The 57,671-nt window shown below is 33.4% G+C and carries 64 protein-coding genes and 1 tRNA gene (1 of these 65 running past the window's edge); 37 read left to right on the forward strand and 28 right to left on the reverse strand.

Annotated elements, in window-relative coordinates; genetic code table 11:
* Positions 1-154 precede the first annotated feature (154 nt).
* The 14 genes from C6990_RS05190 to C6990_RS05255 all read left to right on the forward strand — a co-directional run bounded on the left by C6990_RS05190 (position 155) and on the right by C6990_RS05255 (position 14,690).
* Complete coding sequence (locus C6990_RS05190) at positions 155-1,303, forward strand: hypothetical protein (protein WP_182129136.1); 1,149 nt, start codon at positions 155-157, stop codon at positions 1,301-1,303.
* Complete coding sequence (locus tag C6990_RS05195; RefSeq protein ID WP_182129138.1) at positions 1,303-1,782, forward strand: flagellin; 480 nt, start codon at positions 1,303-1,305, stop codon at positions 1,780-1,782. Before C6990_RS05190 ends, C6990_RS05195 begins: the two co-directional genes overlap by 1 nt.
* Positions 1,783-1,793: 11 nt before the next feature.
* Positions 1,794-2,297 carry a hypothetical protein gene (locus C6990_RS05200; RefSeq protein ID WP_182129140.1) on the forward strand — a complete coding sequence of 168 codons (504 nt, stop codon included), beginning with the start codon at positions 1,794-1,796 and terminating at the stop codon, positions 2,295-2,297.
* A 78-nt stretch (positions 2,298-2,375) separates the two neighbouring features.
* On the forward strand, positions 2,376-3,077 hold the full coding sequence (locus tag C6990_RS05205; RefSeq protein WP_182129142.1) for a DUF7125 family protein: 702 nt from the start codon (positions 2,376-2,378) through the stop codon (positions 3,075-3,077).
* A gap of 8 nt (positions 3,078-3,085) precedes the next feature.
* Positions 3,086-4,756 carry a type II/IV secretion system ATPase subunit gene (locus C6990_RS05210; protein ID WP_182129144.1) on the forward strand — a complete coding sequence of 557 codons (1,671 nt, stop codon included), beginning with the start codon at positions 3,086-3,088 and terminating at the stop codon, positions 4,754-4,756.
* Complete coding sequence (locus C6990_RS05215) at positions 4,753-6,237, forward strand: flagellar assembly protein FlaJ (RefSeq protein WP_255465240.1); 1,485 nt, start codon at positions 4,753-4,755, stop codon at positions 6,235-6,237. The genes C6990_RS05210 and C6990_RS05215 overlap by 4 nt, the downstream gene beginning before the upstream one ends.
* A gap of 84 nt (positions 6,238-6,321) precedes the next feature.
* Positions 6,322-7,689, forward strand: coding sequence for a methyl-accepting chemotaxis protein (locus tag C6990_RS05220; RefSeq protein WP_182129146.1), 1,368 nt, complete (start codon positions 6,322-6,324; stop codon positions 7,687-7,689).
* Positions 7,689-8,255: a chemotaxis protein CheW gene (locus C6990_RS05225; protein WP_182129148.1), complete on the forward strand. Its 567-nt coding sequence runs from the start codon at positions 7,689-7,691 to the stop codon at positions 8,253-8,255. Before C6990_RS05220 ends, C6990_RS05225 begins: the two co-directional genes overlap by 1 nt.
* 231 nt (positions 8,256-8,486) lie before the next feature.
* On the forward strand, positions 8,487-9,542 hold the full coding sequence (gene cheB, locus C6990_RS05230) for a chemotaxis-specific protein-glutamate methyltransferase CheB (RefSeq protein WP_182129150.1): 1,056 nt from the start codon (positions 8,487-8,489) through the stop codon (positions 9,540-9,542).
* On the forward strand, positions 9,493-11,085 hold the full coding sequence (locus C6990_RS05235) for a chemotaxis protein CheA (protein WP_182129152.1): 1,593 nt from the start codon (positions 9,493-9,495) through the stop codon (positions 11,083-11,085). Before cheB ends, C6990_RS05235 begins: the two co-directional genes overlap by 50 nt.
* 10 nt (positions 11,086-11,095) lie before the next feature.
* Complete coding sequence (locus C6990_RS05240) at positions 11,096-11,809, forward strand: chemotaxis protein CheC (RefSeq protein WP_182129154.1); 714 nt, start codon at positions 11,096-11,098, stop codon at positions 11,807-11,809.
* Positions 11,809-12,615: a CheR family methyltransferase gene (locus C6990_RS05245; RefSeq protein WP_182129156.1), complete on the forward strand. Its 807-nt coding sequence runs from the start codon at positions 11,809-11,811 to the stop codon at positions 12,613-12,615. The genes C6990_RS05240 and C6990_RS05245 overlap by 1 nt, the downstream gene beginning before the upstream one ends.
* Before the next feature lie 164 nt (positions 12,616-12,779).
* Entirely contained in the window at positions 12,780-13,157 is a 378-nt protein-coding gene (locus C6990_RS05250) for a response regulator (RefSeq protein WP_182129158.1), read from the forward strand.
* 150 nt (positions 13,158-13,307) lie between these two features.
* Entirely contained in the window at positions 13,308-14,690 is a 1,383-nt protein-coding gene (locus tag C6990_RS05255; protein WP_182129160.1) for a YncE family protein, read from the forward strand.
* Here the strand turns inward: C6990_RS05255 and C6990_RS05260 are convergent.
* Positions 14,687-15,334 carry a hypothetical protein gene (locus C6990_RS05260; RefSeq protein ID WP_182129162.1) on the reverse strand — a complete coding sequence of 216 codons (648 nt, stop codon included), beginning with the start codon at positions 15,332-15,334 and terminating at the stop codon, positions 14,687-14,689. The genes C6990_RS05255 and C6990_RS05260 overlap by 4 nt on opposite strands.
* Before the next feature lie 135 nt (positions 15,335-15,469).
* Here C6990_RS05260 and C6990_RS05265 point away from each other — a divergent pair, with 135 nt between their 5' ends.
* Complete coding sequence (locus C6990_RS05265) at positions 15,470-15,838, forward strand: response regulator (protein WP_182129164.1); 369 nt, start codon at positions 15,470-15,472, stop codon at positions 15,836-15,838.
* A 23-nt stretch (positions 15,839-15,861) separates the two neighbouring features.
* On the opposite strand, the gene C6990_RS05270 is transcribed toward C6990_RS05265, so the two are convergent.
* Positions 15,862-17,319 carry a sensor histidine kinase gene (locus tag C6990_RS05270; RefSeq protein ID WP_255465245.1) on the reverse strand — a complete coding sequence of 486 codons (1,458 nt, stop codon included), beginning with the start codon at positions 17,317-17,319 and terminating at the stop codon, positions 15,862-15,864.
* A 113-nt stretch (positions 17,320-17,432) separates the two neighbouring features.
* Between C6990_RS05270 and C6990_RS05275 the strand changes: the two genes are divergently transcribed.
* From C6990_RS05275 to C6990_RS05290, 4 genes are all read left to right on the forward strand, one after another.
* Entirely contained in the window at positions 17,433-17,816 is a 384-nt protein-coding gene (locus C6990_RS05275; protein ID WP_182129166.1) for a response regulator, read from the forward strand.
* 30 nt (positions 17,817-17,846) lie between these two features.
* Complete coding sequence (locus tag C6990_RS05280) at positions 17,847-18,344, forward strand: response regulator (protein ID WP_182129168.1); 498 nt, start codon at positions 17,847-17,849, stop codon at positions 18,342-18,344.
* A 60-nt stretch (positions 18,345-18,404) separates the two neighbouring features.
* Positions 18,405-18,887 (forward strand): universal stress protein, encoded by a 483-nt coding sequence (locus C6990_RS05285; RefSeq protein ID WP_255465246.1) that lies wholly within the window; start codon positions 18,405-18,407, stop codon positions 18,885-18,887.
* Positions 18,888-18,964: 77 nt separating this feature from the next.
* Positions 18,965-19,405, forward strand: a complete 441-nt coding sequence (locus C6990_RS05290; RefSeq protein ID WP_182129170.1) for a hypothetical protein — start codon at positions 18,965-18,967, stop codon at positions 19,403-19,405.
* A 2-nt stretch (positions 19,406-19,407) separates the two neighbouring features.
* On the opposite strand, the gene C6990_RS05295 is transcribed toward C6990_RS05290, so the two are convergent.
* Positions 19,408-20,841: an NAD(P)/FAD-dependent oxidoreductase gene (locus C6990_RS05295; RefSeq protein ID WP_182129172.1), complete on the reverse strand. Its 1,434-nt coding sequence runs from the start codon at positions 20,839-20,841 to the stop codon at positions 19,408-19,410.
* Between the two features lie 144 nt (positions 20,842-20,985).
* On the opposite strand from C6990_RS05295, the gene C6990_RS05300 reads away from it, so the two are divergent.
* Positions 20,986-21,363 carry a hypothetical protein gene (locus C6990_RS05300; protein WP_182129174.1) on the forward strand — a complete coding sequence of 126 codons (378 nt, stop codon included), beginning with the start codon at positions 20,986-20,988 and terminating at the stop codon, positions 21,361-21,363.
* Positions 21,364-21,398: 35 nt separating this feature from the next.
* Here the strand turns inward: C6990_RS05300 and C6990_RS05305 are convergent, their stop codons facing one another.
* Entirely contained in the window at positions 21,399-22,055 is a 657-nt protein-coding gene (locus tag C6990_RS05305; RefSeq protein WP_182129177.1) for a hypothetical protein, read from the reverse strand.
* A 208-nt stretch (positions 22,056-22,263) separates the two neighbouring features.
* A complete protein-coding gene (locus C6990_RS05310; protein ID WP_182129179.1) occupies positions 22,264-22,839 on the reverse strand; it encodes a hypothetical protein in 576 nt (191 codons plus the stop codon).
* A 409-nt stretch (positions 22,840-23,248) separates the two neighbouring features.
* On the opposite strand from C6990_RS05310, the gene C6990_RS05315 reads away from it, so the two are divergent.
* Positions 23,249-23,875: a cupredoxin domain-containing protein gene (locus C6990_RS05315; protein WP_182129181.1), complete on the forward strand. Its 627-nt coding sequence runs from the start codon at positions 23,249-23,251 to the stop codon at positions 23,873-23,875.
* An 18-nt stretch (positions 23,876-23,893) separates the two neighbouring features.
* Here C6990_RS05315 and uvrC read toward each other — a convergent pair whose 3' ends face one another.
* The 5 genes from uvrC to C6990_RS05340 form a co-directional block, all read right to left on the reverse strand.
* Complete coding sequence (uvrC, locus tag C6990_RS05320) at positions 23,894-25,480, reverse strand: excinuclease ABC subunit UvrC (protein ID WP_182129183.1); 1,587 nt, start codon at positions 25,478-25,480, stop codon at positions 23,894-23,896.
* On the reverse strand, positions 25,477-28,296 hold the full coding sequence (gene uvrA / locus C6990_RS05325) for an excinuclease ABC subunit UvrA (protein WP_182129185.1): 2,820 nt from the start codon (positions 28,294-28,296) through the stop codon (positions 25,477-25,479). The genes uvrC and uvrA overlap by 4 nt, the downstream gene beginning before the upstream one ends.
* The gene (uvrB, locus tag C6990_RS05330; protein WP_342752461.1) at positions 28,283-30,235 is read right to left on the reverse strand and encodes an excinuclease ABC subunit UvrB; all 1,953 of its coding nucleotides are present in this window, start codon (positions 30,233-30,235) and stop codon (positions 28,283-28,285) included. Before uvrB ends, uvrA begins: the two co-directional genes overlap by 14 nt.
* Positions 30,236-30,357: 122 nt before the next feature.
* A complete protein-coding gene (locus C6990_RS05335; protein WP_182129189.1) occupies positions 30,358-30,531 on the reverse strand; it encodes a DUF1059 domain-containing protein in 174 nt (57 codons plus the stop codon).
* A gap of 82 nt (positions 30,532-30,613) precedes the next feature.
* Positions 30,614-31,246 carry a pyridoxamine 5'-phosphate oxidase family protein gene (locus C6990_RS05340; protein ID WP_182129191.1) on the reverse strand — a complete coding sequence of 211 codons (633 nt, stop codon included), beginning with the start codon at positions 31,244-31,246 and terminating at the stop codon, positions 30,614-30,616.
* Between the two features lie 77 nt (positions 31,247-31,323).
* On the opposite strand from C6990_RS05340, the gene C6990_RS05345 reads away from it, so the two are divergent.
* Both C6990_RS05345 and C6990_RS05350 read left to right on the forward strand, forming a co-directional pair.
* On the forward strand, positions 31,324-31,548 hold the full coding sequence (locus C6990_RS05345; RefSeq protein ID WP_182129193.1) for a hypothetical protein: 225 nt from the start codon (positions 31,324-31,326) through the stop codon (positions 31,546-31,548).
* A gap of 63 nt (positions 31,549-31,611) precedes the next feature.
* Positions 31,612-32,031 (forward strand): hypothetical protein, encoded by a 420-nt coding sequence (locus tag C6990_RS05350; RefSeq protein ID WP_182129195.1) that lies wholly within the window; start codon positions 31,612-31,614, stop codon positions 32,029-32,031.
* On the opposite strand, the gene C6990_RS05355 is transcribed toward C6990_RS05350, so the two are convergent.
* The 3 genes from C6990_RS05355 to C6990_RS05365 form a co-directional block, all read right to left on the reverse strand.
* Positions 32,026-32,256: a hypothetical protein gene (locus C6990_RS05355; protein ID WP_182129197.1), complete on the reverse strand. Its 231-nt coding sequence runs from the start codon at positions 32,254-32,256 to the stop codon at positions 32,026-32,028. The genes C6990_RS05350 and C6990_RS05355 overlap by 6 nt on opposite strands.
* Before the next feature lie 61 nt (positions 32,257-32,317).
* Positions 32,318-33,424, reverse strand: coding sequence for an LLM class flavin-dependent oxidoreductase (locus C6990_RS05360; RefSeq protein WP_182129199.1), 1,107 nt, complete (start codon positions 33,422-33,424; stop codon positions 32,318-32,320).
* Positions 33,425-33,519: 95 nt separating this feature from the next.
* Positions 33,520-34,464: an iron-containing alcohol dehydrogenase gene (locus tag C6990_RS05365; protein ID WP_182129201.1), complete on the reverse strand. Its 945-nt coding sequence runs from the start codon at positions 34,462-34,464 to the stop codon at positions 33,520-33,522.
* A 52-nt stretch (positions 34,465-34,516) separates the two neighbouring features.
* Here C6990_RS05365 and C6990_RS05370 point away from each other — a divergent pair, with 52 nt between their 5' ends.
* Positions 34,517-35,794, forward strand: a complete 1,278-nt coding sequence (locus C6990_RS05370) for a glycerate kinase type-2 family protein (RefSeq protein ID WP_182129204.1) — start codon at positions 34,517-34,519, stop codon at positions 35,792-35,794.
* A 188-nt stretch (positions 35,795-35,982) separates the two neighbouring features.
* Here C6990_RS05370 and C6990_RS05375 read toward each other — a convergent pair whose 3' ends face one another.
* From C6990_RS05375 to C6990_RS05380, 3 genes are all read right to left on the reverse strand, one after another.
* Entirely contained in the window at positions 35,983-36,282 is a 300-nt protein-coding gene (locus tag C6990_RS05375; protein ID WP_182129206.1) for a hypothetical protein, read from the reverse strand.
* 39 nt (positions 36,283-36,321) lie between these two features.
* Positions 36,322-36,453 carry a hypothetical protein gene (locus C6990_RS11005; protein WP_255465249.1) on the reverse strand — a complete coding sequence of 44 codons (132 nt, stop codon included), beginning with the start codon at positions 36,451-36,453 and terminating at the stop codon, positions 36,322-36,324.
* Positions 36,454-36,552: 99 nt separating this feature from the next.
* Positions 36,553-37,593 carry a sensor histidine kinase gene (locus C6990_RS05380; RefSeq protein ID WP_255465250.1) on the reverse strand — a complete coding sequence of 347 codons (1,041 nt, stop codon included), beginning with the start codon at positions 37,591-37,593 and terminating at the stop codon, positions 36,553-36,555.
* A 141-nt stretch (positions 37,594-37,734) separates the two neighbouring features.
* On the opposite strand from C6990_RS05380, the gene C6990_RS05385 reads away from it, so the two are divergent.
* Positions 37,735-37,980 carry a hypothetical protein gene (locus C6990_RS05385; RefSeq protein ID WP_182129210.1) on the forward strand — a complete coding sequence of 82 codons (246 nt, stop codon included), beginning with the start codon at positions 37,735-37,737 and terminating at the stop codon, positions 37,978-37,980.
* Here C6990_RS05385 and C6990_RS05390 read toward each other — a convergent pair.
* Positions 37,963-38,925: an MBL fold metallo-hydrolase gene (locus tag C6990_RS05390; RefSeq protein WP_182129212.1), complete on the reverse strand. Its 963-nt coding sequence runs from the start codon at positions 38,923-38,925 to the stop codon at positions 37,963-37,965. The genes C6990_RS05385 and C6990_RS05390 overlap by 18 nt on opposite strands.
* Before the next feature lie 76 nt (positions 38,926-39,001).
* Here C6990_RS05390 and purN point away from each other — a divergent pair, with 76 nt between their 5' ends.
* Positions 39,002-39,619: a phosphoribosylglycinamide formyltransferase gene (gene purN, locus C6990_RS05395; protein ID WP_182129214.1), complete on the forward strand. Its 618-nt coding sequence runs from the start codon at positions 39,002-39,004 to the stop codon at positions 39,617-39,619.
* Here purN and C6990_RS05400 read toward each other — a convergent pair.
* Together C6990_RS05400 and C6990_RS05405 are read right to left on the reverse strand one after the other, a co-directional pair.
* On the reverse strand, positions 39,616-39,936 hold the full coding sequence (locus tag C6990_RS05400; RefSeq protein WP_182129216.1) for a cupin domain-containing protein: 321 nt from the start codon (positions 39,934-39,936) through the stop codon (positions 39,616-39,618). The genes purN and C6990_RS05400 overlap by 4 nt on opposite strands.
* 1 nt (position 39,937) lies before the next feature.
* Entirely contained in the window at positions 39,938-40,222 is a 285-nt protein-coding gene (locus C6990_RS05405) for an antibiotic biosynthesis monooxygenase family protein (RefSeq protein WP_182129218.1), read from the reverse strand.
* 92 nt (positions 40,223-40,314) lie between these two features.
* Here C6990_RS05405 and C6990_RS05410 point away from each other — a divergent pair, with 92 nt between their 5' ends.
* Entirely contained in the window at positions 40,315-41,178 is an 864-nt protein-coding gene (locus tag C6990_RS05410; RefSeq protein WP_182129220.1) for a bifunctional 5,10-methylenetetrahydrofolate dehydrogenase/5,10-methenyltetrahydrofolate cyclohydrolase, read from the forward strand.
* Entirely contained in the window at positions 41,168-41,731 is a 564-nt protein-coding gene (locus C6990_RS05415) for a 5-formyltetrahydrofolate cyclo-ligase (RefSeq protein WP_182129222.1), read from the forward strand. Before C6990_RS05410 ends, C6990_RS05415 begins: the two co-directional genes overlap by 11 nt.
* Here the strand turns inward: C6990_RS05415 and purD are convergent.
* Complete coding sequence (gene purD / locus C6990_RS05420; RefSeq protein ID WP_182129224.1) at positions 41,722-42,984, reverse strand: phosphoribosylamine--glycine ligase; 1,263 nt, start codon at positions 42,982-42,984, stop codon at positions 41,722-41,724. The genes C6990_RS05415 and purD overlap by 10 nt on opposite strands.
* An 86-nt stretch (positions 42,985-43,070) precedes the next feature.
* On the opposite strand from purD, the gene ileS reads away from it, so the two are divergent.
* From ileS to C6990_RS05450, 6 genes are all read left to right on the forward strand, one after another.
* Positions 43,071-46,268: an isoleucine--tRNA ligase gene (ileS, locus tag C6990_RS05425; protein WP_182129226.1), complete on the forward strand. Its 3,198-nt coding sequence runs from the start codon at positions 43,071-43,073 to the stop codon at positions 46,266-46,268.
* A gap of 52 nt (positions 46,269-46,320) precedes the next feature.
* Positions 46,321-46,908 carry a DNA protection during starvation protein gene (dps, locus tag C6990_RS05430; protein WP_048115823.1) on the forward strand — a complete coding sequence of 196 codons (588 nt, stop codon included), beginning with the start codon at positions 46,321-46,323 and terminating at the stop codon, positions 46,906-46,908.
* Between the two features lie 112 nt (positions 46,909-47,020).
* Entirely contained in the window at positions 47,021-47,350 is a 330-nt protein-coding gene (locus C6990_RS05435; protein WP_182129228.1) for a hypothetical protein, read from the forward strand.
* Between the two features lie 40 nt (positions 47,351-47,390).
* Positions 47,391-48,497, forward strand: coding sequence for a succinate--CoA ligase subunit beta (locus C6990_RS05440; RefSeq protein ID WP_182129230.1), 1,107 nt, complete (start codon positions 47,391-47,393; stop codon positions 48,495-48,497).
* Positions 48,494-49,411 carry a succinate--CoA ligase subunit alpha gene (locus tag C6990_RS05445; RefSeq protein ID WP_182129233.1) on the forward strand — a complete coding sequence of 306 codons (918 nt, stop codon included), beginning with the start codon at positions 48,494-48,496 and terminating at the stop codon, positions 49,409-49,411. Before C6990_RS05440 ends, C6990_RS05445 begins: the two co-directional genes overlap by 4 nt.
* 31 nt (positions 49,412-49,442) lie before the next feature.
* Entirely contained in the window at positions 49,443-49,610 is a 168-nt protein-coding gene (locus tag C6990_RS05450; RefSeq protein WP_008299211.1) for a 50S ribosomal protein L40e, read from the forward strand.
* A gap of 2 nt (positions 49,611-49,612) precedes the next feature.
* Here the strand turns inward: C6990_RS05450 and C6990_RS05455 are convergent, their stop codons facing one another.
* Positions 49,613-49,861 carry a hypothetical protein gene (locus tag C6990_RS05455; RefSeq protein ID WP_182129235.1) on the reverse strand — a complete coding sequence of 83 codons (249 nt, stop codon included), beginning with the start codon at positions 49,859-49,861 and terminating at the stop codon, positions 49,613-49,615.
* 95 nt (positions 49,862-49,956) lie between these two features.
* Between C6990_RS05455 and C6990_RS05460 the strand changes: the two genes are divergently transcribed.
* Positions 49,957-50,054 (forward strand) — tRNA-Val (locus tag C6990_RS05460).
* Positions 50,055-50,169: 115 nt separating this feature from the next.
* Here the strand turns inward: C6990_RS05460 and C6990_RS05465 are convergent.
* The 6 genes from C6990_RS05465 to C6990_RS05490 form a co-directional block, all read right to left on the reverse strand.
* Positions 50,170-51,450: a site-specific integrase gene (locus C6990_RS05465; RefSeq protein WP_182129237.1), complete on the reverse strand. Its 1,281-nt coding sequence runs from the start codon at positions 51,448-51,450 to the stop codon at positions 50,170-50,172.
* A 2-nt stretch (positions 51,451-51,452) separates the two neighbouring features.
* A complete protein-coding gene (locus tag C6990_RS05470; RefSeq protein WP_182129239.1) occupies positions 51,453-52,001 on the reverse strand; it encodes a hypothetical protein in 549 nt (182 codons plus the stop codon).
* Positions 52,002-54,191 carry an ATP-binding protein gene (locus tag C6990_RS05475; RefSeq protein ID WP_182129241.1) on the reverse strand — a complete coding sequence of 730 codons (2,190 nt, stop codon included), beginning with the start codon at positions 54,189-54,191 and terminating at the stop codon, positions 52,002-52,004.
* On the reverse strand, positions 54,178-54,714 hold the full coding sequence (locus C6990_RS05480) for a hypothetical protein (RefSeq protein ID WP_182129243.1): 537 nt from the start codon (positions 54,712-54,714) through the stop codon (positions 54,178-54,180). Before C6990_RS05480 ends, C6990_RS05475 begins: the two co-directional genes overlap by 14 nt.
* A gap of 66 nt (positions 54,715-54,780) precedes the next feature.
* Entirely contained in the window at positions 54,781-55,053 is a 273-nt protein-coding gene (locus tag C6990_RS05485) for a hypothetical protein (RefSeq protein WP_182129245.1), read from the reverse strand.
* Positions 55,053-55,652, reverse strand: a complete 600-nt coding sequence (locus C6990_RS05490; RefSeq protein ID WP_182129247.1) for a hypothetical protein — start codon at positions 55,650-55,652, stop codon at positions 55,053-55,055. Before C6990_RS05490 ends, C6990_RS05485 begins: the two co-directional genes overlap by 1 nt.
* Positions 55,653-55,862: 210 nt before the next feature.
* On the opposite strand from C6990_RS05490, the gene C6990_RS05495 reads away from it, so the two are divergent.
* The gene (locus tag C6990_RS05495) at positions 55,863-56,324 is read left to right on the forward strand and encodes a hypothetical protein (RefSeq protein ID WP_182129249.1); all 462 of its coding nucleotides are present in this window, start codon (positions 55,863-55,865) and stop codon (positions 56,322-56,324) included.
* Positions 56,317-57,573 (forward strand): hypothetical protein, encoded by a 1,257-nt coding sequence (locus C6990_RS05500; protein WP_182129251.1) that lies wholly within the window; start codon positions 56,317-56,319, stop codon positions 57,571-57,573. Before C6990_RS05495 ends, C6990_RS05500 begins: the two co-directional genes overlap by 8 nt.
* A 4-nt stretch (positions 57,574-57,577) precedes the next feature.
* Here C6990_RS05500 and C6990_RS05505 read toward each other — a convergent pair whose 3' ends face one another.
* On the reverse strand, positions 57,578-57,671 hold the 3' end of the coding sequence (locus C6990_RS05505; RefSeq protein WP_182129253.1) for a helix-turn-helix domain-containing protein. Its footprint extends 251 nt past the window's final position; 94 of the gene's 345 nt are visible here — the last part of the coding sequence; its start codon lies beyond the right edge, outside the window; its stop codon occupies positions 57,578-57,580.

Raw genomic sequence — 57,671 nt, forward strand, 5'->3', positions numbered from 1 at the left:
CAGCGTTAACTGTAGAAAGACAAGTTCCAACAATCACAACTAATGTAGTAGATTTGGGATAGGAGAGTTTTTTATGCTCCACCCATCAACTATTTTTTCTAAAATAAAAATTAGTGAAAGCAATTTAAAATTAATAATTTTTTTAGGATTCGCAATGTATTTTCTTGTACTTTATGAAATGTTTCCCCAATATCTATTTGATGAGCAATATGTTCTTTTTACTTTAGTTTTACCACTAGTTGCTGTAGTAGTTGGAATAAATTTTAAAAAAATTAATTTAAAAAATTTATCAATCAAAAATTTATCAGTAAAAAACATCTCCATTAAAGGAAAGGGGAGTGATAAAAATAATTCCAAAGTTGAAACTGGAAATCAAATTGAAGAAACAAATTCCGAAATTGCTGGAAATTCTGAGATTGATGCTTTGCTATCAGGTGCAGACTCAAACAAAGATTCAGGAATGTCAGAAATGGAAGCATTGCTAGCAAAAACAGAGGAGGGAGGAAAAGAAAAGAAAAGTTCTGAGATCGATGCAATGATAGCAAAAACAGAGGAGGGAGGAAAATCCGAAGAAAGTACAGGAGGAAATTCAGAAATCGAGGCATTATTGGCAGGAGCAGAAGCAAATACAGATGATAGTTATTCAGATTCTTCACTAGATAACTCAGACACAGAATTAATTATAATGGAGAAAATGGAGCCAATTGAAAATGATATACAGACCCTAAAAACAGATTTTGACCAGTTTAAGCAAGATCTTACTACAGTTAAAGAAGAAGTAGAGATTCTTTCAAATTCTTTTGAGAGCACATTAACTGATATCAAATTGTTGACTACAGATATGAACAATCCGCTAAACTTTATGAAGGAAGATGCACCGTTTAAAGAAAATATTCAGACAATTGATGTTGATGCATTAGTCCAAAAACCATCAAGCACTACAGATTCCAATAAATCAGATTCACAAAAACAAGAACCAGTTGTGCAAGAACCAGTTGTGCAAGAACCAGTTGTGCAAGAACCAGTTGTGCAAGAACCAGTTGTGCAAAAAGTTGAAGAAGATTCAAATTTACCTGAAGATGTCATTACTCTAGTAGATGAATTATCAAGAGATTTCGTTCCAGAAGAAGTGTTTGAGTTAGCAAAAGTACACTGTAAAACTTTGAATATTACAATTGATGAGAAGCAATTAAAACAATTTATCGATAAAAAAAATAATTCAACCGACAATCCCAAAGATAATGAAGAAAAATCAGATATGGAGAAGATGTTGGCAAAAACAATTGAAAATGAGGTGAACTAATGTCATCAGGAATGATTAGTGAGGGAATTTTAATTATAGCATCAATCGTAGTTGCAGGACTTATCACAGGTATTGTAGTTAGTAAGGTAGGCACGTTTGAAGGGTATTACACGGCAAATACAGAAGCACAAAAAGACAAAATGTTAAGCAAATTTGAAATTATTCACGTAAGTAAGATAAATAGTACTTCAGTGAATGCCTGGATAAAAAATACAGGATTAACCCCTATTCGAGAATTAAATTCAGTCGATGTGTATTTTGGGCCGATTACTGCAGTAAATTATGTCGGCTATTCAACAGGTTCAACTCCACAATGGAGTTTTGAAGGTAGTACCAATACTAGCTCAGTATGGAATCAGGGGGAAACCATACAAATCCAATTACAAGATGATTCGGCATTACAAACTTCCACATCATATTTGATTCAACTCACAATATCAAATGGAGAATCAAATGATCACATATTCTCCGTATCTTAGGAGGATTTCAAATGGGTCTAAGTAATGCAATTAGTGGCGGAATTATCATGTTTGGTATTACATATGTGATATTCACATTTGGAGGATTTACAGATCAAGCTGCATTGTTTTCTGATGCAACTACTGAAACATCGGATTTGGAAAATAAAATACTGAAAACTTTATTCACAATTGATTCCATAATTACAGCTGCTCCTGCTTCCACATTTACAATAGGCATAACAAACACAGGAATTGAGAAATTATGGGCATATGACAAATTCGACATGATCATTACATATGATAGTGGTGGGACAACATACACCGAAAGTTTAGAATATGCAGATGTATGTGGAGTAGGAAAATGGTGTATTACCCTATTCACTAATGATGTGATAGATCCTGAAATTATTAATCAAGGGGAATCCATAATAATTGAAGGTACGATAAGCAGAGTATTGCAGAGTGGTACTACAATGATAGTAGTTATTTCAACAGATAATGGGGTTGTAGTAAAAGAAACAAAATTAGTCTAAGTTCTGTTCAAAAAAGTCAAACATTTTCTTTAATAGAAAATTCTCGTAGGTTGCTTGTGTTCAATTTGAGGTGTACTTATGCTTAATATTATTTCTACAGGAAATGAAGAAATAGATAGACAGTTTGGAGGAGGGATTCCATCACCATCACTTGTATTTATTGAAGGAGCTCACGGTACGGGAAAAAGTGCAATCTCAGCCCAAATAATGAATGGATTGCTAACAACAAAAAAAAGCCTCCTTTGTGTAATTGAAAACACAGTAAAACAACATATTCAAAAAATGAAATCAATTACATTTAATTTTTCAAAACCTTTTGTTCGCAGTCAACTGATATTTGTTCCAATGTACATCAAAGATGCAAAATGGTCTGAGAAAAATACGGAGAGAATACTACCTGCGATTAAAGAATTTATTTTAGAAAAAATAGACAAAGTAGACGGTGTCATCATAGACTCAATTTCACCAATGGTCAATAATTCTAAAAATGAATCAATTTTAGACTTTCTTTCATTTTGTAAAGAAATTGTTGCAAAAGGCAAAACAGTGATAATCACAAGTCATTCATCTGATTTTTCAGAAGCAACGAATACTGCAGTAGTGGGAACTGCAGATGTATATCTAAAATTAGGAACTGTGGTAGTGGGAGACAGAGAAGTCAAAACTCTAAAAATTATAAAATTACTAGGTGCTGCAGATACTCCTGAAGCAGGTTTTGCATTTGAAGTAGATTTGATTTTTGGCATAAAGATTGTCCCAGTATCAATGGCTAACGCATAGGTGAGAGAATGGTTTTTGACTTATCAAAGATTAATGATGCAGAATTTGTTGCAAAAATTAAGGAAAAACCATATCTCAAAAACTATCTAGAAACATATCAAGGCAAAGGGAATCCTCTCCCTCTTTTCTCTGAAGAGTTAAAGGCAGAGCACAAAAAGCTGAAAGAGCCAAATTTAATTTATTCTGTAGCAGAAGACACATTCATTCACATAAATCCACATACTACTTCTGATGACGGATATAACGAATATGTCATAATTGAGCCTGATGAGCCTGATAGAGAATTAATGGAATTTGCAGACAAAGTATTTGCTGCAAAAGCTGGTGGTCTAGATCCACCAGTAGAAATCACAGAAAGATTCAACATGGTTGATAATTATCTCAACAAAACATTAGTCTCATCGTCAACTGCTGTAGACTATACAAAATTGGGAGATCCTTTTACAGTCAAAACATTTCCGGTCGAAGCAAAAAAATTGAGTGATTTAAAATATCATTTTCTTCAAAAACGTGCAGGCACAGGTCTTTTAGATCCATTTCTAAATGATCCAAATCTGGAAGACATTTCAATTATTGGTGCCGGTAACATGTATATTATTCACAAGGCATTTGGGACTTTGAAAGTTCCTGTTTTTCTTAGTGTGGATGCAATTGATGAGTTAATTATTAGTTTATCAGAGCAATTTGGAAAAACAATATCTCATGCAAAGCCAGTAGTAGATGCAACACTGCCTGACGGTTCCAGAATCAATATTGTGTTTGGAAAAGATATCAGTAGAAAAGGAACGAATGCAACAATACGTAAATTTGCTAGTACACCATTATCAATTATTCAAGTTCTAACATCAGGTGTCATGAATTTCACTGAAGTTGCTTATTTGTGGATGATGTTAGAAGCAGGGATGAGTCTTTTTGTAAATGGTGAGACTGCATCAGGAAAAACAACTACCTTGATGGGATTAACTGCATTCATTCCAGCAAATTGGAAAGTAGTAACAATTGAAGATACACCAGAGTTAACTTTACCTCATAACAACTGGATTACAGAAGCCACCAGGAATACAGGAAATGCAGCTTCTAGTGTAACAATGGATGATCTTCTAAAAGCAGCATTAAGACAAAGACCCAACTATATTCTTGTAGGAGAAATCAGAGGAGCTGAAGGAAACGTGGCATTTTCTGCCATGCAGACAGGTCACCCAGTAATTGCAACATTTCACGCAGCAGGAATGGTTCCTCTTATTCAAAGACTCTCAAATGATCCAATCAACATTCCAAAGACATACATGGAAAATCTAAATCTGGCACTATTCCAGGGTGCAGTTCTTAATCCCGAAGGCAAAAGGGTGCGTCGTGTTTTATCAATTAATGAAATTTTAGGAATTTCAAATGATGGTAATGTCATGTTCATTCCAGTATTTGATTGGGATGCAGGAACAGATACTGTAAGATTCAAAGGAAAGGGAAGTAGTGCACTATTCATTTCAAAAGTTTTAGAAAAAAGAGGTATGAAAAAGAAAGATGAAGGAAAATTATATGACGAACTAGAGCTAAGGGCAAAAATTTTAGAAAAAATGATGGAGAAGAAAATTTTCAATTATTATGATGTATTCAATGCAATTTCACATTGTAATGAAATTGGATTAGAAGAATATCTCAAGGAGCTTGATGAGCAATGATGGTAAACAAAGTCAAAGATGTAAAAAACATGTTTGCATCAGGAAGTAAGGTAGATGAAAATTTTGTATATTTTATTGGTTTACTATATTGTATTTCAACAGGAGAAATTGGAGCAGTAGAACTTTTTAAAACCGGAAAAGATTCAAAATATGGAAAATATTCTGAAGCATTTAGAGACACCTATAGATTAGGTGTGGGGTGGTCATATGGTTTAGCTTCTGCATGTGAAATGATGGGAAGAAAAGTTTCAAATCAAAAAGATGATCCCACAAAGCTACTCCTAGTAAAATTATCTCAAGTTGTAAGATTAGGTGATGATTTGAAGACATTTTTTAGGGATGAATTAAAAAATTCCTTAGCATCATATTCCATCAGATATGAGGCAAATCTTGAAACACAAAAACTATTTTCAGAAATGTTTTACACTTTAATGTCTACTGCATCATTTATGATTTCTGCAAATTCAATTATGAGTATGCTAATGGGTTTTGGTGATTCAGAAACAATTTTGATAATTTCAATGATGGGTACAGGGGCAGGAATGGCAGTTTTTGTTGCAATGATGTTTTTCATGTTCCCAAGAGATGTGTTGGCCCATACTGATGATGCTATTGAGAAAAAATTTAGAATGAAGATGTATATCGGAATATTTGGGACGGTTGGAGTTTCAGCAGTCCTTTTATTAACAAACATGATACCACCCATTCTTGCAATTGGATTAGGTGGAATACCTTTGCTATATCCAGGAATAATTGCAAAAAAGCAAGAATCAAAGATTGCCACATATACAGAATGGTATCCAACATTCATACTTCATTTTGGTCAATTGCTATCTACTGTAGGCTCTATGGGCCAAGCACTTCAGGCAGTGATGAGAAGTAATTTTGGCACAATCCAAGTATTCATTGACGGATTAAAAAACAGAATTAAAAACAGAATCGATCAGACCATATGTTTTCAATTATTCTCAATTGAAGCTGGACATCATATTATCGCAAATGGAAACGATATAGTTTCAACGTCAATATACAAAGGCGCGGATATGAATCTGGTAGGAAACGTAGTTGCAGACATTACAAAGAAGATTAGTGAGTTAAGAGGAAAAAGAGCTCAAAATGCATCTACGTTTCAGCTAGTCGTCGTAATTCTACATGTTCTATCTCTATCAATATTTGGCTTGATGAACAAGTTAACCGAATTATTCAATGATTTATCAGAAGGGGACCTTTCAAATGCAGCATTTGAATTAAGCCCAATTGATCCAGTTCTTATGAGTATGCTCATGCCTGTTCTGCTTATAATGACATCAATAATTAGTGGATTTGCAATCAAGATTATTCAGGGAGGATTATACAAGACAGTCTTCTTCCATATTGGCATATTACTTGTAGTTGGAGGAATCTCAATGTTTGCAATAAATGAATTTATGGCAGACTTTTTGGACAGCATAATATTCACAGCGCCATTACCAGGTGTATAGAGTTTTTCGACATAAACTAAACCCATATCATTTGTATGCAATGATCAAACAAATCATTATCTAGAAAATTCTAGATATGAAGGTATGACATCACAATCAATTGAAATTATCGATGATAAACAATCAGAAATTAAATCAAATGAGACAAAGTCCTCAAATGATGAAAAAATTACATCAAAAGTTTTACGAACATTCGATGAAGCAGTAATTGCTTCCCAGCAGTTAAGCGATACAGTATTAGAATTAGAGTCTGCCACAAAAAGTCAAACCAGTGGAATTGAAGAAGTGTCTCAATCATTGCAATCAATTGCATCCGCTATTCAAGGAGTTGCATTAAATGCAAATAAAGCAATGAATATGATGAAGGAATCAGAAAAAATTTCACAAGTAATCAGTTCAGATGCAGAAAAAGGAATGAATAAGATGGATAGTATGAAATCAATTGTTTCAGAGTCATCAAAGGATGTTCAGAAATTAACTTTGGAGCTTGCTAAAGTTGATAATATGACTGGATTTATCACTCAAATTGCAGAACAGACAAATTTATTGGCACTAAATGCCGCAATAGAGGCAGCAAGAGCAGGGGATGTTGGAAGAGGGTTTGCAGTAGTTGCAGACGAAGTAAGAAGGCTAGCAGAAAATTCTAAAAAGGGTGCAGAAGACATATCAGAATTAATATCATCATTAAAAGACTCATCAGATAAAACTACAGACAGTATTCAAAAAGGAAACAGTATAGTTCAGGATGCACATGAAGTGATTACAAATATCCTAATAGCAATAAAAAATATTTCAACATCAATGACACAAGTTGTTGATCAAATGCAAGAAATTTCAGCAGCCACAGAACAAGTATCAAGTGGGACAGAGGAAGCTACTGCGGCAAGTGAAGAAGTTCTTTCAGTTGCACAAACAAATCTGACCAGTTTTTCAGATATTGCACAAGCACAAGAAAAAGAAACAAGAATTCTAAAAGATGCAAATAATTCAGCTAAAACACTGGAGGAAATTGTAGATGTCATAGATGCAACAACTGTCATAACTACAACAGACACAGATGGACTAAGTGAGTATACAAATAAAGTCTTTTTAGACATTACAAAAATTCCAAAAGAAAAACAAAAAGAAGAAATGTATAAAATATTCAAATTAGATTGGCATGCTAAATCATTTTTAGACAAATTATGGAAAAAAATTTCTAGTGGAGAGGTATTTCAGGGATATGTAAGAAATATTGCATCAGATAAAAGTGCATACTGGCTTAAAACAACAATTAGTCCAACATACGATAAAAATAATAAAATCAAAGGTTATGTCTGTATCGGGACACCAATTACTGAATTGATGGAGATGATAGGTTTGGAGGGAGTTTGTAAAGATATTGAAAATGGCAAAAACACAAATCCAGCATTTAAAGGAATTATTAAAAAATTAAAAGAAGGGATTTTTTGATGCCTGAAGATAAAACATCTAATGAAATGGTACAAGTAGTAACATTTGCAATTACTGAAGAATCCACAAAAAAAGGGAATTATGCAATACCAATTGAGCATGTAAAAGAAATCAAAACATTAGGACCAATAACAAACATACCAAAATCAAAATCATATGTAAAAGGAGTTATGAATCTAAGAGGCAAAATCATTCCAGTAATTGATGTAAATGGAAAACTTGGAATTTCTGGCAGTAAAGAGCACATTAAACAAAGAATCCTAGTTACCGACATTGACAATGTTTTAACAGGATTGCTAGTGGATGAAGTAAACGAAGTTCTAAGATTAGATAGAAAAGATATTGAAATCGCACCTCTTGAAGCTTTTGAAGATAGCAGATACATCAGTGGAATAGCAAAAGTTAATGAAAAATTATATGTTATTTTAGATACACCCAAATTTCTGGAAGAAAATGCGAATGATGTACTACCAAAAGATACTTCACAAGAACTAAGTATAGAAAATGAAAAAGAAGACAGCATTCCAGAAATTGAAGAAATGATTAAACAAGAAATTCATAATTAGGAAAACGAGTAATGCCATATTTTCAAATATATCCCATGATTGAATCAGATGCTGCAAATCACATCAAAATAAAATCAAAAATATGGAGATTTTTATAAAAAATCAAATTAATGAATGCAGAGTCTGTTCGGCTCAAACATACATCATATTATTATAACTTTTTAAGATTTAAAAACAATGATTGACCAATATAGTAATTATTTAATTTTTTACAGGGGGGTGTAAGTCACATTGTTAAATCAGCAGTTAAAATCAATCAATGTAGGAATTGTTAATGATTCAAATCTTATGAGAACATACATATCAGATTTAATTTCAGTTGACGGGATTCAAACAAGTCTAATTGCAACTGATGGAGAAAATGCCTTAAGAAAAATCACTCAAAAAAAGCCAGATGTTTTGTTACTAGATTTAGAAATGCCAAGAATGGATGGATTAACTTTTATTGAAGAAATCACCAAGCGAGGAATTTTAATTCCAATAATTGTTGTAAGTAATTTTTCAGAAGAAGGATCAAAAATAGTTTTAGATGCATTGGAAAATGGAGCAGTAGATTGTGTAAGGATTAATCAAACAAATGAAAATAGAGAAAATCTTCAAAATGAATTAATTACAAAAATAAAAATTGCTTCAAATTCAGATCCAACTAAATTAATTACAAAGAAGATCAATTCATTAAAACCAAGTAAGAAAAGAATTCAAAAAATAGGTTCATCTGAGAGATTAATTGTTATTGGTGCATCAACTGGAGGCCCAGGAACAATTCAAAGAATATTGGCAAAAGTACCACAGGATATTCCAGCAGGAATTTTAGTTGTCCAACACATGCCCAAAGAATTCACCAATCATTTTGCCTACAGATTATCTCAAAATACGGGATTTGTAGTGAAAGAAGCAAAAGAAGGGGACGTCATCAGAGATCATGAAATCCTACTAGCACCAGGAGACTATCATATGGTAGTACAGCCAAATAAGAAAATCCACCTAGATTCAAGTGAAAAAAGATTTGGAGTAAGACCATCTGTAAATATGACAATGGTTTCAGCATCTGAGGTTTTTGGAGCAAATCTGATAGGAGTAATTCTTACTGGAATGGGACATGACGGAGGATTCGGAATGAAATCCATTAAAAAAAGAGGAGGGCACACAATTATCCAAAATAAAGAAACCAGTGTTATTTTCGGAATGCCAAAAGCAGTAATCGATCTTAATGCAGCTGATCACGTATTGGGAATAGATGAGATCCCTACAAAAATTTACGAAGAGGTGCAGAATCTTACCAGATAATAATTATCGAGAGATGTATGTCTCAGAAGCAACAGAACATGTAGAGTTGATAAATCAGACACTATTAAAATTAGAAGACAATCCTACAAACAGATCATTTTTAGATCAGATATTTCGTTCAGCCCATACCATAAAAGGAATGGCATCAACTATGGATTATGGTGAAACAAGCGAATTGTGTAAAAACATTGAGAATATTTTTGATGGAATTAGAAATGGTAAGAAACAACTAACACACAATCTTACAAGTGCGCTTTTTGTATGTATTGATCTATTACAACAAATGATATCAGATGAAAAATTAAAAGTAGATTTGAAACCGTATTTGAATAAATTAGAATCACCTGAAGAAGAAATGAAAAACATTACATTTCAAGAAGGAAGTAAAAAAAATACACCATCAACAATCAGAGTTAAAATGTCAGACATGGACTCCATTGTTGATTTGGTGGGAGAATTACTAACATCGAAAATGCAGTTACAGCAAACAATCAAAGATAAAAAACATAATGAATTAAAACAAGTATCATCACAGATAGACCGTTTAATTACAGATTTACAATACAACGCAATGAAGATCAGACTTGTTCCAATAAATCAAATTTTTGATAGATGTAATAGAACGGTACGTGATACATCACAAAAACTTGGAAAGAAAGTCAATCTGAACATGGATGGTTCAGGAATAGAATTAGATAGAAGTATTTTAGACTCGATAACAGATCCATTATTACATATTTTAAGAAATTGTGTAGATCATGGCTTAGAATCCTCTAAAGATAGAATAGAGTGCGGAAAATCAGAGGTAGGGAACATCAACGTAATCGTTGAAAGAAAAGGAGAAAATGTTTTTATCACTATAGACGATGATGGGAAAGGCATAGATGTAGACAAAGTAAAAGAAAAAGCTGTTGAATCAAGAATAATTACTTTAGAGGAATCAAACACAATTTCAGATGAAGATGCAGTACAATTAATTGGTGCACCTGGATTATCCACTGCGAAAAAAGTTACGGACATATCAGGACGAGGGGTTGGGATGGATGTTGTAATTTCTCAGATTGAAGCAGTAAACGGAACTGTAAAAATCACAAGCCAAAAAAATAAAGGTACACAAATAGTATTATCATTACCACTAAGTCTCTCAATAATTAGAGGACTCCTTGTCAATATATCTGGAGAAAGATTTGCCATACCACTTTCAAACATAATTACGACGATAAAAATCAAGGATGATGAAATATCAACATTACACGATACAGAATTTATAAAATATCAAGAGGGCATTATTCCTTTGATACGCTTAGACAATTTTTTGGAAATAAAAAAAGATAAAGAAAAACCAAATGAAGACTTGACTGTAATTATAATTGAAAACAATGGAAAGAGGTACGGATTTTTAGTTGATGAATTTGAAAGGAATCAAGAGATTGTTATAAAAAAATTAAATGAAAATGAGTCATCAGAGTTATTTTCAAATGCAACCGTTCTTCCAGACGGGAAAATAGCTTTAGTTATTGATCCATCTGCAATAATTAATTAGGGGATAATAGATGTACTTGAAAAACTACGAAATTCAGGAATTAGCGGGGACAATTGAAGAATTCATTACAGAAAAAACATGTTCAGCATTATCTACATTATTGAATGAACCAATTTCTCATCAAATTTCAATTCCAGAAAATAGAAAATCAGATAAAGCAGAAGTTTCTTTTCCATCCAATGAAATTAAGCTATGCTCTGTAAGATTAAATGGTAAGGGAGATCTACATATCGAATTACTCTATACTATAAAATTAGAACATGCATTAAACATTGCATCAAAACTACTAGGAACAAAAATTCAGGAATTAGATGAGATGGGAATGTCTGCTTTACAAGAAGTTGCAAATATTTTAACGGGCTCATTTTTCAACGCATTGTCTGAAAACACAGGGTATCGTATTGATCTATCAACACCATCATTCAAAGAAGGTAAATTAAAGGACTTGATAAAAGAACCTACAAAAGATGTAGACAGTTGCCCAAACGATGTAATTATCACAGACATTAGTTTGAGTGGAGAAAATACAAAAACAGAAATCCATATGATTATAATTCAACATCCAGATCATGCAAAAAAACTAATTTCATCTAAAAATGAAATATTAAATGTAGAAGACTATGAGAGCAAGTCAAATACAAATTTGCTAGGAGGTAAAAATGATTCCATTGACGAATTAATTGGAGATTATGTTTCAATAGAAAAAATTTCGGGAGAACCATAATGCTCGAATCTAAAAGAATTTCTCAAATAGAGGAGATCATAGAACAGATTAAGAAAAAAACAGGTAAAAATATACAAAATTTTAAACCTGTGTTTATCGATAGGCGAGTCCAATATAGAATGAGAAACCTAAACATTTCAGATTGGGATGAATATGTTAAATTAATTTCCAGTTCAAACGAGGCTGAGTTACTATATTCATCTTTTTCAATAAATGTAACAAAATTTTTCAGAGATCCCCATGTATGGGAAAAATTAGAATTAGAAATCATACCTAATTTCATTAAAAAATCAAAGCCTCATTCAATGAAAGTTTGGAGTTGTGGTTGTGCGTCTGGAGAAGAACCTAATACAATTTCCATTCTACTTCAAGAATTATGTAAAGTTCAAAACTGTAACTATCGAGTGTATGCAAACGATATAAATCAAGATGCAATAACTCGAGCACAAAAAGCTGTATATCGAAATGCAAATTTGGTAAATGTCAAAAACCAAATCATGCATAAATATTTTGAAAAAATTTCGGATGATAGTTATCAAGTTAAACAAAAAGTAACTACTAAGATTGATTATGAAAATATTGATTTGATAAAAATCTCTGAAAAATTATTTGACATTATTTTCTGCAGAAATGTTTTGATATATTATGATAAAAAATCACATGAGGGCATTTACAAAAAGTTTTCAGAATCATTAAAAGATGGGGGCATTTTGATTTTAGGACAAGATGAATCTATGATTGGAACTAAGGGAAAGGATTTTTTTGAATTGTTACACCCAAAAGAAAGAATTTATCAAAAAATATAGATAATCTTTGATTTAATTAGATTGATTATTGTCAATAATATTGTTTAATGTTTGTATGTACTAAACAAACTCTGAGATATTAATACAAGTATGAAGATAATATATGATAACATTGAAATCTAGAACAAAAAATAATCATCTAAAATTTGTGGAGTATTTTTAAATTGAGTAGCGGAGTCAAAGTGTTAATTGCAGATGATGCATCATTCATGAGAACAGTTTTAAAAGATATTTTGAAATCAAACGGACTTGCAACAGATATTGTAGAGGCTCCAGATGGAGTAGAAGCTGTTCGACAATACATCAATCACAAACCAGACTTAGTTACAATGGATGTAAACATGCCAAAAGCTGATGGAATTCAAGCATTAAAAGGAATAATGAAAGTAAATCCAAATGCAAGAGTGATAATGGTTACATCAGTTGAACAAAAACATATTGTTCAAGATGCAATGAAATCAGGTGCAAGAGATTACATAATGAAACCATTTGATAGGGGAAATGTTGGATTAGTGCTAAATAAAGTACTGAGAACAAAATAAAAAATTTAGGGGGTTTTTGAATACTTTAAAATCTAGAAATAGATGTCGAATATAGTCTCACATAGGTCAATAGCACATTCTACCAAAATGGAAGTATATTTTTAAGAATATTTCCGGATTCCCTATAGTCTAATTTGCAGTAATTTATGCATGAATTTCAAGCATACTGGACATATTACAATTATAGTATTGATCTTTGGATGTCTCATATTTGTAGGAAATGCTTACGCCATTCAAGATTCAGTTTCAGTTGGAAGTTTTCCACGAGATATTGATTTTGATCCATTTTTGAATAATTTGTATGTCCCAAATTATGAATCAGGGACAATTTCTGTGATAGATGCAACAAATATGATAATAAAGAATACTATTAGCATAAATGAAAATAATTCAAATCCTACCAGATTAGCTGTAGATAAAAATCAACATTTGGTATATGTTACAGACAAAATATCTGGTACACTTTCAATAATTGATGGAATTGACGGAAAAGTGATCAATACAATCAAAATTGGAGAATCATTATGGGATATAGTAATAAATGAGAAAAGCAACAAGTTATACATTTCAGACTTAGTTGAAAACAAAATAATTGTGATTGATAAAAATAATTTTAAAATAATTAAATCCATATTTGTAAATTCAAGTCCTTGGTCAATTGCCATAAATCAAAATACTAACAAAGTGTATGTTGCAAGTGGCACTTCAGAAGCAATTAACGTAATTGATGGGGAAACAGACAGTTTAATTTATGAAATAAATCCAGGTGTAAAACCTTGGGGTCTTTCAATAAATGAAAAGAGTAAAGTGCTATACGTGTCAAGTTGGGATTCTAATCAAATAATAGTAATTGATATTCAAACTGATCAAATAATTTATGAAATCCCCATCATATCTGGAGCATGGCAAATGACTACCAATCAAAACAATGGAATAACCATTATTTCAAATGAGCATTCAAATGAACTATATCTATTAGATGAAAACTCTAGAAAGATTCAAACAATTTCTGTTTTAGACTCTCCACAGTCCATGATTGCTTCGCCAACTTCAAATATCATTTATGTTACCAATCCTTTATCAAACTCAGTATCTTCAGTAGTGTATGATTACGAATACCATGGACTTTCACCAATTATTGAGGAAATAATCACTGACAATGACTCTATAAATGACGAATTGATTTTAGAAGTAATTCAAGGTATATCCAATGTTCCTCAACGTGAAGATTTTGACACGGATATGATTTCAGGACTTTTGAAGAATTTGGGAATCACAGGAGAATTTGACGGTAATGGAATAGCACGTATTCTGCTTGACGATTATAATGAAAAGAAGGAACTACAGCCAAAAACAGCCATAGTCCCTTCTTGGACAACTGATCTAGCCATGATGTTCAGTGATGATCTAGGCAGTCAGCCAACAAGAGAAATTAATTGTGATGATGATGCATTTTTCCCTATTAATGATATTGACAACATAAACCCATTTGATGTTTGGGTAAGTATTCTACCTATTTGTGCATTATCTTAATCATCAGAATTTTTTTTGATAAACAAAAATGATGTTCCAAGAATTCCAATCCCTAAAACTATTGCAAGACTAATGGCAGAAATGTAAACTAATGATGGAATCGAGGATAATAGATAGCTTAATTCAGTTTGATATAACGGGCTAGTAGCAATTCCTGCAAAAATCAATGATATTGTAATCATGCTTCCAAACACATTTGTTCCAAACAGATGAATCCACGATAAAAGAGTATTAAATTTTGAAAATCCGTTTTGAAGATTTGTTTCAATATGATTATAAAATATTCCAATAGTTGCCAATCCAGCAGTCAATCCAATTTGAAGAACAAATCCAAAAAAGAAAATTCCCAAATTATCAGTAAACGCAAATTCAAACATATTTTGAGTATTGCCATTGAATACCAGAAGTTGGTTTAGGAAAAGTGCTATTGTCAATCCAGTAACTATTGCACCCTGTATCATTGCAGAGATTATGAATTTTTTACCAAATTTCCCAGGTTTTGATTCATCAGAAACTTCAAGAAATGCCCGTTTTGAAATCTTTTTTTCCAGATTTGCGTAATCGTTAAATTTTTCTAATAATTGTGCTTCTTTTTTAGAATCATATTCAAATTCATCAAAATTATCAGAATTTTCAAATCTCATAGAAATAATCACAAGTATTTGTATAATATCATATAATGTGTGACAATTGAACGAACTGTATCAGAGTAAAAATCATGTTTTCTTGTTTGTTGTGAACAGACAATATATGATTAACAGCGAAATTATCAAAAAAATATGTCAAAACGAATTCTAGTAGCAGAAGATAATAGATTTACTGCCATGCAATATGAAAAAATACTCCAAAGTGGAAATCATGAGGTTGAAATTGCAAAAGATGGGGATGATTGCATTCAGAAATATATCAGTAGTATGGATGATGTTTCAAAAGAAAGTAAGTTTGATGTGTTGATTTTAGATCATTCCATGCCACAAAAAAATGGGGCAGAAGTAGCATCAGATATTTTATCTTTGAATCCAAAGCAAAAAATTATTCTTGCATCAGCATATGCACTATCAACTGAAAGAAATTTTTCAAAATTAAAAGATAGAATATTATTTCTTCAAAAACCATTCCAACTTTCAAAAATTCTAGAATTAGTTTAGATTTAAAATAGAATTTTTTATATCTAATTATTTTTTATGCTGTTTTCTATGTCATCTACAACTGAATCTTTCCAAGTAAGATCAAAGTCAACTATAGGCAATGCAATTTCAAAGACAGGGTGTCCGTTTTTATTATATGCAGAAATTTTTCCATTATGAGCATCAATAATTTTTTTAGATATATACAATCCAAGTCCAAAGCCTGAAATTTTGTAATTTCCTTTAGTTACAAATTTTTTGAAAATTTTTGGAAGGACATCATTTGGAATCTCAGGACCGGAGTCACTTATGAAAAGTTTCAATGTTTTTTTATCTTTTAGTAGATTTGTTTGAATTGTAATATCCCCAGTTTCTGTGAATTTAATACAGTTATCTATAATATTTCTAAGAACCTGTTTAATTCTAGTTTTGTCAAGGTTAATCATAACATCAAGATCAAGCCTAGTCTTTATTGGCACTTTTCTATCAGGATTAAAATGCTCAGAATCTAGAACTTCAGAAATGATATCATTTATGTTGTTTTTCTCCAGATGTAATTCCAACTCATCATTTTCAATTTTCGTGAGATCAAGTACATTATTTGCAATATTTTCTAAATTAAGGGCAATGTTAGATATTCCTTCGAGAGCTTCTTGTTTTGAAATTATGCCTGTTTTTGCAAGTTCAACAAAGCCAAAAATGGGTTGAATCGGACCCTTTAGCTCATGGGATGCAATTGATATAAACTCCTCCCGTTTTTTATCTACTTTTTTTAATTTTTCATTTAGTTTTTGAAGATCTTTTGTTTGTGTTTTAATTTCATTTTTGAGATTTTTATTTGTTTGATTGAGAAAGAAGACCAACATAGAGGTTACAACCCCCACTAAAATAATCATAGTCCATTGTAAAATCTGGAAATCAACAATTATCTCATCTACAGATAATTTTGAATGTACTGGGATTATCTCAAGCATTTGTTCAATATCTTGGAGTTTTTCAAGTAATTCAAATTGTAAATATTTCAAATTCTCATATTCTAGTAAAAATCCACCAAAATTTCCATCATAAAAATATGATAATGCATTTGATGCACTATTTTCATACTCCAAGTGCAAATTATAATACAAATTAACAGTATTTTCAAGTTCGAAGAATTGTTCATTAGCTAAGATTTCATCAATTTGATGATTATCCAAGATTAATCTATTAAAATCATAAATTTTATTTTTAATTTCAGTATTATATATCCAAAATGTTCCAACACCTACCAAGTTTTCTTCAGATTTTAAACTTTCAAATATTGTCATCTGTCTTTCATACTTTACTTTAATATCATCAAAATTAGAAATTTTTTCATTATAATCTAAAATAAAGTTATAATTCTGATTTATGTCATCCATTGTTTTTATAGTATAAATTGAGACAACTCCCAACAGCAAAATTATCATTGATATACATATTCCAATTCTAAATTGAGAATGACTAGAAATCTCTAACAACATTTTGTTTTAATTAAAACTAACTTGAATTACTGCTTGTTTAGTTTAAACAGACGTATTTGTTTGTTCAAAAAATCAGAACGATTCCTTTTGATATAGAAAAATTGTGAATAAATATGACTAGTGCAGTAATTGTTGATGATGATTTTGATACAGTAGAAGTATTTTCAGAATTTCTCTCATTACAAAATATAGATGTTCTAGGTAAAGCTTACAACGGTCTAGACGGAATAAAACTATTTGAAGAAAAGCAACCAGATATTATTTTTTCAGATCTTTGGATGCCAGAATATGATGGGTTTTATCTTATAGCAGAATTAAGGAAAAAATTCAAAGATGCAAAAATAATCATGGTTACTGCAGATTTAACTCAAGAGACGGATAAAAAATTAAAGGAGTGTGATGTAAATGCAGTGATTTTCAAACCTTTTAAAATAAACCAAATTATGAATGCAGTTGAGAATGTCTCAAATAATGAAAAACAAATAGTTCCAACATAGATTATAAATATTAGAGAGAGTATTCAAAATATGAAAATTCTAATTATAGAAGATGAAATTGATTTATTAGAAGAATACAAAATTTTCCTTGAATCAAATAATCATAATGTCACATTAGAAATGAATGGAGAAAACGGACTAAAAACATATTTTAATAATTTTGTTCCCAATGCTGAATCCACTCCTTATGATATAGTAATTTTAGATTATCAGTTATCAGGCAAAAATGGAATGCAGGTAGCATCAGAGATATTGGCCAAATGTCCAAATCAGAGAATTTTGTTTGCATCAGCATATGTTGAGGATACATTAAAAGAATCAATTAAGACTCTGAAACAAATTGTAGAGCTGCTTCAAAAACCATTTGGACTACAAAAGCTTTTGAATGTAATTGAAGATACCACAACATATGAAGAATTAGCCAAGCTTAATGTAGATATAAAAAATCTAAAAGAACTTGAGCCTACTCACGCACAAATTAGCACATATTTAGAGATCATGAAAAAGATTCATGATAAATTAGAATAGATTGAGACCATATTCTGTTTAATTTAATCATACAACTTGCTTTAAAATTTACAATCTAGTATGAGTATGCAAATAAATGCACCACAACAAGAAAAATTTTCAAAGGCTCTTTTTAAAAAAATTCTTGTCCCATTTGACAATTCAAAAATGTCAGATAGAGCATTTTTGCATGCAATAAATCTAAATTTTAGCCATAAAATAGAAATCATTATTCTTTCAGTTTACCATAGTGATCATGGATCAATTTCATTTTTAGATTATAATGCACATCAAACAATCATAGAGAAAGGCAAATTAAATGAAATTAAATTAAAACATAAAAAATTAAAAGAAATTGCTAAAGAGTATGGTATTGAATGCAGGACTTTTGTTGCAGCTTCATCATCAATTACTCAGACGGTAATGTCTTACATTTATTCTACAAAAGCAGATCTAGTCATTATGGGCACAAGAGGGAATGGTTCGGATAGAAAATTAATGCTAGGAAGCGTTTCTCTTGAAGTATCACAAAACTCCCCAGTTCCAGTATTACTAGTAAAATAAGAGCCAACGTTTGTATAAAAACGACACACATATGATAATACTAGATTTAATTTAGAAATATTTGTTTGCAAAAGAATTTGAATATAAAATTAAATAAAAATTTAGACGACTATAAAAATAAGCAAGAACTTTTTGATAAATTTTACAAATCTGTAGAGTGTAATAATGAAATGAATTTTGATATACATTCAATAAATAACATCATTAATGAGGCAGTGGAAAAAGCAATCAACGATATTGTAATAAAAACAATTAACACAAAAGCAATATTGACAAGTTCAAGAAATGTAGGGGAAGTTGCTAAAAATTGTGAAAAGTTCTTCCAAGATTCAAATTTTGGTAAATTTGAATACATGCAAAAATCAGGAAGGAGTAATTTCAAAGTCATTCATGAATTAGGGGATAACGGGAACAAGTTTTTGAGAAAGTTTTTTGAAAAAATATTTAAAACATGTTTGAAAAATTATTCTTATCACATGATTTCTAATCAAAATTCTTTATGTGTGATTTTTAGATAATATTAGATATCGGATATTAATTGTTCCTTTATTGATGGCATATTTTCATTTACATGAATTGAATGAATTTCTTTCTTTTTGATAGAACCAACAAGGGTTACATCTCGTGCCAGAATACTGTCTGTAAACCAATCTACACAAATTTTTAATTTTTTACCAAATGTGGGTATTTTTGATAGATAGTATGTTCGCCAAATCAACCATGCAGAAAGACCTGAAATGTTTTTTCCGGCAATTGTTGCTATTCCAACTCTTTCACCAATAATTGCCATTATACCTAAACTATGAAAAGTGAATTTTTTTAATTTATTTTGTTTCTTAAATGAAAGCAGTAAATTCTCTGCGACAGTTTTTCCTTCTCTAATTGCATGCTGTGCAGTTGACGGATAATACGAATTCAAAGAATCATCCTTTATCAGAGCACAGTCGCCCAAAACAAAGACATTTTCTTTATTCTTCATTCTCAATGATCCATCTACTATAACTCTCCCGCCAAGACCATGTTCACATTTTAATTCAGAAATCACTCTATCCATTTTTGTGCCACCAGTCCAAATCAAAGTAGCGCAAGATAATTTCCCGCCATTACTTAAGTGAACATTCTCTTCATCAGCATCAATAGCTTTTGTATTTTTTAAAATCATTACCCCATCTTTTTCAATAAATTCTGTAGCCTTTTCAGATAATTTTTCATCAACTTCAGGCAAGATACGATCTTTTGCAGAAACTAAAATTACATTAACATTTTTTGGATTTATTGTAGGGTATGATTTTGATATTGAATTTTTAATAAACTGGTTAATTTCACTAACTGTTTCAACTCCTGCAAATCCGGCACCTACAACTACAAATGTTAACAAGGTTCTTTGTAATTCATAATTTCCTGTTTGCGCAGCATGCTCCAACATGACAATCAGATGATTTTTAATTGCGATTGCATCTGCGATAGTTTTCATTGTGAATGAATGTTTTTCAAGATTTTCATTATTGAAAAAATTTGTTTGACCACCTAATGCCAATACTAGATAATCATATTCCAAAGTTCTGACTTTATTATCAAATGATCTTTGAATTGTCACTAATTGCTGTTCCAAATCAATTGAATCAATTGAGGCATGTAGAAATTTTGCCTTTTTACAAAAATATCTTACTGGTATTGTAATGTTGCTTGGATGCAACAATCCTGAGGCGACTTGAGGCAGCATGGGAGTAAAAAGAAAGAAATTTTCATCAGACACAATAGTGATTTCAATAGATTCATTTTGAAACTTTTTTTCAATTTTATTTAACACATTTATTCCACCAAAACCTCCTCCTAAAATCAAAATTTTCTTTATAGATGGCGAAGTACTCTTATGAGTAGCTACGTAATGTGCATAATATTTTGATTCGGAATCAAATACAAGATCACAGCAATTACAATTAATCACAGACATAAATGATTAAATTGTAACAATCTAAAAACAACCTGTCTGTTTGATTTCTACAAAAAATATATTTTGAGAAGTAATTTGAAACAAAAATTGAGTGATTGAATCAAACAAACACTAGATAATATTTTCAAATAAATAATAGATATTATGAATTCTAAAATAATTTCTTCAACAATAATGTTGGTAACAATTTTACTATTAGCGCAAACAGTTTCAGTAGTAGATGCACACCATGATACAGATCCGAGAAATAAAGCAGCAAGGGACACAGCAGAAACAAACAGTGAACCTTATGATAATCAAGGTAACAAAAAAGAAGTAATTGAAGAAAAAAGAGAAGCATTTGAAGCTTACAAAGAAGCATTTGCAGCATGGAAAACTGCCAAGGAGAATTATAAATCCGCTAAAAGTTCACAAGTACAAGATGACATTGATGCGACCAAAGTAATTTTGGATGCTGCAAAAATTACCAAAGATAATGCATATGACGATTATAAAGAAGCATTAAAAAAGAAAGCAAGATAGCAATTGCAAAAAAATTAAAGTTTAAAGAATTAATGTTAAGGAATATTTTTAAAAATAAATTTTCTTGAAATGCCTAAAAATATTGAAACCTCCATAGTTTCAATAACCATTATTTGCCAAAAATACATGACCCATCCCCCCATCATTTGATCGGTTACTGACAGTACTACAGAGAAAATTTCAAAATTTTGGATTGTCAACATAGGTAATGCAGCAATTGCTCCAACTTGTTCTTCTGGAGAAACTTGGGAAGATATTTGATTGATAGCATCAAAGTTCAACTCAGAGTCAATTAGTATTCCTTGGTTTCCAAATTCAGCAATTACTTGTTCTTTTAATGGATAGTATTCAGTATTTCCTGAATGAATGCAAAAAATTGTCAACGCCCCCATTGATAAAAACAAGCCTGTTTGAGAGTAAATTATCCATTTTCGTTTTCCTTTGTGATTTTTAGTAATTTGACGGATAAACATTTTTCCAAAAATTCCCAATTTTTCTTTTTTTGATAGATATAATATCAACCCAAAAATCACAGTAATTATTCCAATAGAGCCAATCCATTCATCAACAAAAATAATTTTGGCAAAAATTCGTAGTGGAACCAAAATTGCAATTAAAGAAAATGCTATGATTAAAAATTCAAAAAAGGGATGAAATAAGTAATCAGGATTATTTTTATTGAATAATGCCATAATTATGAAAAGCTATTGGACCATCTAGAAATCAGCTAGTTCAAAAAAAACACGCAACATCATTTATCAAATTTTATTTTTCTAAGAATAGATAAAAAATAATAACGAGTCAAAGCTAAAAAAACAGCAAAAAACTACTTTTTGTTGGACACTAGTCTGGTCTTTGATGGATTATTATTTTTATCATTTTTATTTTTGAAAATTAGATTTATGGTTCAAACATAGAAGGTAGAAACTCTTTGTATTTATCATATTTGGATTGTGATTGCCATTTCTCATCTAAGGTTCCAGAATTTTTTAATAAAATTATATCTTGATTGATTTTTTCATATTCCAGCATCAGTGAATGTTTAAGAGACAATATATCATCATCACCAATGTATGAATCAATTGCAGTCATGTATTTCTGATATTTTATTTGAAAATTCAATAATTCAGAAAAATATTCATCATCACCAATTTTTTCTGTAGAGTAGTCAAAGCTTACTTGATTATAATTATCACTTAATTTCATTCCATTAGCAAATATCTTTTCACTCTCTTTAAGATCTGGTATTTGTGTTTCTTTACGAATTTCTTCTTCTGTGATTTCTCGCAGTTCATTCAAAGTATGAACTTCTTGGGGTTTCTCTTTAGATGCTTGTTCAATAAAATCCTCGCCAACTTTTAAAATTGCTGATTGTCCAGTTAGTTCAAGTTCAGAGTATTTTTCCCCCTCTTGGTTAGTCATTACAAGTAAAATTGGGATTGCAATTAATGGTAGTAAAAATAATAATTTGTTCATTCTCTCTTCAAATCAATTACCAAAATTTGGATAATAAAAACAAGGTCAGATAAAACAAAAAACAGGTGCTTATAAAGTAAATTTTGAAAAAGCAAGGCAAAAGAGCTTAAGACCAAAAACGCAATGTTACTTGGTGACAGCTCAGTTGCCGTGTATGCATATCATAAGAGCCCATATTCATAAAAGAAGGAATTGTTCAACATCATTGACTAGAATCGACGAACAATTAGAGCGATCATATGAGATTTACAGAAATTAGTTATAATTTTTGGGATTATTTGAAAAATTATTATGTCAATATTTGACTTTATCACAATTCATAGAAAAACAGAACCAACTAAGAACAGAATTATCAAAAATCAGAATAGTGATTAGATTTATTTATTATTGGCATGGCTTTGAATCAATTATGGCAAGTATAGACAAGGCTGCAATTGCATTTTCTATTGCAATTACAGCTATCGGTGTAGGAATCGCATTCTCAGGGGATTCACTACAAAATGCCGGCACTGTTGTTTCAATTCCAGCTCCAAGAGCAATGGAACCAAGTTATGAAGAAGCAAGTCCCAAGGTAGATCCATTTGCAGATATAGCAGAAAAGGTCAAACAAGAAACTCCAAAAGTTGAGGAGAAGATGATGGAGAAGACTCAGGAAAAATCTGTAGAAATTGAAGAAAAAATGGAAGTAGTTGAAGAAACTCCAAAAGAAAAAGCTATGGAAAAACCAGCAGGACCAACAACACATACAGTTGATATTCCGGTAGGCACTTCAGTTCCAGGATGTGAAGAATCTAACGCATGTTACTTACCAGCAGACATTACAATAAATGCTGGGGATACAGTCAATTGGGTTAACATAGATTCAGCAGCACATACAGTTACTGGTGGCAGTCCAGCAGATGGTCCATCTGGTGTATTTGATAGCAGTCTAGTCATGGCAGGTGCAGAATATGCATTTACTTTTAATGATTCAGGCAGTTATGATTACTTTTGCATGGTTCATCCTTGGATGGTTGGCAGTGTTACAGTGAACTAACCAAAAAATCCTTTTTTATTATTTTATTTTATTTTTCCTAATTGTTCTATTATATGCTACTCCAAATCGATGTGTCTCATCTCTAGCATGCTGTAAAATTTTCAAGGACGGTTTATCCCTTGAAATTGTTAGTGGGTTTTTATTTTTTGGAACGTAAACTTCTTCATTTTCTTTTGCCAAAGAAATGCACGGAAGTTTTAATCCTAAGGATTCCAGAGAATTTATTGCAGCATTAAGCTGACCTTTCCCACCATCAATAACTATCAAGTCAGGTAATTGAGATTTTTCTTCTAGTAATCTAAAATATCGTCTTTTAATTATTTCACCAATCATTGCAAAATCATCTCTACCAGACACAGTTTTAATTTTAAACTTTCTATATCCTGATTTGTTGGGTTGTCCATCAACAAATCTAGCCATTGAGCCCACAGCAAAGTCAGCACCATGATTTGAAATATCAAAGCATTCAATAATTTTAGGGATTTCAGGCAAATTTAGAATTTCTTTTAGTTCAACTAACCCAGGCTCAGAACCTTTTGAGTGAATTAATCGAATATTTTTTAAAATTAAATTAATGATTTCTTTTCGCTTTCCTTTTGCAGGAGAAGATATTTTCACACTAAATCCTGCTTGCTCAGATAGTAAAGATTCCAGCAACTCTTTTTTTTCAGGATTCTCACTAACTAGAATGAATTTTGGAATTTTGTGAGTAGAATAATACTGAAAAAGAAAATTTGAAAAAGAATTATCACCCACCAGATCAAAAAAGAATTTATCACTATCGCGAATTACGCCATTAATCATTCTAAAATTCATTACAGTTGCAGATTGTTCTAAAATGCCAATTCCAAAATATTCCTCATCAGATTTATCAACATATTCCATTTTTTGTTTAGTCTGAAGACTTCCCAGTCTTACTAGAGTGTCACGAATGTCTTTTGCTCGCTCAAATTGCTGGAGTTTTGCTGCTTGATGCATCTCTTCTTCAAGTTTTTTTGTAAAGATTTTTGTTTGATTTTTACCCTTTAGAACATCTTCCAATGCAGAAACATGTTTTGAATATCTTTTCTGAGCATCTTTGAATTCACAAGGTCCCTCACAATTACCCAAATGGTATTCAAGGCATACTTTTTTTGGCAAAGTTTTACAAATTCTAATCTGGAAGGCTTTTCGTAATGTTCCAATAGTGAGTAGTTTTGAGCTACCCTGAGTAAATGGACCAAAAGTTTTTCCTTTACCTAAAAATTTGCCATCCCTAGTTCTTCTTGCAACAAGCAGACGAGGGTATTTTTCATCTGAAATTCTAAGATACGTGTATCTTTGTTGATCTTTTAACTCAATATTGAATCTAGGGCGATATTTCTTTATCATGTTTGATTCTAACAGAAAAGCCTCGCTTTCATTATCAGTTAAAACAAATTCAATGTCTGAAATTTTTTCCACCAGTTTTTGTGTCTTGTAGTTTTGGTTTTTTGTAAAATATGACTTTACTCTGTTTCGTAAATTTTTTGCTTTGCCAATATAGATGATTTTTTTCTCAGAATCTTTCATCAAATAGATTCCAGGATTTGTAGGGACGTTTATTGTGGAAATATCAAAAGTCATTTTTTCAATAATTTTCTCAAAAACTTTCCAGTATAACTTCCCGGTGCCTTTGATACTGTAATAGGTGTTCCAGTAGCCACAATTTTACCACCTTCATCTCCCCCTTCAGGACCAAGATCAATTAGCCAGTCAGAATTTTTGATAATATCCATATTGTGCTCTATTACAACAACAGTATTTCCCAAGTTTACTAATCGATTAAGGACATCAAGTAATTTTTGAACATCTGCAAAATGCAATCCAGTAGTAGGCTCATCTAAAATATAGAGTGTTTTTCCAGTACCACGTTTTGAGAGCTCAGATGCAAGTTTTACTCTTTGAGCTTCCCCCCCAGACAAAGTGGTCGATGATTGTCCAAGTTTGATATATCCCAATCCAACATCATATACGGTTTGTAATTTTCGTTTAATTGATGGAACATTTTCAAAGAAATTCAATGCCTCATAAACTGTCATGTCTAAAATATCTGAAATATTTTTACCCTTGTACAATACAGATAATGTTTCAGTGTTGTATCTTTTTCCTTTGCATTCATCACATTTTACATAAACGTCAGACAAAAACTGCATCTCAATTTGTTTTACGCCATCTCCATCACATGCAAAACATCTACCATCAGCTACATTAAATGAGAATTGCCCAGGGGCATAACCGCGTTCTTTTGATAGTGCTGTATTTGCATATAATTCTCTAATTGGAGTAAATGCTCCGATGTATGTTGCAGGATTTGATCTAGGGGTTCGCCCAATTGGAGATTGATCAATTGCAATGACTTTATCGATATTTTCTAAACCAGTAATTTCTTTGTGGTTTCCTGGCCTGACATTTGTTTTATAAAAATGACTTTCCAAGGTTTTAAGCAATACATCATTGATCAAAGTGGATTTTCCAGAACCTGAAACCCCAGTGACAGATACAAAAAGCCCCAGGGGGATTTCAACATCAATTTCTTTGAGATTATTTTCTGATGCTTTTTTTATGGTTAGTAAACCAGACTTGTTTCGAATTTTATTTTCTAATGATATCAAAGAACTATCCTTAAGATATGCACCTGTAACAGAATCACTCCCATTGAGAATTTTTTTCACAGTTCCTTCAAAAACTACATTACCTCCATGAATACCTGCACCCGGACCCAAATCGACTATCCAGTCTGAATTTCGTATAACTTCTTCGTCATGCTCTACTACAATAACAGAATTTCCAAGATTTCGTAGCTTGTTTAGCGTTTTTATTAGTCTTGCATTATCACGCTGATGCAATCCAATTGTAGGCTCATCAAGAACATACAATACCCCTGTAAGGTTTGAGCCAATCTGAGTAGCTAATCGAATTCTTTGAGATTCACCTCCAGATAATGTGGAGCTTAATCTGTTTAACGATAAATAATTCAAACCCACATTCATTAGAAATTCTAAGCGTTCTTTGATCTCTTTTAGAACATCTTTTGCAATGTATTGTTCATTTTTAGTTAATTTTAGAGTGGAAAAAAAATCATAGCAATGATCAATTGACATGTTACAAACATCCATTATTCCTTGCTCATTGATTTTTACTGCAAGTGATTCAGGTTTTAGTTTTTTACCATTACATGCAGTACAAGGGGTATCACGCATGAATTGTTTTAGCCATTCACGTTTGGATTCAGAATCAGTTTCCATGAATACCCGTTGAAGATTTACGAGTACTCCCTCAAATGCATCAGTATATTGCCAAGAAGAGTCACCAGATTTTGAGCGATATTTAAAATCAATTAAATCAGATGTCCCATGTAAAATAATATCAAAATGTTTTGGCTTAATTTTTTCCAAAGGAGTCATCAAGTCAAAACCAAATTTCATTCCAACTGCCCTTAATGCTTGTCTTCTAAATGATGAGAACCTACCACTCCAGGGAACAATTGCACCATCCAAAATAGATTTTGATTTATCAGGAATTACCAAATCAGCATCAAATTCCATCTTTACTCCCAATCCATTGCAGGTTTTGCACATTCCAAATGGGGAATTAAATGAAAAAGAACGAGGCTCTAATTCACCAACTGTCAATCCACAATAAGGACAGGCATTGTTTTGTGAGAAGATTTTTTCTGCCTTGTCAGTTGCAATCATAACATCACCTTTGGATGATTTTATTGCAGTTTGAATTGCCTCAAATAATCGTGATCTTTCTGATTTTTCTGTAGTTATTCTATCAACGATTATCTCAATATTGTGCCATTTTTGCCTATCAAGTGGAGGAATATCATCATCTAGGCTCAAAATTTCGCCATTAACACGAATTCTAGAATAGCCATCCTTCTTGATTTGCTCAAATAATTTCTCATATGTTCCTTTTTTTCTTTGAATGATTGGAGCCAGAATCAGAATTTTTTTCCCTGAAAAATCTTTCAGGACTGAATCACATATTCTCTCAATTGATTGTGTAGATACTTTTCTACCACAATTAGTACAATATGGAATACCAATTCTAGCATAAAGCAATCTCATGTAATCATAAATTTCAGTCGTAGTACCCACAGTTGAACGAGGATTTTTACTTGTAGTTTTTTGTTGAATAGAAATAGCAGGGGATAGTCCTTCAATAGAATCAACATCAGGTTTATCCATCATCTCTAAGAATTGTCGTGCATATGCAGAAAGCGATTCAACATATCGTCGTTGTCCTTCTGCATAAATTGTGTCAAAAGCTAATGTAGATTTACCAGAACCAGACAAACCACTAATTACTACAAGTTTATTTTTCGGAATATCAATATCCAAATTTTTTAGATTATGGTGTCGTGCTCCACGAATTTTTAATTTATTTTCTGTCATCTTTTAATTGAATCTCCTTTTCTAGTCTTTTTATTCTATCCCTGCATTCAATTGCCCGCTCAAAGTCTAAATCTTCAGAATATTTTTTCATTTGAGCTTCCAAATCAACAATGTCATTGTGTAAATCATGAGTTGATTTTAGTTTAGATTCATCTAATGCCGTTTCTTGTTCTGGTACAGATTTTATGATAGTCTTTGGTGTTATATTATGTTCTAGATTATATTGAATTTGTTTTTCTCTTCTGCGTGTAGTTTCATTCATTGCATTTTTCATAGATTGGGTATTGTTATCGGCATACATTATCACAGTGCCATGTTCATTTCTTGCTGCTCTGCCACATGTTTGAATTAAACTAGTAAAATTTCGTAAGAAGCCCTCTTTGTCTGCATCTAAAATTGCTACAAGTGATACTTCGGGAATATCTAATCCTTCTCTGAGCAAGTTGATTCCAACAAGGACATCAAATTCTCCAAGGCGTAATTGCCTGATTAATTCAGTTCTTTGCAACCCATCAATTTCTGAATGCATGTATCTGACCCTAACTTGTTTTTTGGATAGGTATTCTGCCAAATCTTCTGCCATTCTTTTTGTAAGTGTTGTAACTAAAACACGCTCAGATTTGGCAGATCTTTTGTTAATTTCATTAATTAAATCATCCATTTGACCTTGTGTGGGCCTAATTTCAACTACAGGATCTAGCAGTCCAGTTGGCCTTACAAGTTGCTCGGCAATTTTAGATGAGATTTTTTTCTCATATTCTGAAGGAGTTGCAGAGACAAATATCGTGTTTTTGATATACCCTTCGAACTCCTCAAATTTTAGGGGTCTATTGTCAAATGCACTTGGTAATCTAAATCCATATGTGACAAGTTCATTTTTTCTTGAATGATCACCTTTGTACATGCCATGTAGTTGAGGTATGGTCACATGTGATTCATCAATTACAAGAATGTAATCATCTCCAAAAAAATCCATCAAACAGAATGCCTTTTCTCCAGGGGAACGTCCATCAAAATGTCTAGAATAATTTTCAATACCAGAACAATATCCTAATTCCTCAATCATCTCTAAATCATATTTTGTTCTCATTTCAAGTCTTTGTTTTTCTAATTCATTTAATTCAGGTAATCGTTTTTGTAATTCCTTTTTGATTGAGTTAACAGCCTTTTGACGAACATCTTTTGCAATTAGATAATGTTTTGCAGGAAAAATCTTCATTTGCAATACTTTCTTTTTTTCTTTTAAAGAAACATGATCAAGCAATGTAATTTTTTCTATTTCATCTCCAAACATGGAAATTCTCACTAGATCTTCAGAATATGCAGGAGTTACATCAATGGTATCACCTTTTACCCTAAAGTTTCCTGGTGCTACATCTGTATCATTTCTCTCATATCTTGCATCGATGAATTTTCGAATAATCTCTGTTCGTTTAATTTCTTCTCCAGTTTTTATTGTAATTGCTAAATCTTCCCAATCCTTTGGATTTCCTAGAGAGTAAATACATGAAACTGTAGAGACAATTATTGTAGGCTCTCCAGATAAAAGCATCGCAGTTGCCTCTAGCCTTAATTTTTCAATTTTTTCATTAATTTGAGTATCTTTTTCAATATACGTATCAGTTTGAGGAAGGTAGCTTTCTGGCTGGTAGTAGTCATAATATGAAACAAAATAACCAACGTTATTTTTAGGGAAAAATTGCTTTAGTTCCGAATAGAGCTGAGCTGCCAAAGTTTTGTTATGAGATATTACAAGTGTGTTTTTTCCTGTTCTAGCAATTACATTTGCAATTGAGAATGTTTTGCCACTTCCAGTAACCCCAAGTAAAGTTTGAATTGATTTTTTCTTTACACCCTCAACTAGAGCATCAATTGCTTGTGGCTGATCCCCCGTAGGCAAATACTCAGATACCAATTCAAATCTAGATGTTTGCTCCAACATATACAATCCCTAGAAACTGAACTTATAGCTAACGTTTCTTAATTGAAACCTAGAGGTAAACAAAAAAATAATTTCATAATTAACTTAGATTAAAAAAATCGATTTTTATAAAAAATGTTTCATCTATCTTTAATTGTGGATTGAATTTTGATTTTATCGCCTGTTGATAATTGAAGATCGTGCTTGAATTCTGCATGAGCGACTATTTTCTTCATCAAAGTTGCCGTATCATTTGCAGTTGTTGACCAAGTACAGTCTTTTACCAAGCTAGAGCATGTGTAACTTTTTGCCATAACTCAAAGTAGTTTTAAACAATATAGTACATGTGTGTGTTCGATTTGAATAAACTTGAGGTAAACATAGAAAAAGATCTGTCTACCAAATGGGTTCATCAATCATTCTTAAACCATCCGTTGTTTCTTCAAAACCCATTATTTTTAGAGTTTGTTTAGATGAAGGGGAATTTTTTTTCAAAATATTTTTTGCAAGTTCCATCCTATCTTCGGGCTTCAAGTGTTGCCCTATTTTGTACTTGCCATGAATTGTATGTGGAACAACTTTGATAATGCTAACAGCATCCAAAACTCGCATTTGAGATTCAATAGGATCATACTTTCCTTCAGGCTGATATTTTTCCATTAGACCATTAAGTGCAAGTGTTTTTTCATCTCTATCAATTACAAATATTCCAGTTCCTTTTATTACAACACTGATGTATAGTGTATCTGCAAGTGAGGCGTTGTGAGGATCTTCAAAATAGGATGGCAAAAATTCTAGTTCTCTGTCAGCCTCAAATCCAACTTTATTATTTCTAGAAATATTATCTAATTTTTCACCCTTTACATGAGAATGCATGTAAATAGCATCATTAAGAAATACAAAATTCATTGGAATTATTTGAGGGAATCCGTTAGCATCAATACTTGATAGTCGACCTACGTGTTCATCATGTAGAAATTCTTTAATTTTTTCATATGATTTAATCTGAAGAATTCCTACTAGTTGCATAAATTAAATAAAATAAATAATATTATAAATCCAGATCATAAAAAATAGCTAAAATACAAGATAGGTAAAAAACAAGTATGGATGATCCATACCTTGATGAATTAAAAAATGACTTTAGAAATTATTCTGATCAATTAAAAAAATTAAAAAAGAAATTGCTAAAGACAAATTCAACAGAATTACAAACTAAAATAATTAAACAGATTGATTCTATTGCAAACAAAATGGAGAACAATCAAAAACAATCAGTCAAAGTAACAAAATCTAGATTAAAAGAAATAAAGAAAAGATCAAAAAAGTGACTTTATCTTTCATATTTTTTATGAATGTAAATTGCTAAATTTAGGTTTGAGATTCCATTATAGATGAGGGAAATTGATGAGGGATACGAAGATGCAACCAAAAAAGTATTAGATCTTTTAGAAGAGTGGGGTTCAGAGTCAAAATTTATCTGGTTTAGAGAGATACACAGAATCACAGACATTGACAAAGGACTTCTGCGGAATATTCTAAATGAGTTAAAAAAATCAAAAGAGGTAAAAGACATGCATGGAACAAATAATAGAATATTTTTTTGTCTCAAAAAATACTATATCAAATGCAGAGATGTTGAATTTAGATTCAAAGGAAAAGAGATAATGTTAAGAGATGGAAGCAAAACAAAGATTATTCAGGGCTCAACAAACGCAACAGAGCGGACACGAAAAAGATTAGAAAAACAGAAAAACAAACGCAGAGCAAAGGCATTTACAAAAGCTAAAAACAAAAGACCCCACAAATCATAAGGAATCTTCAGATTGCCTTCGGGAAAAATTAAATTCAGCACGTTTGAGTTTTGAAGATTCAGCAACATCTTCAGTCATATCATACAAATTATGAAGTTCCATATTTGGAGTCAATTCATCTTCTTGTTCATCATCCAAATCAAATTCTAGATTTGCCAAAATCTCTACATTTTCATCTAAAATATCAAGACATTTTCTCACTGATTCAGAAAGATCATCATTCATTATACAATTCATTAAAACAAGCTAAGTAAATGATTTTCTCTATGCAATAAAATAGAACGTGTTATTGCTTGGCTTTTGCTCTAAGTGCAGGCATAACATGACTTGCAAATTTATCAATAGAGCCAAAGTAATTCTTTCCCCAGAATCTAATTACAAAGTGATTTACACCGGCATCCATAAATCGCTCAAATGTTGGGATGATATCTTCTGGAGTTCCAACAGCAGTAGATGAACGTGCTATTTTGTCTGGAATTTTAGTTGCTGCTTCTCTCATTTTAACAATCCAACTTTGATCAGACATTGAATATTCTGTAAAGTATTTTACGAAATCAAATCCTTCAATTTCTTTTAATCCATGAACTCTCAAAACTTCAGGTTTGAACAAACTAACTTTTACAGCTTCTTTCATTTTTGCCCAAGACTCTTCTGCATCTTCAGAAAAGTAAACGTCAATATCTAAAGCCATTTGGAAGTTGTCTTTTTCTTCCTGAGTTCTGTTATGCTTATCCATTGAAACTTCGATTTGTTTTCTATGATCCTCAAATAATTCAGGAGTGTATCCAATTGGCAACCAACCATCACCGAGTTTTCCCGTTAATTCTAATGTTCGTTTACCACCTGAAGCCATGTAAGTTGGAGGACGTGGTTTTCTAATTGGTGGTGCTTGCAAACATGCACCTTCTAATTGATAATATTTTCCTGCATAATCAACTGTATTATCTGGAGTCGAATCATACAACGTATGAATAACTTCAATTTGTTCAGCCCATTTTGAAACTGGTTTTTCAAATGGAATACAAAATTCTTTTAGATTTTGAGCCTCACCTGCGCCTATTCCGAGAATTGCCCTTCCTTTTGAAACCCTATCAAGTGTGATGGCAGCTAGTGCAATATTTGATGGGTGTCTTCTAATTGCGTCAGTAACACAGGTTCCTAATTCAACATTATTTGTAACAGCCGCTATTGCAGATAACATAACCCATGGATCTAACACAGTCGCATTTTTCCATTGTGGGACATTGGTGTGATCCATATAGAAGATTGAATCATATCCAGTTTTATCAGCAAGCATACAAGCTGTTAAAATTTGATCTTCAGTATAGCCAGCTCTTGCGACATTTAATCCATTTTGAATGCCAAATTTGAGTGTCTTTGAAGCCAAGTACAATTACCTTAGAGTATTAGCATAAAAAGTTTCATCTAAGCTGCCAATTTCGCAGTTTATGAAGAAAATAGAAAAAAGGTAAAAAATTTGTAGATTTTTTACAAATTACCTGATTTGATGTCTTCAAGACATTTAACAACGTCGTCTTTGGATATTGGAATTGGGTTTGGATCCAAATGTCCTTTGTCAGTCATTACAACATCTGCAGCTTCAGAAACATCGGCTTTGAGTTCTAATTTGTCAAATCCGAGTTTTTCCATAGCTTCTTTGAATCTATCATAGAAGATTGACTTGTTATGCTTGTGTGCAACTGTAGTACAAGATGACAAGGAATAGCCATGTGGTACACCTTCATTTGAGAATACATAGGACAAAGCATGTCCTAGAGTCGTTGAGCAATTTCCAAATCCCATTCCAGATAACATTGAACCGTATGGGTAGTTTTCTGGTTTGTCATTCATAATTGCATCATAGAGAATCTCAAATGCTTGTTTACATAGAGTTCTAGTCAAGTCATTACCGAGTTTACTGTCATAGCCCTCAGTAGCTTGAGCACATGCATCACAGACAGAATTTTTGATGACTTGTTCTGGAGTACCATTCATAAAATATGAATCAACTACAGCCATGTCGGCCAAAAATCTATCTTCGTGTAACAATTTCTTTTTTCCATCAAATTTTAGAACACAATAAGTTGTCATTTCAGCTCCAGTTCCAAATGTAGTAGGGATCAAAATCTTTTCTACACCAAAATCTTGGGCAGCATATTTTACAACATCCATTGAACTTCCGCCACCCAATCCAATTAGAACAGATGGTTTTTTGTCTTTGAATTGTGAAATCAATGTATTGACGTCGTCAATTGATGGTTCAGGTTTCACTTGATCATATAACAAATAATCCTGAATTCCCATTTTTGCCAACCATTTATCAGAAAGTTCTGGTGGAACGGTTGTTACAACAAGGGCATTTTTTGGATACTCTGTTTGACCAAGTGCGTCTTCTCCAAAGTTGATAACTTTTGGGATACGTACTGTGTGCATAAATCAAAGGCATCATTGATTATTATTATATCTTGCATTATTGAATTTGAGTATGATTATACAAAATTTCAAAGATTTGGCAACTACAGATAAGAAAAAAGATTGTCTTGAAATTTTAGAGGCAGGTCTTCAAGCAGCAGATCCTCAAAATATCATTCCAAAGTATGTATCCCCTAACGAAATTAAGATAAATAATAAAAATATCAATCTTGGAAAATACTCAAACATCTATTCTGTGGCTTTTGGTAAAGCTGGCGACTCTATGACAAGAGCATTAAATGCAATTGTACCAATAAAAAATGGAATTGTGGTAATCCCCAAGGGTTCAAAATCAAAAATCAAAGGAAAAAAATTCCAAATTTTCAATTCCAGGCATCCTGAACCTGATAAAACAAGCGTAAAAGCTGCCAAAGAAGTTATGAAATTTGTCCAAAATAAGAGAAGTGATGATTTTATCATTTTTCTTGTATCAGGAGGAGGATCCTCACTTTTGGCCATGCCTGATGAAATTACTCTTGATGACAAAGTCCACGTTACAAAATTACTTTTAAAAACTGGTGTGAGTATACAAGAGTTCAATTGTATTAGGAAACACCTATCAAAAATCAAAGGGGGCAAATTGATTGAAAAGATGAAATGCCAAGGAGTCAGTTTGGTAATGTCAGATGTTGAAGGAGATGATCTTTCATCCATTGCTTCAGGTACAACATACATGGATGATACTACATATGCAGATGCATTAGAAATCATCGACAAATACAAAATACGATGGAAGATACCAACTGAAGTTTTACAGATTTTAGAGAACGGCTTAAATAAAAAAACAAACGAAAAGCCAAAAAAATCTAAAATTGATAATTTTGTTATTGCAAACAACAAAGGTTGCTTAGATGCAATGAAGAAAAAAGCTGAAGATATAGGATACAAAGTAGATACCATGCAGGTTTTTGGCGACATTAAAGAGGTAGTACCAAAAATACTTGGAAATATTTCAGAAAAGCAAAATACATGTTTGATTTTTGGAGGGGAGCCAACGGTGAAAGTTTTGGGAAAAGGTATGGGAGGCAGAAATCAAGAATTAGTTTTAAGAATTTTAAAGAATTCTCAGAAATCAAAAAAAATGATTATTTCATCTATGGGAACAGATGGAATAGATGGGAATTCCAGATTTGCAGGTGCAATAACCGAAAATGTCAAAATAGATTTGAGTGTGATGAAAGAATTTCTCAGAAATAGTGATTCAGGTAGATTCTTTGAAAAGCAAAAAGCAAATATTCTCACTGATTTTACTCACACTAATTTAATGGACATAGGCGTGATTTTAAGATAAATTTGTGGATTTTTGAATTCATTTATGACAATCACAATTGCAGTTGTTTGGAACACATCGATGAGCGATACAATCTTTACATCCTTTGCTTCTTCCACTTTTTACTCGTAGCCATTCTTTATCCAATTATTGCACTGATGATTTGTATTTTTGATTCAAGATAAACTATTGTAAACTAAGGTTCAATCCTATCCTGACTTCTCATAATAATCAACAGGATGTGTGAATTGTCTGTTATAGTCAACTTCTTGCCAGAATTTTTCTTCATCAATATCTTTTCCTTCCTGAATCCAGACATTGAGGATTTTTTGCATAAACATTTGCGTCGTATCATCAATTTGAGGCCTTACACCTGTCTCTTTTTCTATTCTATCTCGTTCTTCTTTGAATTTTTTTAGTAAGCCTTTGAGATTTTTGCCATTTATTTGGGCAGTTTTTTTTCTTTTTTGAGACTGTAAATCCTTTTTGAAATTTGATAAAAAACCCATACTAGAATTATTCTTTTGTTTTAAAAAAGAGTTTAGAATTCAATCCTCAGAATCATCATATTTTTCATCCTGAATATAATTATCCTGTAGTTCCAGTTGATGGTCTTCTTTCACATCATCCTGCTCTAGTTTCTTCCATTCTTTGGTGGTTTTGTCATCATCATCGTTCACAAAATAATTCACAAATCATGACATATTAGCTGAGGGATAATTTTCAAGTTTGATAATATTTAATTTAATGAAAATAGAAATAAAATATTTTTTATCAGATCAAGAACTTTTAGTTTTTGGCAATTTTATTGTGAATGTGGTAGGATTGTTGCTCACGGAAATTGAACCATTGTGCATATCCAAAAATTGTTTACAAGATGCCAATCCTAAACCAGTTCCTTCATCTTTTGTGGTATACATGGGCTCAAAAATTTGTTCAAGATGTTCATCAGGTATTCCCGGTCCTGTATCAGACACTTTGACTACTGCATAATCCCCTTCAGTTTCAAGAGTAACATTTACTTCCCCCTTTACTCTAATTGCCTGAACAGCATTTTGTATTATATTTGTGATAATTCCACGAATTTTTATAACATCACATTGCAACAGACAGGATTCTAAAGAAGAAAACAATTCAATGTTGTTGGGAAGTTTTACCTCCGAAATAGAATTTTTCACAATTTCTTTTAAATCACAAGTGATCATTCTAAGTTCCGGAGTTCGAATAAAACCCAACACATCATTAATTTGGTTTGTAATGTGGGATATTGCTTCCTCCATATTCAATATAGAATTTGTTAATACTTGATCCTCATGATTTTTTTGTTTTACTTTCATCAATTCAATTTGGGATTGTAATGTTGTCAAAGGATTTCTAATATCATGTGCCATTTTTGAAGAAAGTTTACCAATCATCTCAAGTTTACTACTTTCAAATTTATTTAATTCGGCAGATAGAACTTCATCAAGTTTTTTTTGGGTTTGAGTAAGTGTGGATTTTGCTTTTTTAAGAGACTTTGATTTAGTGGATAATCTTTGCTTAGTAATTTCATGAGATTTTTTTGCATTCTCAATTTCATTTTTTAGAGAAATTAACTTTTTATCAGTTTCATCTAAATTTTCATCATCTTCTTTTAAATTCTGACTAGCCTGTGTGTTTTCAGAGATTTTTTCAATTTCTTCTTTTTCTTTGGGTTTATCCTCATTAGAGAAATCATCAATTTTTTCTGATTCTGTAGGTTTTGATTTTTTAAAGAAAACTGTTCTTTGAGGTGCATTCATAGGATCAAAATCAGAGTCTTCTTGATTTTCTCTATGCATGAATTTTCTCATAAATATTAGCCAGATTTTTCAAATATCACATCTAATGTGTTCAAAATATCCAAACACTGATGTTTTTCAATAATGATGTACTTCAAGATGTTTTAATAGAATAAAGTGGTAATATGACCAAGAAAAGATATGCTTGAAAAACAATTCAAACCAGAACTCCTATACAACAGTATTGTTCATTTTTACATTGATAAAAAGGGGTATTCAAAAGACAAGGCAAATGCAATTGCACAGTCAGTAGTACAAAAAGAAGCTCAAAGAAGAATATGCAAAAATCCAAAATGTAAACATTTTTCACATGACCACATTAGAAATACTGAAACATGTCTAGTTGAGAATTGTGAGTGCAACAAATTTTTAGCTAAAGTCATCTAATGAATTTTCAATAAGGGGTTGAGCAGGAATTCCAATTTTACGTAATTCTTGAGCAAATTCATCTACGAAACCATGAATTGTGTAAACTTGTTCTGCTCCTGATTGCACCACCATCTCTACTAGTTCATTATAATCACAGTGATCACTCATTGGAATCGAATAATCGGTTCTTCGTCCAAAAGAGAATCTAGAGGATTGAGCCCATCCACTAAACCCAATTGTCACTGCACCGTATTTTGATTTCATATCTTGAATGAATTTATTTTTACTTGACATTAGAGGCGCTACCATTACCCATGGTTTTTTGTCAAGTAATCCATTTTTTTCTGCTTCTGAATGTCCAATTCCATCATTTAGTGATACTCCAAATTTCTGATGAAGTGAATTCATTTCTTTTACAGAATCATGAAAGTAAAGAGGTCCCCAATGACCAAATAGTTGAGTAATTGTTTGAGCTTTTCCTAATTGATATCCCATTAAAATTACTGGAATTCCTTTACCGTAAAGATCTGAAATCAATTCATTTACTTGTTTTTGAATTTCCTCCATTTTTGGAAAAACAAATTCAGGCAATCCAAACGTACATTCTGTAATCAATGTTTTGCATTTTGGGATTCTGGCCCCTTGCAGAAAACCTCTATCTCGTGTGCAAATATCTCCAGTGTAGAAAATATCATCAAAGAGTAAACCTTTGGCACCAAGTATATGACCGCTATCCACTAGAGAAAAATTCTCAAGAGATTCAACATGATTTTCCATCTTAAATCCACGAAGATTAGCAATTTCATTTGTCTCAATAGATGCTAATATTGTACCACCGTTTTTAGTTGGAAGATGATCAGCATGGGCATGAGAGACAAAATTAATTCCAGATTTATCGCTATTTTTGGGATCCAAGTAAACACGATTTTTGTTTACCTCACACAGGATTCCATTTTTAGTCATCCTGACATTTCTAGGCAATGAAAATCAAGACAGATGGATTTGATATAAATTGCAGGTTTGATATAGTATTGACTAGTTGCTAAATCTAGGAATTCTAATCTCAGGTCGTGGAAGCAACATGGAGAGCATTCTAAAGTCTATCAAAAGTAAAAAAATTCCAATTAACCCATCAGTAGTTATTTCAAATCGAAGCGATGCCAAAGGTCTCAAAATTGCCGAAAAATTAGGAGTCAATACAGAGATAGTTGAGAGTAAAAGTTTTGAAGGAAATAGAGAAGATTATGATAAAAAAATAATTTCAATGCTAAAAAAATATGGAGTTACCCCAGATAACGGTCTAGTATGTCTAGCGGGATTTATGAGAATAATTAGCCCTCAATTTGTAAAAAAATTCAAAAATAGAATAATCAACATTCACCCAGCATTACTTCCAAGTTTTACGGGATTGAATGCACAAAAACAGGCATTAGATTATGGTGTAAAATATTCTGGATGCACAGTACACTTTGTAGATGCTGGAATGGATACGGGTCCAGTGATTATTCAGGCAGTAGTAAAAATCAAGGAAAACGATACAGAAGAATCACTATCAAAAAGAATTCTAAAAGAAGAGCACAGAATATATCCAGAAGCAGTAAGTCTAATTGCAAGAAACAAAGTCAAAGTTTTTGGAAGAAAAACCATTATCAGTTAAGAATCAGGTCCGCCAAAAAAATACAAAACTTTAAGCTCTTTTGAATTACCGTGGAAAAAATGCTCCACATCTTTTCCAACAAAAAATAATTTGTCTTTTGAAACAGGATAATCTTTGTCTTTAATTTTTAGGAATCCATTTCCAGATATTATATAATACACCTCATCACTGCAATGCGGTTCTTGTGTGTCCTTCTCTCCTGGTTGCAAAACCAAAACCCCAGCAGCAAGACTATCTCGATTAATAAAAGTGTGAAAATACGAATTACTTTTTTTAATTTTATCAAGATATGAATCTAAGTTGTAATCTAGTTTCAATTTATTCAGCAGCAATTGAAAATGTTTTTCGTGCAGGTGGTGCACTCATGTAGGAATGACCTTCTGGATGAAGTTTATCGTGTTCAGGGCTATTATGCATCTTGATGAAAGTTTCTTTGCTTTCATGCTCAACTATTATCCTATACCCTCCATCGTTGGCTTTTAGAAAACGCCTTGAGATAAATCCAGGAAAGTTTGCTAGTACTTTGTTTGATTCTGAAAACCATTTTTTAAAATCTTCTTCAGCACCATCTTTTAGCTGAACATCTGCCATCATCACAAACATGTTATGACTAGAAACATCTCCATTAAATTTCTTTTCTGAGATTCACAATAATGAATTCCAAGAATTAAATATCTACAATTCAAAATCAAAGTATGACAGGCAGTAAAATTGACGGCAAGGTAATTGCTCAATCAGTTAAAGACAGGGTAAAAAAAGCAACAGCAGAGCTCAAATCGCAAGGAATCAACCCATGTTTAGCCACGATTTTGATAGGAGACAATCCAGCATCTGCCACATATGTAAGAAATAAGCACATTGCATGTGAAGAAGTTGGAATTGCAACAAAAGATCATAAATTAGATTCCAGTGTAACACAAACAGAACTAAATGAAATTATCGATAATCTAAACACTGACAGTTCGGTACATGGGATATTAGTTCAACTACCCTTACCTCAACAGTTAGATGAATTTGCAACTACGTCAAGAATATCACCAATCAAAGATGTAGATGGATTAACCCCACACAATGCAGGATTGTTATCTATGAAAAAGGCAGCTCTTGTTGCATGTACACCATCAGGTGTAATGGAGATGTTTGAATATCATAAAATTGATTTAGAAGGAAAAAATATTGTTCTAATTAATAGAAGCAATCTAGTAGGAAAGCCGCTATATCATTTACTATTAGAAAAGAATGCAACGGTAATTACATGTCACTCTAAAACAAAGAATCTTTCGGAGTTTTGCAAATCTGCAGACATTATCATTACAGCAGTTGGTGACAGAACCAAATTCACACTTACATCCGAGATGATTAAAGAAGGTGCAGTTGTTATAGATGTTGCAATATCTCGATTTGAAGAAAAACTTGTTGGGGATTCGGATTATGATCAAATTATTAAGAAAGCATCTTTTGCAACACCAGTTCCAGGAGGGGTTGGTCCAATGACAGTTGCCATGCTATTAAAAAATACAATTACTGCAGCATCATTGAGTAGTCAAATTGGAAGATAATACAAAAAAAGATTCACTAAGAAATCTTCTATTAGAAAAAAGAGATAATACATCTTTTGATCTTCTAAAAATAGCAAGTCAAAAGATGCAAAAAAAATTAAAAAAGATCTATGCATTCAAAAATGCCAAAAAAATCGGAGTTTATTATCCAATACAAAGTGAAATTTTCACACAAGACATAATTCAAGAATTAATTAGTGATGGAAAGGATGTATTTCTACCTAAGGTAACAGGTGAAGAAATGGAATTTAGGAAAATAAGGGATTTTTCGAGCCTAGAAAAGGGACGTTTTGACATCATGGAACCAAAAGATGACTGCCCAACAGACAATAATTTAGATGTGATTTTAGTTCCAACAGTAGGCATTTCCCCAGATGGTGTTAGATTAGGATACGGCCATGGATTCTACGATAGATTTCTAGTAGGAAGTAATGCAACAACAATTGCACTAACCTTAGAAAAACAAATTGTAAAAAATATTCCAAAATCAGATCATGATGTAACAATTGATTGGATTGTTACAGAAGACAGATTTTTTCAAACTCAGAAATAAGATAATCCCTTTTTACCAATGTCTGTTCTGCAGTACTTATTATTCCAAAATATTTTACCAGATGCAGAATATGCATTCTTTATTGCTTCCTCTAAACTATCACCTAAGGCAGTAACGCCCAAAACACGTCCTCCATTTGAAAGAATTTTCCCATCTACTTTTTTTGTACCAGCATGAAAAACATATGAATCGTTTGGAATTAAATTAAAACCTGAAATGTTTTCATCTTTTGGATATGATTCTGGATATCCTTTTGATGCTAAGACAACACATACTGCATATTGATTTTTCCATGCAGGCAAAGGCATATCAGATAATTTGCCTTCAACACTTGCAACAAAATAATCATACAAATCAAAATCCATCCTTATTACAATTGGTTGGCATTCGGGATCACCCATCCTAACATTGTATTCTAAAACATAGGGTTCATCATCTTTTATCATAATTCCGGCATACAGAAATCCCTTGAATTCAATAGATTCATTTTTCATTGATTGGATAGTTTTATCAATAATTTTTTTCTGTATTTTTTCAGCCATTTTATCTGTGATAATTGGGGTGGGAGAGTAAGCGCCCATACCACCTGTGTTTGGACCTTTATCATTATCAAAAATTCTCTTATGATCTTGACTAGATGCCATTGGTATAGCAACTTTTCCATCACATAGTGCAATGTATGATGCCTCAATTCCATCAATCCGTTCCTCAATAATGATTCGATTTCCAGCCTCACCAAATGATTTTTTGACTAGAATTGTTTGAATTGCTGAAACTGCTTCCTCAGCACTATTACAAACAACCACTCCCTTTCCTGCTGCAAGTCCATCAGCTTTTACAACTACATTGTAATCAAGTGATTTTACATAATTTTGAGCTTTGATTGCATCATCAAAAATTTCAAATCTAGCTGTTGGGATATTATTTCGCTTCATGAAATCTTTGGCCCATATCTTGCTTGATTCAAGTTGTGCTGCCTTTTTAGAAGGACCAAAAACTTTGAGATTTTGTTGATTAAATTTATCAACAATCCCGGCAGCCAGAGGATCCTCTGGACCAACTACAGTAAAACAATTATTTTTTTGTGCAAAATCAGCTAATTCATCTAAATTATTGACATCAATAGGGACATTGTTTTTTGTCCCACCGTTTCCAGGAGCTGTAAAAACGGTCTCAACTTTATCACTTTGAGATAATTTCCATGATAATGCATGCTCTCTTCCTCCAGAGCCGACTACTAGTACATTTACCAACAAAAATCATCTTTTACTCAATTATATAATCCAAGTCTCATCAAATCAATTTAGCTTTATAATGCCACATACATATCAAAATCCAGATGGAACTTTCTACAAAGTTTGATGCAAAATCAATTGAGACCCAAGTAAAAGAACACATTAAATCCATTGATTTAGAAAAACAAATTTTTGCATCAGATAAACCTGAAAAAATCAGATTCATTGAGGGTCCACCAACTATGAACGGTATTCCTCATGCAGGACATCTAAGAGGGAGAGTAATCAAAGATTTGTGGTACAGATTCAATACATTACAAGGAAAAAAAATTGAATTTAATGGAGGATGGGATACACAAGGTCTTCCAGTGGAATTACAGGTTGAAAAGGAATTAGGGGTTTCTGGTGGAAAAACTGAAGCAGTTAAACAATTTGGGATTGAAAGAATCGTTACAGAATGCAAAAAAATTGTAAAAAAATACAACAAGTCTTGGGTAGAAGTTGATGAACTGCTTGGAATGTCATTTAATCATGAGAAAGCATATTGGACTTTTAGAGATGAATTTATTGAAAGAGAATGGCAAGTGCTAAAAAAAGCCCATGAGAATGGAATTTTAGAAGAAGATTTCACAGTAATTGCGTATTGTCCTAGTTGCCAGACATCACTGAGTCATGCAGAAGTAAATCAGGGTTATGAAGAAGTAAAAGATCCTTCGTTATATTATAAAGTAAAACTAGTTGACGAAGATGCATTTTTGATTGTATGGACTACAATGCCATTTACTCTAGTTACTGATGCAATGGTGGGATTTCAACCAGAAGAAGATTATGCGTATGTCAAGGTTGAAAACGAAACATGGGTTATTGGAAAAACAAGACTGGAAGAATTTATGAAAGAAGTAAAAATTGAAAAATATAAAATTGAAAAAACTGCAAAAGGCTCTGAATTTGAAGGGAAAAAATACATTCACCCACTACTTGATGAAATACCAGAATTAAGGGAATGCTCAAAAATTAATAATTTTCATGTTGCAGTTTCAGAGACATTTGTTGATGCAAGCACTGGAAGTGGTCTTGTTCATCTATCCCCAGCAAATGGGGAAGAAGATATCAAAATAGCTAATAAAAGAAAAGTAAAAATTTTCAGTCCAATTGATGATGAGGTAAAATTTACCAAAGATGCGGGAAAATACCAGGGAATGTTTGTAAGAGATGCAGACAGAGTAATTGTAGAAGATCTAAAAGAGCGTAATGCCCTAGTAAAAATTGGAAAAATTAAACACAAGTATCCTCTTTGTTGGAGATCACACCATCCAATTGTATGGCTTGCAAGAAGAGGATGGTTTTACAAATTAGACAGGTTAGAAAATAAAGCAATCGATGCTGCAGAAAGTGTAGAATACTTTTTTGAGCAACCAAAAAATAGATTCTTGGGAATCATCAAAGAGAGGCATCCATGGTGCATATCAAGAGAAAGAATATGGGGATGTCCGTTACCTGTTTGGAGTTGTGAGGATTGTGGTGAGAAAAACTGGTTTTTTTCAAGAAAAGAAATTGTAGATGCATCAAGTAACTTGCCGGATGGTCCTGACTTTGAATTACATAGACCTTGGATTGACAACATTACAATAAAGTGTAAAAAATGTGGAAGCTCAAAAACAAAAAGAGAAGAATATGTTTTAGATACATGGCACAACAGTGGATCTGCTCCATATTCATCATTGACTGATGAAGAGTATACCAATGAAATTCCAGCTCCATTTTTCACTGAAGGTATTGATCAGACTAGAGGGTGGGCATACACACTCCTAATTGAAAATGTAATCTTAAACAATGGACCAAATCCGCCCTACAAATCATTTTTGTTTCAAGGACATGTGCTTGATGAGAATGGTGGAAAAATGAGCAAAAGTAAAGGAAATGTTTTGGAAGGTGCAGAGTTATTGCAAAAATATCCTGTTGATTTGATTAGATTCTATTTTATGTGGAAAGCAAGTCCAATTGAGCCACTTAGTTTCAGTACGGATGAATTAATGTCAAGACCGTATCAGGTAATTAACACATTATTTAATCTCCATTTGTATTTTAAACAAAATAGCCAATACGACAATTTTGAGCAATCAAACACAGTTGAATGGGCAAAGAAAAAGGATCTACTAACATCTCCAGATATTTGGCTGTTATCAAAACTTCAAAAACTAATACAAAAAATTACAGAAAAAAACCAGACATGTAAATTTCACGAAAGTGCAAAAGCAATTGATGACTACATAATCAACAATCTAAGTCAAATTTACATTCCAATTACAAGAGGAGAACTGTGGGATGAAGATGAAGAAAAGAAAAATAGAAGGTTATCAATTTATGCAGTTCTAAGCGAAGTACTCAAAACACTAGATATTTTGATTCATCCATTTTGTCCATTTACAAGTGAATATCTTTACCAGACAGTATTTGATGGAAAACAAAGTATTCTGCTAGACAACTGGCCAAAGTACGAAAAATCACTTGTAAACGAAGAGATAGAGGAATCATTTGATATTATGAAGGATGTTGTCTCGGTATCATCTGCTGCAAGGATGAAAGGGAAATTAAAAAGAAGATGGCCATTAAACGAAGCACGAATTTGTGTCAAAAAAGATCAAAAGGCCAAGCTTGAATCACTGTCAGATTTGTTACAATCTCAATTAAATGTAGAAAGATTTTCTATTGTAGAAATCCAAAAAGATTCAGGATTGGGCCAAATTTTAGAATTAAGACAGTTAGGATTGCCAGTAAAACCAGTAATTGAACTAGAAAGAAAAAGAATTGGACCTAAAGCAAAACAACACATGGGAAAACTGGTTGCAAAATTTGCAGATACAGATCCTGAAGAAATAATTTCATCATTAGAAAAAAATTCAAAATATGATTTTGATGTTGATGGAGAAATGATTTCATTAGACAATGAAGATTATGTAATAGATTTTGATGCTAGTGAAGATTTTGCAGTATCTAAAAGAGACAATTACATTGTATTCATTTCAACATCCAGAAATAAGGAGATGATGGCTAAAGGATTGATAAAAGATATAGCAAGAAGGCTCCAAACTCTCAGAAAAGAAAGAGGCTACAACCCTACGGATATTTTAGATACTGCATCAATTCTTGATTTGGATGAGGAATCACTTGAAATGATACAAGACAAAGCAGAAGACTTGGCGTTTTTAGTCAGAGTAAAACAGGTTAATTTTTCAGAATCATGCAAAGAATACAAAGATGACGATATTGACGGCCAAAAAATTAGAATATCTGTAGAATAGACATCAAAGTTTAATGTAATATTTTTATTACAACCAGAAAGTGTAAAATCAAATGTCTGAATCAAACGAACCAAATGTTGTTGGAATTAATGTTCTAAAACAAAACGGGTTAGATGTGGATGAATTGGTTAAAGAGTTGATAAAAAATGCAGCAGTTGAATTTACTGCATACTATTACTTTACCAATCTAAGAGCACATTGTACAGGTATGGAAGGTGAGGGATTAAAAGGAATAATCGAAGATGCAAGATTAGAAGATCTTAGTCACTTTGAATCATGCCTTGAGAGAATCTATCAACTAGGTGGAGCACTCCCAAATGATGCAACAGAATTTATCAAAATGTCTGGATGTGAGTTCTTACAGCTTCCAGCAAATCCAACAGATCATAAGGCAATTCTAGAGAAATGTCTCAAAGCAGAACAGGGCGCAATTGTCAATTGGAATAAAATTTGTCAAATGACATTAGGAAAAGATCCTGCAACATATGATATTGCAAAAGATATCTTAGCAGAGGAGATTGAGCACGAGTCTTGGTTCTTAGAACTAATCTACGGAAGACCATCAGGACACATGAGAAGAAAGTTTTCTGGTGAAAGACCACATACAGGAAAACACTCTAGAGCACTCGATATGGCTTAAGGCCAAATCACTTTCTTTCTTTTAAATTGTAAATTTTGTGATTTTATTGACGACATGTTGTGAAGATGCGTTGTTTTATCAGGGTTAAATAGAAAAATCACTTACAGAGAACATGGTAAAGCAGATTAGCTTGGATGCATGGCAGATTCAGCAGCTATCAGATCTGTTAGAAAAGGGTTCAAACATTGTTGCAAAAACAAACAGACCAATAGTTCTGTATAGGCAGACTCTGGAAGAAGAGGATGAGTCATATGAAGAAATTGTCTGTACTCTTACCAAAGGATATGTTATCGAGCAGATGGTGACATCAGGTGGCGTTTTAGTTCCAAGCTTTCATCAGCAGTTTGTATTTACAATCCAAGAGTATCCTGAGGAATTATTGCGAAAGAGCAAAGATCGCTTTTTGGAAATGATTGATTTTCTTGATGAGCAATTAAAATAGCATCATAGTTAATAAAGACCGTAAAATTCACAATGCTTGCATGCAATTACTAGAATTTCAGGCAAAGGAATTATTTCGTGAATACGGGATTAACCTACTAAAGAGCATATCATCTACAAATATCGAAGATGGTAGAAAGCATGCAAAAGAATTAGGCTATCCATTTGTTATTAAAATTCAGGTGCCAGTTGGAGGAAGAGGAAAAGCTGGCGGAATTCAAAAATGTCAAAATGACGATGAATTTGAATTAAAATACCCACAAGTAATGGACTTGACAATCAAAGGAGAAAAAGCAAGAGCAATTCTGCTTGAAAAAATGGCGGATATTAAAAAAGAGTTGTATCTGTCACTGTTTTTGAATCGTTCAAAAAGATGCTACACAATCATTGCTTCTGCAGAAGGCGGTGTAGAGATTGAATCAGTCAAAAATCAGATTATCAAAGAAGTTGGACTAGGATATGTTTCAGATGAACTTGCAAAAGAAGTTGCAAAGGAGATGGGATTGGAAGGAAATACTGCAGAACAATTTGTAGATACTTTGAAAAAATTATCAAAACTTACTATTGAAAAAGAGGCCGAGTTGGTAGAAATCAACCCACTTGCAATCATGCAAGACGATACAATCATGGCACTTGATGGCAAATTTGTAACAGACGATAACAGTAACTTTAGACATCCAGAACTACAAAAATATCAAGAGAAAACAGAGATTGAAGAGCAAGCAGAAAAAAGTGGATTTTCATTAGTGGAGTTGGATGGAGATATCGCAGTGGTAGGTAATGGGGCAGGATTGGTAATGTCAACCCTAGATATGTTATCAGATAATGGTGGAAAGCCAGCATGTTTCTTAGATGTAGGTGGCGGTGCAACGACCGAATCAGTGTATGAAGCATTAACTTTGATTAGCAAGTTAGATAGAGTAAAAGGAATTCTAGTAAATCTCTACGGAGGAATTGTAAAAACAACTGTAGTAGCTGAAGCATTTCTAAAAGCATATGAAGATAATTTAATTGACTTGCCAGTATTTGCAAGATTAAAGGGAACAGAGTCAGATAAAGCAAAAGAAATGTTGAAAGGTTCTAGAACCAAAATTTTCGATTCTGTTGAAGAGGCCATCAACGCTGCAGTAATGGGAGTAAAGAAATGACAGATATTTTTGAAATATTAAAAGGTAAACCTGGAGAATCAGATTATGAAAATAAAGGAGTGATAGTTCAAGGAATTACAGGATCATATGGATCATTGCATGCAGGAAAAATGTTAGAGTATGGAACCAACATAGTAGCTGGTGTTACTCCAGGAAAAGGAGACCAAACATGGAATGAGAGCGTACCAATTTACAATACCATGCAAGAGGCAGTTGATGCTACCAATGCAAAAATCTCAATCATTTTTGTTCCAGCAAAATTCTTTCTATCAGCTGCAAAAGAAGCATTAGAGGCAGGAATTAAACTGCTAGTTGCAATTCCAGAGCATGTCCCCATCAGAGACACTATGGAGACATTAGAGCTTGCAAATAAAAAAGGAGCAATAGTAATCGGACCCAATACTCCGGGAATAATGATTCCAGAATTGATCAAAATAGGAATTATGCCACCAATGCCCTTCAAGGCAGGGAAAATTGCAGTCTTGTCAAAAAGTGGAACATTACTCTATGAAATTTCAGATGCACTAACCAATGCAGGATTTGGTCAATCAATTACAATTGGTATTGGAGGAGATCCAATTAACGGAACAAGACTAATTGATGCATTTGAGATGGTAAAGGACATTCCAGATTTGGAAGGAATTGTAGTTGTCGGAGAAATAGGCGGAGATTCTGAAGAAATGTTGGCACAAAGAATTATTGATAGTGGATTTAACAAGCCTACCGTAGCATACATCGCAGGGAGAGCAGCACCCAAAGAAAAGAGAATGGGGCATGCCGGTGCAATTGTAATGGGCAATTATGGCTCTGCAGAATCTAAAATTTCAATGTTTAACAAGGCAAATGTCCCTGTAGCAAAAAGACCCGCAGAAGTACCAGTGCTATTAGCTGGAAAAATGGACAAATCCGATTAGAATAAAAGAGAGAGATTCAGGAGTCAATTAAATGCCTATCACTGACCCAGAAAAGAAACGAATTGCCCAACAAGCACGACTTGTAATGAGAATTTGCTTCAAATGTGGATGTAGAAATGACATTGGTGCATCACGATGCAGAAAATGTAGAAACCCATACTTGAGATTAAAGAACAGAAACTTGGGCGTTAAAAAGTAGAATTAAAAATTCATCAATCTTTGTCTATAATTTACAATTGCAGATTTTAATTCATTATGATATTTTATTATGAATGATTTTGCAGATTCAGGATTTTCTAAATCTTCTAAAAATAATTGAAGATCATCAGGTAATTGTTCATTCATCTGGTAAAGAACTTTGGCAGATTCCACATATTGCCCCAAATTTTCAGCATACTCGTATGCTAATTTCATCCTATCAATTAGTGCATCAAATTCTTGCAGAGACATGAAAATATTTTCCAGAATTAGTAGAAAAGGTCAAGGTAATAACAGTATAATCAGTTGACCTAAAGACAAAAAAGTCCTATTTTAGAAGAATCGTTGGACCGGTCGTCTAGTTTGGTTTGGATGACGCACTCACACTGCGTAAGGGAATAATTCCCCGCAAGGGTCGTGGGTTCAAATCCCATCCGGTCCACCACCACTGTGGCTTCAAATCCCTTTCTGACAATTCTCCAAAACAACTTTGCCGTTAGGCAATGTTCCAACAAATTTCCAACCCTCTAAAATGAACTGTTCTACTTCCTCACTTGCAACTACTCTTTGGCTTGGCTTGTTTTACCGATGTTCAGAGTCTGAAGCATCTCTAGTACCTTACCAAGTTCTTCCGGCGTTGCGTTTTGTATTGCGTCTTGTGCTTCTTCTTTTTGTTGTAGAATTGGATCTTCTTTTGTGATTTCAAGATCAAGAAATTCTTCAGAGCGTTTGAAAGACTCTCTCATTTCTTTGATGAGAATTTCTGGAAGAATTCCTTTGTTTGTCGTGTACTTTGCTTCTATGGTTCCTTTGTGTCCCATGAAAAATGCACGAAAGTCATGTGCAATCTTTCCTTTGGATTCTGCAATGAGTAACTCTGTGTCAAAGTATGCTCGTAGAACATATGGACGCCACTTGAATCTCGGACGGAATGTCTCTCGTATTACGCTGCTTACCTGTCTTGTTGGCAAGAATGGTTTGTTCTTGTTGTTTCCTCTGTTTGTCTTGTAGACATAGTCAGGCGCAACAACAGGAGAATCACCGTGCAGTGGTTCACCGGATGCAAGCCTGTCATTGAGGTATGCAAGAAGTTTCTTTGTTCCTGACGATGTCGAGAACGTAAAGTATTGGTGTCTTGCCTTTGAAAGTTCTCGTCTTACGATGATTCTGTTTGGAGCATTGATGCACTTTGCAACTCCTTGATGAATCACAATGTCTGGCAAGTCTTTGATTCTCAGTCCGTCTGTTCCGTCGTGATTTCCAATCACTTCAGGACGAACGCCAGACTTTGCCATGAGAGATATCATCACAGATGCACGCAGTGTTGCTCTGCTTAGAATTTCTGACATTTCTTCTGCGTTTGGAACTCTCTCGTTTTGCAGTGTTGGAGTGTAGTCTTGATTTCGAATCTTCAGTTTCCTTCTAATGTCTACGTCAAACTCACGCAACCAAGATTTTACAGATTTTACAAAATCTTCGATGTATCCTGGTGCATAGTCTTTTTCTTCCATCCATGTAATGTGGTCCTCTAGAAGATTAGTTACTGTTCTCAGGTCTTTCATTCCAAGTTCTGCAAGTTCCATAGGAGTAATCTCATGGATTTCACAGAACTTGTCCAGTCTTCTAACTCGTACATCGGCGGTTAGCGGACTTCCTCTTGCAAGGTTGTCGTACCATCTCTTGACGTCAGGGTTTGCAAGCATTCGTTGTTTTCTTGAAATCTTTTGTTGTTTGGCAGTGTTGTTCGTTGTTACTAGTTTCTGTTTTCCCATATCGGTCTGCCTCTCGGCGACTTCATCTTGTGGAATGTTACGTGAATCTAGTATTTGATCTTTGATCAAACTCAGAATCCAACCTCAGAGTCACTTTTTCTTTGTGGCAAGGTGTCAGGAATCACTTCTGTCACTTCATTTAGAAAATTCTGTGTGTCCAGTAATTCCTCGGATATCTCGTTGTCTAGTTTGTCAAGGTCGTAGTTGATCTGCGAAATGTCATCATCCATTGAAAGCATCTTTTCAGTAAACTCTGCAACTCCCATGTCCTGATTCTGTTGTATCGCTTCAGTTACTTCCTTGGCATTATCATAAACTTCTTGGGAGACTTCTTGTCTTTCTTTCATCTCTTCCATGACTCGGTTGAAAAGAGAGTCCTGAAAGTCATCCAGATTTTGTTTTGAGAAACTTTCCTGCACGGGGTTTGTTTTGTAGTGAGGCTCTGTGTCTCTAAAGTGTGACATGTGGTGCTCGTTCTTTTCGAGTTCCTGTCTTAGTTTTCTGTGATATTCGTCTTCTTGTTGCGGAAATACTCGATAGTGTTCCATGTAGTCCTTTGTTGGAATGTATCCTCCTCTTTTGATAGGAGGGCCAAAGAATTTCTTCCGTTTGTAGGACAACTACTTGGTTTCTCCCTTGTTTCTGTCCCAATTCTGGTCTGTGTCATCTTCAGGCACAGAACTACTTTGATTATCTTCGTTTCTGGTCGATTCTGAGCCACTTACTCTATCTCTTTTCATATCTCTTAGAATTTTTACATAATCTCTGGCCAATCCAATCCAAATCTTATCGTCTGAAACATCAAGACTTTCAATCTTGGACTTTATTTTCTCAAGATGGTTTTCATCGGTGTACAACAGCACAAGTTCATCTACCAATCCGTCAGCAAGCACTGACACTTTTGACTCTACGTCAGAAGTTGATTTTTCAATTTCCACTGCAATTCTTTTTTCTCCTTCTGCATAGACATCCACTCTTCTTTTCTCAGATACTTTGAACTCGCTTCTTGCAACATAACCAAGGTCTTTAAGTCCGATGTATATCAAAAACTGCAAGTACCTGTGTTCGTATGACGGCATCTGGTTGAACAGATTCCAGAATGCAATACGCGAAGGGTTTTTTCCAAGACTCTTCAAAAGCATCAAAGCCTTTCTTGTTAAAATGAAGTGAAGTTCTTCTCGTTCTATTTTGAATCGGACAAACTCCACAAGGCCTCTAGACTTTAGCTGTGACTTTGCAATCTTCATTCTTTCAGGAGAAAGATCTAACGACGTTGTGATCTTCTTTTGAAAATCCCAAGGATGTTCTAACAAGTGGTTCAAAACAAGCCAAGCGTCTTTTCCAACTTCTGGAGTAGTTGCTTTTTTCTTGTCAACGTGTGCAAGAAACATTCTTGATTCAAGTTCTCTGCGTTCTGATTCCAGTTTGTCTATGAACGGTTTGGACCTAGAGATTATTTCGGCTTCTGCAACCAGTCCGCCTTTGTCCATCATCGGAGATTTTAGAACAAATGCGTCAGTTCTTCCAAGGACCTTGCAGCACCACGTTCCTTTCTGCAACTTTCCCAATACTTTGGAATCATCTATGTCCATACCCAATGACGAACCTAAATTCTGTCTCTGTTCATAATCGGGAATGTTTCCAATCATCATAGTTCCAGAGTTGTCTTTGAATGCGCCAAGCAGAAGGTGGCTCATCTGTGTTGCACCCAATATAGACAGGCCAAATTCACGGCCCATACTGACAAAAGTGCTCATAGGTGGGGCCGACTTTTCTATCGATACTGAACTCAGTTCTTGTCTGGACATAACATGGTGCGCCTCGTCTAGGATAACCATTGTAAAGTAGTCGTTCATGCTTGTGTCGTAGGTAAACTTCCGGTTGAATCTCTCCTGCGAGAACAGCCTTCTGTAGAACTCCCACATCAGAATTGCCTGAATGAGAATGCTGGAATCCTCAAACAATAGAGGAAATGTTCTGATGATCACTCTGCTCCGAAATAATTTAGAAATGTCCCATCCGAAAGGACAGTTGAATACCGAGTCGAATGTTGTGTTGATTGCCTTCAGTCTGTTCTTTGCAGTCGCAGTGTAGTCGTCTCTCTTGCTCGAGCTTTCGTACTTTGAATCAAGGAGGTCGATGACGTCTTGCAGTGTAAAGTTTCCGTTCTTTTCTTCGTCAAGTTCTTTCAGGTGTTCGATTATGTGGTTTGGCGTTGCAGTGTACAGGCCTGTCGAGTGGGAGCATATGTCAAGAAAGATTTTCCACCAGAGTTCTTTTGGCATTCCAGGCGGAACGTTTGTGAAAGGATTGAAACTCATTTGGTTCCAGTCTATCACTGAAGTTGCATTATACATTGCTACGAGATTTTTGTAATCGTCTTTCACATCGAAAATAATCCAAAAGATATCGTTATTAGACAACTCAGAAATGAATTTCAAAATCAAAGTAGACTTTCCTGTTCCTGCACGTCCAACTATCAGAACATTTTCAGAGAGATTGACTCTTGAAAGAAAAAACTTGTGCATCTTCACGTCGCCAGACATCACGGTTCCTGTTTCGACAAACTTTTCATCTTCCGATTCTTCTCTGCTTGGAAACTTCATCACAGGAGTTTTTGACTTGAGCAGATGTGCTGCATATTTTGTTTCAACCAAATCAGAAATCCAGTTTTTTGTTATCTCGTTTTGCTCGTCGTTTGAATAGAGCATGGATTCCAGAAGGGATTCAATCGACTTTCTGTCGATGTCAGGAAGCACTGAGATCTTGTCTTTTATCTCGTCAAAATATTCAGAATCAGTTTCGCTCACGTCTTCTCAGCTCCCAGTTGAGATTTTCGACGTCCTTGTCTTTCGGATAGACTGTCCTGTATGCAGTCATAACATCTAGTCCGATATCAGTAATCTCCGTCCAGAAAATTCGTTTCCTTTGGATGTATCCCAGTTCTACCAATTCTGAAACTGTCCTCTCAATTGCAGGTTTTGGCATGTGGGTGACTGAGTGAAGCCCACGCGTCCAACTCACGCCTGAAAAGACAGAAACCAGAATCTTGAACTGCTGCTTAGAAAGAGGAATCTTCTCTTTTAGGCAGTCTACGCATATGTTCTTCTGCTCGAACCTCACAAAGCACTCTGAGCAGGTCTTGTGCTGCTGTTCCTGGCAGATTGTGACCTTGTCTTGTTCTACCTTGATTCCGCAGACGTCGCAGAAGACTTGATATCGATTGCTGAACTGCCCTCCGTCTGTTTGAAACATTTCTGTTCCTCCAAGTTCTTTTTTGGGAGCAACAATCCATCTTTCTCCCATGAGAATACGGCCTTCGTCTTTACTCATCTTTAAGCATCTCCTCTTTTCGAATCCAGTTTCTTTTCATGTCATCTCTTTCAGAGTCTTCGAACTTCATCTCCAATCCTCCTTGTTGTATTCGTCTTCAATTCTTCCTCGGAGGTTTCTTTCAAATCGTGTTGGGTCTCTTCTTGTTTCAGTATCGTTCCATGTCGGTCGGACAGGACGTGGTTCATCGGATTCAAGCCCCAGAAACAACGCTGAAAGTAGAAAGACAAGTGCACCTCCAAATGCAATCAACAACCAGAACATGAAGTCATAGACTACAGAAAGTGCTACTGCGATTGAAAAAATGCAAATGAAAAAAATAGTGGCGATGCTGCCCATTAGACAGCAGTCACCTTTTGTGTTTGGATTTGCTTTGTGGTTTGTCTTGGAACTGTTGTAAGTTCGAATGCATCAATGTCCAGAGTCTTGATTCCACCGACACAGGATCTTATCAAAGACGTAACGCATCTGTTGTATGTCTCTCTCGGATCTTCTTTCTTCAATCTAGCCAAATCATCGATTGAAGTCTTGAACTGTATGCTGTCAAGTGACAACAAAGAATTTTTGATGATGTCTATCTTTACAACATCTTCTAAGATTTCTTTGATCAGGTTGCTTGTCCTTCCAGGAATTTGTTCGGTGACAATGATGATTGGGTCGCTGTACGTTTGCTGTATGTCCTGCACATCAAAGTCAATGACGTTGATAGTGTCTCCGTCTTTGGAAAACATTGCACTTGCTCTTGGGATTAGTTCTGCTCGTCCTGCTGAGAGACTGTTTCTGACAGAAGTTCCCAGTGTACCTATGATGTCACGTATTGCGTCAGTGCTTACTGGGTTGTTCAGAGAAATGAGATTGTATCCTGCTCTCTCAATTCCTCCCACTATAGGTTCTTGTTTTGTGCCTTCAATTGAGAAGACGGACTTGAACTCGTTCACAGTGCCACCTCCACGAAGCTTCCGTCGGCCATCCAAAAGTAACCGACTGATTTTGGGGATTTTTGAGGCGTTTTCACGCCTGATTTTGAATCTATTTTCTGATTCATTGTACCTATTAGGTACAACAATTATTTTATTGTTCCCATTAGGTACAATTTTTGTATTTAAAGATGAGAATTCAGATCGTATTCAGATACACATGGTGTTCATATGGGATTAGTTAAACGAGAAAGAAATAAGCAAAATTACTATTATTTCAAAAAAGGGAACGATTATGTCTACTTAGGGCCTGTTAGTAAGCCTCATGAAATAAAAATTGACAGAGTAGAAGATTTGCTGGGTTACGTTACTGAAAGATTTCAATACTATACGAATGAAGAACATGAATTGGTTTTATTATTAGATGAAAAAAGACGTGATGAGTATATTTCCAAACGTCTAAAAGAACTTGACAATTATTCCGATGAAAAACTGATTTCGTCATTGTCTGAAGCGAAACAATCTGAATACATTGAGAGAAGAACAGCAGAGCTTCAGACTAGACGACGGCAAGAAATAGAACGTCCAGTGGGTCTTAAAGGAACAGGTCGCAGTGTTGCAGTAGCCGCTTCACCATCTAGAGAAGAAACAGAAAAGACGAAAAATAAAAAGAAAAAATCAAAGAATGATTAGAAATTCAAAATTCATTGTATCGCCTTCTACAGCATTACATTATCAGAATAGCCATTGGATTCCAGAGATTAATCTCATCGTTTACAACATGCAAGATATGGTAAGTGACAATAATGCAAATGATATTGCATATAGCAAAGTGACAAGAGTTCACGAATTATCACATAGTGAGCAGGGAAAAACTGGAGCAATTATCAACAGAATGGCATGGACCGAAAATGCAGTTCAAGATTTAATTCATAATACAGATATTAACAATGCAGTAAAAAGTCAAATTGCAATAGACAAACTTCATCTGGAATCAATTGCACTTATGGAAGCTCAAGTAACATTTCAGATATATGTGCAAATCTCAATACTCTCGTCTGAAAAGAACATGGGGATTAATGTAGACAAGGCTATCGAATATCTAGAAAAAAACATGCAGTCCAACCTAAATCGTGACAAGAGATACGAAGACATGTTCAATAAATTGCAAGATATCAAAGAATGGTCAGGTAGTTGGTTGTTTGCATTTCAAACGTCAAATTACGCACTAAATCTATCATACATACTTCCAGAAGAACAAATGCTTGCTGACAATCCTGCGTTGAGCCCCAACAACAGATTTGACGACACGTATGAAATTCTAAAACAAATGCACGATTCAAAGTCATTAAAACAGAGAACAGAATTTGCCAAATTTCTTAAACCGAAAAGCGATGCAACAGAAGGACAATTTCTTTCTTTCTTAAACGAACGTACAGGATTTCAATTTGGACCAATGAATTGTCCTAAAGATCGTGACGAGTTTTTCCATGCAATACAGAATCCATGTAACATATACAAGAAGAAATCAACTAAAGATTTCATCAATAGACATGAACAGTTCATAATAAACAACATGGGAAAAGTCTTTCTAGATTTTCACAGGATGATGTCAGCAAACAACCATGTCTATGTAGCATATCATAATTTCAATAACACATACTATATTCCAAATTACATGTTTGATGATCCAATGATGGGTTTTGCATGGGAACATATGTTTATGATGTGGTCATTGAAAGAAGCAATAATAACAAAAACCAGTAGAGAATACATGTTAGAATTGATTGAACATTTTTTGCGCGATAGTGAAATGGGTGTTAATTTCAAAAACCATGTCAACAGAATCTTTGACGATATAGATTACTCAAAAATCAACCCTGTGTTGATGGAAGACTTTGTATCAACTTCCAACAAGATGGAAAGAAAACTAAATTGGTAAAACACTAACTAAACACCCTCCGTCTTCTGAAACCTTTCAGCAGATACTTGTTCTCCTTTATCGACTCGTCTATCTCTCTTAGCAGAATCTTTTTTTCT

The sequence above is a fragment of the Nitrosopumilus sp. b3 genome (genome assembly GCF_014078525.1).
Taxonomy (GTDB): Archaea; Thermoproteota; Nitrososphaeria; order Nitrososphaerales; family Nitrosopumilaceae; genus Nitrosopumilus.

Bases quoted from the DNA above. Each gene is read 5' to 3' on its own strand.
- C6990_RS05190 (WP_182129136.1), top strand. From the start codon at position 155: ATGTATTTTCTTGTACTTTATGAAATGTTTCCCCAATATCTATTTGAT.
- C6990_RS05195 (WP_182129138.1), top strand. From the start codon at position 1,303: ATGTCATCAGGAATGATTAGTGAGGGAATTTTAATTATAGCATCAATC.
- C6990_RS05200 (WP_182129140.1), top strand. From the start codon at position 1,794: ATGGGTCTAAGTAATGCAATTAGTGGCGGAATTATCATGTTTGGTATT.
- C6990_RS05205 (WP_182129142.1), top strand. From the start codon at position 2,376: ATGCTTAATATTATTTCTACAGGAAATGAAGAAATAGATAGACAGTTT.
- C6990_RS05210 (WP_182129144.1), top strand. From the start codon at position 3,086: ATGGTTTTTGACTTATCAAAGATTAATGATGCAGAATTTGTTGCAAAA.
- C6990_RS05215 (WP_255465240.1), top strand. From the start codon at position 4,753: ATGATGGTAAACAAAGTCAAAGATGTAAAAAACATGTTTGCATCAGGA.
- C6990_RS05220 (WP_182129146.1), top strand. From the start codon at position 6,322: ATGACATCACAATCAATTGAAATTATCGATGATAAACAATCAGAAATT.
- C6990_RS05225 (WP_182129148.1), top strand. From the start codon at position 7,689: ATGCCTGAAGATAAAACATCTAATGAAATGGTACAAGTAGTAACATTT.
- C6990_RS05235 (WP_182129152.1), top strand. From the start codon at position 9,493: ATGAGATCCCTACAAAAATTTACGAAGAGGTGCAGAATCTTACCAGAT.
- C6990_RS05240 (WP_182129154.1), top strand. From the start codon at position 11,096: ATGTACTTGAAAAACTACGAAATTCAGGAATTAGCGGGGACAATTGAA.
- C6990_RS05245 (WP_182129156.1), top strand. From the start codon at position 11,809: ATGCTCGAATCTAAAAGAATTTCTCAAATAGAGGAGATCATAGAACAG.
- C6990_RS05255 (WP_182129160.1), top strand. From the start codon at position 13,308: ATGAATTTCAAGCATACTGGACATATTACAATTATAGTATTGATCTTT.
- C6990_RS05260 (WP_182129162.1), bottom strand. From the start codon at position 15,334: ATGAGATTTGAAAATTCTGATAATTTTGATGAATTTGAATATGATTCT.
- C6990_RS05265 (WP_182129164.1), top strand. From the start codon at position 15,470: ATGTCAAAACGAATTCTAGTAGCAGAAGATAATAGATTTACTGCCATG.
- C6990_RS05270 (WP_255465245.1), bottom strand. From the start codon at position 17,319: ATGTTGTTAGAGATTTCTAGTCATTCTCAATTTAGAATTGGAATATGT.
- C6990_RS05275 (WP_182129166.1), top strand. From the start codon at position 17,433: ATGACTAGTGCAGTAATTGTTGATGATGATTTTGATACAGTAGAAGTA.
- C6990_RS05280 (WP_182129168.1), top strand. From the start codon at position 17,847: ATGAAAATTCTAATTATAGAAGATGAAATTGATTTATTAGAAGAATAC.
- C6990_RS05285 (WP_255465246.1), top strand. From the start codon at position 18,405: ATGAGTATGCAAATAAATGCACCACAACAAGAAAAATTTTCAAAGGCT.
- C6990_RS05295 (WP_182129172.1), bottom strand. From the start codon at position 20,841: ATGTCTGTGATTAATTGTAATTGCTGTGATCTTGTATTTGATTCCGAA.
- C6990_RS05300 (WP_182129174.1), top strand. From the start codon at position 20,986: ATGAATTCTAAAATAATTTCTTCAACAATAATGTTGGTAACAATTTTA.
- C6990_RS05305 (WP_182129177.1), bottom strand. From the start codon at position 22,055: ATGGCATTATTCAATAAAAATAATCCTGATTACTTATTTCATCCCTTT.
- C6990_RS05310 (WP_182129179.1), bottom strand. From the start codon at position 22,839: ATGAACAAATTATTATTTTTACTACCATTAATTGCAATCCCAATTTTA.
- C6990_RS05315 (WP_182129181.1), top strand. From the start codon at position 23,249: ATGGCAAGTATAGACAAGGCTGCAATTGCATTTTCTATTGCAATTACA.
- uvrC (WP_182129183.1), bottom strand. From the start codon at position 25,480: ATGACTTTTGATATTTCCACAATAAACGTCCCTACAAATCCTGGAATC.
- uvrA (WP_182129185.1), bottom strand. From the start codon at position 28,296: ATGACAGAAAATAAATTAAAAATTCGTGGAGCACGACACCATAATCTA.
- C6990_RS05335 (WP_182129189.1), bottom strand. From the start codon at position 30,531: ATGGCAAAAAGTTACACATGCTCTAGCTTGGTAAAAGACTGTACTTGG.
- C6990_RS05340 (WP_182129191.1), bottom strand. From the start codon at position 31,246: ATGCAACTAGTAGGAATTCTTCAGATTAAATCATATGAAAAAATTAAA.
- C6990_RS05345 (WP_182129193.1), top strand. From the start codon at position 31,324: ATGGATGATCCATACCTTGATGAATTAAAAAATGACTTTAGAAATTAT.
- C6990_RS05350 (WP_182129195.1), top strand. From the start codon at position 31,612: ATGAGGGAAATTGATGAGGGATACGAAGATGCAACCAAAAAAGTATTA.
- C6990_RS05355 (WP_182129197.1), bottom strand. From the start codon at position 32,256: ATGAATGATGATCTTTCTGAATCAGTGAGAAAATGTCTTGATATTTTA.
- C6990_RS05365 (WP_182129201.1), bottom strand. From the start codon at position 34,464: ATGCACACAGTACGTATCCCAAAAGTTATCAACTTTGGAGAAGACGCA.
- C6990_RS05370 (WP_182129204.1), top strand. From the start codon at position 34,517: ATGATTATACAAAATTTCAAAGATTTGGCAACTACAGATAAGAAAAAA.
- C6990_RS05375 (WP_182129206.1), bottom strand. From the start codon at position 36,282: ATGGGTTTTTTATCAAATTTCAAAAAGGATTTACAGTCTCAAAAAAGA.
- C6990_RS05380 (WP_255465250.1), bottom strand. From the start codon at position 37,593: ATGCATAGAGAAAATCAAGAAGACTCTGATTTTGATCCTATGAATGCA.
- C6990_RS05385 (WP_182129210.1), top strand. From the start codon at position 37,735: ATGCTTGAAAAACAATTCAAACCAGAACTCCTATACAACAGTATTGTT.
- C6990_RS05390 (WP_182129212.1), bottom strand. From the start codon at position 38,925: ATGACTAAAAATGGAATCCTGTGTGAGGTAAACAAAAATCGTGTTTAC.
- C6990_RS05405 (WP_182129218.1), bottom strand. From the start codon at position 40,222: ATGTTTGTGATGATGGCAGATGTTCAGCTAAAAGATGGTGCTGAAGAA.
- C6990_RS05410 (WP_182129220.1), top strand. From the start codon at position 40,315: ATGACAGGCAGTAAAATTGACGGCAAGGTAATTGCTCAATCAGTTAAA.
- ileS (WP_182129226.1), top strand. From the start codon at position 43,071: ATGGAACTTTCTACAAAGTTTGATGCAAAATCAATTGAGACCCAAGTA.
- dps (WP_048115823.1), top strand. From the start codon at position 46,321: ATGTCTGAATCAAACGAACCAAATGTTGTTGGAATTAATGTTCTAAAA.
- C6990_RS05435 (WP_182129228.1), top strand. From the start codon at position 47,021: ATGGTAAAGCAGATTAGCTTGGATGCATGGCAGATTCAGCAGCTATCA.
- C6990_RS05440 (WP_182129230.1), top strand. From the start codon at position 47,391: ATGCAATTACTAGAATTTCAGGCAAAGGAATTATTTCGTGAATACGGG.
- C6990_RS05445 (WP_182129233.1), top strand. From the start codon at position 48,494: ATGACAGATATTTTTGAAATATTAAAAGGTAAACCTGGAGAATCAGAT.
- C6990_RS05450 (WP_008299211.1), top strand. From the start codon at position 49,443: ATGCCTATCACTGACCCAGAAAAGAAACGAATTGCCCAACAAGCACGA.
- C6990_RS05455 (WP_182129235.1), bottom strand. From the start codon at position 49,861: ATGTCTCTGCAAGAATTTGATGCACTAATTGATAGGATGAAATTAGCA.
- C6990_RS05480 (WP_182129243.1), bottom strand. From the start codon at position 54,714: ATGAGTAAAGACGAAGGCCGTATTCTCATGGGAGAAAGATGGATTGTT.
- C6990_RS05485 (WP_182129245.1), bottom strand. From the start codon at position 55,053: ATGGGCAGCATCGCCACTATTTTTTTCATTTGCATTTTTTCAATCGCA.
- C6990_RS05495 (WP_182129249.1), top strand. From the start codon at position 55,863: ATGGGATTAGTTAAACGAGAAAGAAATAAGCAAAATTACTATTATTTC.
- C6990_RS05500 (WP_182129251.1), top strand. From the start codon at position 56,317: ATGATTAGAAATTCAAAATTCATTGTATCGCCTTCTACAGCATTACAT.